The organism is Ferrovibrio terrae (assembly GCF_943371255.1).
GTDB classification, from domain to species: Bacteria; Pseudomonadota; Alphaproteobacteria; order Ferrovibrionales; family Ferrovibrionaceae; genus Ferrovibrio; species Ferrovibrio terrae_B.
On the sequence record NZ_CALRUC010000006.1, the window covers coordinates 1 to 56117 of the forward strand.

55 protein-coding genes and 1 pseudogene (1 of these 56 running past the window's edge) are annotated in these 56117 nt (G+C 64.7%); 38 read left to right on the forward strand and 18 right to left on the reverse strand.

Features of this window, described 5'->3' with window-relative positions; genetic code table 11:
* From AAG799_RS02460 to AAG799_RS02470, 3 genes are all read right to left on the reverse strand, one after another.
* Positions 1–1730, reverse strand: a 1730-nt coding sequence (locus AAG799_RS02460; protein ID WP_341894206.1) for a HAMP domain-containing sensor histidine kinase, incomplete at its 3' end; no start/stop codon positions are given.
* A gap of 78 nt (positions 1731–1808) precedes the next feature.
* Positions 1809–2954, reverse strand: coding sequence for an alanine racemase (locus tag AAG799_RS02465; protein ID WP_341894207.1), 1146 nt, complete (start codon positions 2952–2954; stop codon positions 1809–1811).
* A 13-nt stretch (positions 2955–2967) separates the two neighbouring features.
* Complete coding sequence (locus AAG799_RS02470) at positions 2968–3360, reverse strand: PaaI family thioesterase (protein ID WP_341894208.1); 393 nt, start codon at positions 3358–3360, stop codon at positions 2968–2970.
* A 255-nt stretch (positions 3361–3615) separates the two neighbouring features.
* On the opposite strand from AAG799_RS02470, the gene groES reads away from it, so the two are divergent.
* Positions 3616–3933, forward strand: a complete 318-nt coding sequence (gene groES / locus AAG799_RS02475; RefSeq protein WP_341894209.1) for a co-chaperone GroES — start codon at positions 3616–3618, stop codon at positions 3931–3933.
* A 41-nt stretch (positions 3934–3974) separates the two neighbouring features.
* On the forward strand, positions 3975–5633 hold the full coding sequence (gene groL / locus AAG799_RS02480) for a chaperonin GroEL (protein WP_341894210.1): 1659 nt from the start codon (positions 3975–3977) through the stop codon (positions 5631–5633).
* A 64-nt stretch (positions 5634–5697) separates the two neighbouring features.
* On the opposite strand, the gene AAG799_RS02485 is transcribed toward groL, so the two are convergent.
* Complete coding sequence (locus AAG799_RS02485; RefSeq protein ID WP_341894211.1) at positions 5698–6657, reverse strand: Fe-Mn family superoxide dismutase; 960 nt, start codon at positions 6655–6657, stop codon at positions 5698–5700.
* 265 nt (positions 6658–6922) lie between these two features.
* Between AAG799_RS02485 and AAG799_RS02490 the strand changes: the two genes are divergently transcribed.
* From AAG799_RS02490 to AAG799_RS02510, 5 genes are all read left to right on the forward strand, one after another.
* Positions 6923–7891, forward strand: coding sequence for a LysR family transcriptional regulator (locus AAG799_RS02490; protein ID WP_341894212.1), 969 nt, complete (start codon positions 6923–6925; stop codon positions 7889–7891).
* Between the two features lie 136 nt (positions 7892–8027).
* Complete coding sequence (gene ycaC, locus AAG799_RS02495) at positions 8028–8672, forward strand: isochorismate family cysteine hydrolase YcaC (protein ID WP_341894213.1); 645 nt, start codon at positions 8028–8030, stop codon at positions 8670–8672.
* A 205-nt stretch (positions 8673–8877) separates the two neighbouring features.
* Positions 8878–9432 carry a PAS domain-containing protein gene (locus AAG799_RS02500; RefSeq protein ID WP_341894214.1) on the forward strand — a complete coding sequence of 185 codons (555 nt, stop codon included), beginning with the start codon at positions 8878–8880 and terminating at the stop codon, positions 9430–9432.
* An 18-nt stretch (positions 9433–9450) separates the two neighbouring features.
* Complete coding sequence (locus AAG799_RS02505; RefSeq protein ID WP_341894215.1) at positions 9451–10869, forward strand: methyl-accepting chemotaxis protein; 1419 nt, start codon at positions 9451–9453, stop codon at positions 10867–10869.
* Positions 10870–10981: 112 nt separating this feature from the next.
* Positions 10982–11392 (forward strand): DUF2177 family protein, encoded by a 411-nt coding sequence (locus AAG799_RS02510; protein ID WP_341894216.1) that lies wholly within the window; start codon positions 10982–10984, stop codon positions 11390–11392.
* Here the strand turns inward: AAG799_RS02510 and AAG799_RS02515 are convergent.
* Together AAG799_RS02515 and AAG799_RS02520 are read right to left on the reverse strand one after the other, a co-directional pair.
* Positions 11389–12810 (reverse strand): ATP-binding protein, encoded by a 1422-nt coding sequence (locus AAG799_RS02515; protein WP_341894217.1) that lies wholly within the window; start codon positions 12808–12810, stop codon positions 11389–11391. The genes AAG799_RS02510 and AAG799_RS02515 overlap by 4 nt on opposite strands.
* Positions 12807–13547, reverse strand: coding sequence for a response regulator (locus tag AAG799_RS02520; RefSeq protein WP_341894218.1), 741 nt, complete (start codon positions 13545–13547; stop codon positions 12807–12809). The genes AAG799_RS02515 and AAG799_RS02520 overlap by 4 nt, the downstream gene beginning before the upstream one ends.
* Before the next feature lie 165 nt (positions 13548–13712).
* Between AAG799_RS02520 and AAG799_RS02525 the strand changes: the two genes are divergently transcribed.
* The 3 genes from AAG799_RS02525 to AAG799_RS02535 all read left to right on the forward strand — a co-directional run bounded on the left by AAG799_RS02525 (position 13713) and on the right by AAG799_RS02535 (position 16624).
* Positions 13713–14537: a MipA/OmpV family protein gene (locus AAG799_RS02525; protein ID WP_341894219.1), complete on the forward strand. Its 825-nt coding sequence runs from the start codon at positions 13713–13715 to the stop codon at positions 14535–14537.
* Between the two features lie 3 nt (positions 14538–14540).
* Positions 14541–15053 carry a hypothetical protein gene (locus tag AAG799_RS02530; protein WP_341894220.1) on the forward strand — a complete coding sequence of 171 codons (513 nt, stop codon included), beginning with the start codon at positions 14541–14543 and terminating at the stop codon, positions 15051–15053.
* 221 nt (positions 15054–15274) lie between these two features.
* Positions 15275–16624, forward strand: a complete 1350-nt coding sequence (locus tag AAG799_RS02535; protein WP_341894221.1) for an Hsp70 family protein — start codon at positions 15275–15277, stop codon at positions 16622–16624.
* 8 nt (positions 16625–16632) lie between these two features.
* Here the strand turns inward: AAG799_RS02535 and AAG799_RS02540 are convergent, their stop codons facing one another.
* A complete protein-coding gene (locus tag AAG799_RS02540) occupies positions 16633–17667 on the reverse strand; it encodes a methionine synthase (protein ID WP_341894222.1) in 1035 nt (344 codons plus the stop codon).
* 71 nt (positions 17668–17738) lie between these two features.
* Positions 17739–18758: a helix-turn-helix domain-containing protein gene (locus AAG799_RS02545; protein WP_341894223.1), complete on the reverse strand. Its 1020-nt coding sequence runs from the start codon at positions 18756–18758 to the stop codon at positions 17739–17741.
* A 122-nt stretch (positions 18759–18880) separates the two neighbouring features.
* Between AAG799_RS02545 and AAG799_RS02550 the strand changes: the two genes are divergently transcribed.
* From AAG799_RS02550 to AAG799_RS02565, 4 genes are all read left to right on the forward strand, one after another.
* Positions 18881–19948: a class I SAM-dependent methyltransferase gene (locus AAG799_RS02550; protein WP_341894224.1), complete on the forward strand. Its 1068-nt coding sequence runs from the start codon at positions 18881–18883 to the stop codon at positions 19946–19948.
* Positions 19949–19965: 17 nt separating this feature from the next.
* The gene (locus AAG799_RS02555; RefSeq protein WP_341894225.1) at positions 19966–20199 is read left to right on the forward strand and encodes a hypothetical protein; all 234 of its coding nucleotides are present in this window, start codon (positions 19966–19968) and stop codon (positions 20197–20199) included.
* A gap of 41 nt (positions 20200–20240) precedes the next feature.
* A complete protein-coding gene (locus AAG799_RS02560) occupies positions 20241–21617 on the forward strand; it encodes an MATE family efflux transporter (RefSeq protein ID WP_341894226.1) in 1377 nt (458 codons plus the stop codon).
* A gap of 99 nt (positions 21618–21716) precedes the next feature.
* Positions 21717–22547, forward strand: coding sequence for a DUF4886 domain-containing protein (locus AAG799_RS02565; protein WP_341894227.1), 831 nt, complete (start codon positions 21717–21719; stop codon positions 22545–22547).
* A gap of 61 nt (positions 22548–22608) precedes the next feature.
* Here the strand turns inward: AAG799_RS02565 and AAG799_RS02570 are convergent, their stop codons facing one another.
* The gene (locus AAG799_RS02570) at positions 22609–23892 is read right to left on the reverse strand and encodes an MFS transporter (protein ID WP_341894228.1); all 1284 of its coding nucleotides are present in this window, start codon (positions 23890–23892) and stop codon (positions 22609–22611) included.
* Positions 23893–24041: 149 nt separating this feature from the next.
* Between AAG799_RS02570 and AAG799_RS02575 the strand changes: the two genes are divergently transcribed.
* Positions 24042–25238 (forward strand): M20 aminoacylase family protein, encoded by a 1197-nt coding sequence (locus tag AAG799_RS02575; RefSeq protein ID WP_341894229.1) that lies wholly within the window; start codon positions 24042–24044, stop codon positions 25236–25238.
* Between the two features lie 13 nt (positions 25239–25251).
* Here AAG799_RS02575 and AAG799_RS02580 read toward each other — a convergent pair whose 3' ends face one another.
* From AAG799_RS02580 to AAG799_RS02590, 3 genes are all read right to left on the reverse strand, one after another.
* The gene (locus AAG799_RS02580) at positions 25252–26061 is read right to left on the reverse strand and encodes a MipA/OmpV family protein (protein WP_341894230.1); all 810 of its coding nucleotides are present in this window, start codon (positions 26059–26061) and stop codon (positions 25252–25254) included.
* A 180-nt stretch (positions 26062–26241) separates the two neighbouring features.
* Positions 26242–26487 carry an AbrB/MazE/SpoVT family DNA-binding domain-containing protein gene (locus tag AAG799_RS02585; protein WP_341894231.1) on the reverse strand — a complete coding sequence of 82 codons (246 nt, stop codon included), beginning with the start codon at positions 26485–26487 and terminating at the stop codon, positions 26242–26244.
* Positions 26488–26614: 127 nt separating this feature from the next.
* Positions 26615–28543, reverse strand: a complete 1929-nt coding sequence (locus AAG799_RS02590; RefSeq protein WP_341894232.1) for a sigma 54-interacting transcriptional regulator — start codon at positions 28541–28543, stop codon at positions 26615–26617.
* A 188-nt stretch (positions 28544–28731) separates the two neighbouring features.
* Between AAG799_RS02590 and AAG799_RS02595 the strand changes: the two genes are divergently transcribed.
* The 5 genes from AAG799_RS02595 (at position 28732) to AAG799_RS02615 (ending at position 34698) form a co-directional block, all read left to right on the forward strand.
* Positions 28732–30123, forward strand: coding sequence for a CmpA/NrtA family ABC transporter substrate-binding protein (locus AAG799_RS02595; RefSeq protein ID WP_341894233.1), 1392 nt, complete (start codon positions 28732–28734; stop codon positions 30121–30123).
* Between the two features lie 24 nt (positions 30124–30147).
* Positions 30148–30987 carry a nitrate ABC transporter permease gene (gene ntrB / locus AAG799_RS02600; RefSeq protein WP_341894234.1) on the forward strand — a complete coding sequence of 280 codons (840 nt, stop codon included), beginning with the start codon at positions 30148–30150 and terminating at the stop codon, positions 30985–30987.
* Between the two features lie 4 nt (positions 30988–30991).
* Positions 30992–31843: an ABC transporter ATP-binding protein gene (locus tag AAG799_RS02605; RefSeq protein ID WP_341894235.1), complete on the forward strand. Its 852-nt coding sequence runs from the start codon at positions 30992–30994 to the stop codon at positions 31841–31843.
* A gap of 40 nt (positions 31844–31883) precedes the next feature.
* The gene (gene cynS, locus AAG799_RS02610) at positions 31884–32333 is read left to right on the forward strand and encodes a cyanase (RefSeq protein ID WP_341894236.1); all 450 of its coding nucleotides are present in this window, start codon (positions 31884–31886) and stop codon (positions 32331–32333) included.
* Positions 32334–32526: 193 nt separating this feature from the next.
* Entirely contained in the window at positions 32527–34698 is a 2172-nt protein-coding gene (locus AAG799_RS02615; RefSeq protein WP_341894237.1) for a methyl-accepting chemotaxis protein, read from the forward strand.
* A 4-nt stretch (positions 34699–34702) separates the two neighbouring features.
* On the opposite strand, the gene AAG799_RS02620 is transcribed toward AAG799_RS02615, so the two are convergent.
* The 3 genes from AAG799_RS02620 to AAG799_RS02630 are packed head-to-tail and all read right to left on the reverse strand — an operon-like array spanning position 34703 to position 37008.
* Positions 34703–35197: a hypothetical protein gene (locus tag AAG799_RS02620; protein WP_341894238.1), complete on the reverse strand. Its 495-nt coding sequence runs from the start codon at positions 35195–35197 to the stop codon at positions 34703–34705.
* 3 nt (positions 35198–35200) lie between these two features.
* Positions 35201–36394 (reverse strand): 23S rRNA (adenine(2503)-C(2))-methyltransferase RlmN, encoded by a 1194-nt coding sequence (gene rlmN, locus AAG799_RS02625; RefSeq protein ID WP_341894239.1) that lies wholly within the window; start codon positions 36392–36394, stop codon positions 35201–35203.
* A gap of 2 nt (positions 36395–36396) precedes the next feature.
* Entirely contained in the window at positions 36397–37008 is a 612-nt protein-coding gene (locus AAG799_RS02630; RefSeq protein ID WP_341894240.1) for an invasion associated locus B family protein, read from the reverse strand.
* A gap of 180 nt (positions 37009–37188) precedes the next feature.
* Here AAG799_RS02630 and AAG799_RS02635 point away from each other — a divergent pair, with 180 nt between their 5' ends.
* Positions 37189–37719 carry a sigma-70 family RNA polymerase sigma factor gene (locus AAG799_RS02635; protein WP_341894241.1) on the forward strand — a complete coding sequence of 177 codons (531 nt, stop codon included), beginning with the start codon at positions 37189–37191 and terminating at the stop codon, positions 37717–37719.
* A 137-nt stretch (positions 37720–37856) separates the two neighbouring features.
* Positions 37857–38432 (forward strand): PAS domain-containing protein, encoded by a 576-nt coding sequence (locus AAG799_RS02640; protein WP_341894242.1) that lies wholly within the window; start codon positions 37857–37859, stop codon positions 38430–38432.
* Positions 38433–38435: 3 nt separating this feature from the next.
* Here AAG799_RS02640 and AAG799_RS02645 read toward each other — a convergent pair whose 3' ends face one another.
* Entirely contained in the window at positions 38436–39362 is a 927-nt protein-coding gene (locus AAG799_RS02645; RefSeq protein WP_341894243.1) for a hypothetical protein, read from the reverse strand.
* Positions 39363–39439: 77 nt separating this feature from the next.
* On the opposite strand from AAG799_RS02645, the gene sppA reads away from it, so the two are divergent.
* The 5 genes from sppA to AAG799_RS02670 are packed head-to-tail and all read left to right on the forward strand — an operon-like array spanning position 39440 to position 43217.
* The gene (gene sppA / locus AAG799_RS02650; RefSeq protein ID WP_341894244.1) at positions 39440–40369 is read left to right on the forward strand and encodes a signal peptide peptidase SppA; all 930 of its coding nucleotides are present in this window, start codon (positions 39440–39442) and stop codon (positions 40367–40369) included.
* A 39-nt stretch (positions 40370–40408) separates the two neighbouring features.
* The gene (gene ihfB, locus AAG799_RS02655) at positions 40409–40714 is read left to right on the forward strand and encodes an integration host factor subunit beta (RefSeq protein WP_341894245.1); all 306 of its coding nucleotides are present in this window, start codon (positions 40409–40411) and stop codon (positions 40712–40714) included.
* A 20-nt stretch (positions 40715–40734) separates the two neighbouring features.
* Positions 40735–41028 (forward strand): LapA family protein, encoded by a 294-nt coding sequence (locus tag AAG799_RS02660; RefSeq protein ID WP_341894246.1) that lies wholly within the window; start codon positions 40735–40737, stop codon positions 41026–41028.
* A 30-nt stretch (positions 41029–41058) separates the two neighbouring features.
* On the forward strand, positions 41059–42018 hold the full coding sequence (locus AAG799_RS02665; protein ID WP_341894247.1) for an ornithine cyclodeaminase family protein: 960 nt from the start codon (positions 41059–41061) through the stop codon (positions 42016–42018).
* Positions 42015–43217, forward strand: coding sequence for an FAD-dependent oxidoreductase (locus tag AAG799_RS02670; protein WP_341894248.1), 1203 nt, complete (start codon positions 42015–42017; stop codon positions 43215–43217). The genes AAG799_RS02665 and AAG799_RS02670 overlap by 4 nt, the downstream gene beginning before the upstream one ends.
* Here AAG799_RS02670 and ddpX read toward each other — a convergent pair.
* On the reverse strand, positions 43154–43723 hold the full coding sequence (gene ddpX / locus AAG799_RS02675; protein WP_341894249.1) for a D-alanyl-D-alanine dipeptidase: 570 nt from the start codon (positions 43721–43723) through the stop codon (positions 43154–43156). The genes AAG799_RS02670 and ddpX overlap by 64 nt on opposite strands.
* Positions 43724–43776: 53 nt before the next feature.
* On the opposite strand from ddpX, the gene tsaB reads away from it, so the two are divergent.
* From tsaB to AAG799_RS02695, 4 genes are all read left to right on the forward strand, one after another.
* Complete coding sequence (tsaB, locus tag AAG799_RS02680; RefSeq protein ID WP_341894250.1) at positions 43777–44916, forward strand: tRNA (adenosine(37)-N6)-threonylcarbamoyltransferase complex dimerization subunit type 1 TsaB; 1140 nt, start codon at positions 43777–43779, stop codon at positions 44914–44916.
* A 141-nt stretch (positions 44917–45057) separates the two neighbouring features.
* Positions 45058–45489, forward strand: a complete 432-nt coding sequence (locus AAG799_RS02685; RefSeq protein ID WP_341894251.1) for a MucR family transcriptional regulator — start codon at positions 45058–45060, stop codon at positions 45487–45489.
* Between the two features lie 134 nt (positions 45490–45623).
* The gene (locus AAG799_RS02690; RefSeq protein WP_341894252.1) at positions 45624–46058 is read left to right on the forward strand and encodes a Fur family transcriptional regulator; all 435 of its coding nucleotides are present in this window, start codon (positions 45624–45626) and stop codon (positions 46056–46058) included.
* A 33-nt stretch (positions 46059–46091) separates the two neighbouring features.
* Positions 46092–46931: a lysophospholipid acyltransferase family protein gene (locus tag AAG799_RS02695; RefSeq protein ID WP_341894253.1), complete on the forward strand. Its 840-nt coding sequence runs from the start codon at positions 46092–46094 to the stop codon at positions 46929–46931.
* Here the strand turns inward: AAG799_RS02695 and AAG799_RS02700 are convergent.
* Complete coding sequence (locus AAG799_RS02700; protein WP_341894254.1) at positions 46928–48739, reverse strand: tetratricopeptide repeat protein; 1812 nt, start codon at positions 48737–48739, stop codon at positions 46928–46930. The two genes, AAG799_RS02695 and AAG799_RS02700, sit on opposite strands and share 4 nt — an antisense overlap.
* A gap of 391 nt (positions 48740–49130) precedes the next feature.
* Between AAG799_RS02700 and miaB the strand changes: the two genes are divergently transcribed.
* From miaB to metK, 7 genes and pseudogenes are all read left to right on the forward strand, one after another.
* Complete coding sequence (gene miaB / locus AAG799_RS02705) at positions 49131–50510, forward strand: tRNA (N6-isopentenyl adenosine(37)-C2)-methylthiotransferase MiaB (protein ID WP_341894255.1); 1380 nt, start codon at positions 49131–49133, stop codon at positions 50508–50510.
* A 47-nt stretch (positions 50511–50557) separates the two neighbouring features.
* Positions 50558–51622 carry a PhoH family protein gene (locus AAG799_RS02710; protein ID WP_341894256.1) on the forward strand — a complete coding sequence of 355 codons (1065 nt, stop codon included), beginning with the start codon at positions 50558–50560 and terminating at the stop codon, positions 51620–51622.
* A gap of 35 nt (positions 51623–51657) precedes the next feature.
* Positions 51658–52152, forward strand: a pseudogene (gene ybeY, locus AAG799_RS02715) (rRNA maturation RNase YbeY); the annotation flags it as partial.
* Positions 52153–52292: 140 nt separating this feature from the next.
* Positions 52293–53174 carry a hemolysin family protein gene (locus tag AAG799_RS02720; RefSeq protein WP_341894257.1) on the forward strand — a complete coding sequence of 294 codons (882 nt, stop codon included), beginning with the start codon at positions 52293–52295 and terminating at the stop codon, positions 53172–53174.
* 6 nt (positions 53175–53180) lie between these two features.
* Positions 53181–54767, forward strand: coding sequence for an apolipoprotein N-acyltransferase (lnt, locus tag AAG799_RS02725; protein WP_341894258.1), 1587 nt, complete (start codon positions 53181–53183; stop codon positions 54765–54767).
* Positions 54768–54836: 69 nt separating this feature from the next.
* Positions 54837–55277, forward strand: coding sequence for a helix-turn-helix domain-containing protein (locus AAG799_RS02730; protein ID WP_341894259.1), 441 nt, complete (start codon positions 54837–54839; stop codon positions 55275–55277).
* Between the two features lie 164 nt (positions 55278–55441).
* A protein-coding gene (gene metK, locus AAG799_RS02735; RefSeq protein WP_341894260.1) for a methionine adenosyltransferase crosses the window boundary here: on the forward strand, positions 55442–56117 show its 5' portion. 539 nt of this gene lie beyond the right edge of the window; the window shows 676 of its 1215 coding nt (coding positions 1–676); its start codon is at positions 55442–55444; the stop codon falls past the right edge of the window.

Here is a 56117-nt window from a genome sequence, read left to right on the forward strand (position 1 = left end):
GGGAAGGCCACGGTGATGCGCGTGCCGCTGCCCACCGCGCTGTCGATGCTGAGGCTGCCCTGGTGGGCGCGCACGAAGGCCTGCACCAGCGATAGACCGAGGCCGACGCCGCCATATTTGCGGCTGAGCTGGCTGTCGGCCTGCTCGAAGGGATCGAAGATGCGTGCCTGGTCCTCGGGTGCGATGCCGATGCCGGAATCACGCACACTGATCAGTATCTCGTTGCTCTCCGCATCGTGTCGCGCCAGGGCTTCCACCGGGATGCCTGATGGCGAGAATTTCAGCGCATTGCCGATCAGGTTGATCAGGATCTGCCGCACCAGTCGCGCATCTGCGTGCAAGGGCGGCAGATCCTCTGGGACAGTGACGCTGACGGCTTCGGCATTGCGGCCGTAATGCGAGGCCGCCAGGCGGGCGCAGATCGGCAGTTCTTCGTCCAGCATCACCGGCTGCTCATGCAGCACGATCTGGTTCGCCTCGATGCGGGCCAGATCGAGAATGTCGTCGATCACCGACAGCAGATGGCGGGCGCTGCCGTTGATGTCGCGTAGGTATTCATCGTATTTCACCCAGTCGGGGCCGAACATCTTCTGCTGCACGATATCGGAAAAGCCGATGATGGCATTCAGCGGCGTGCGCAATTCGTGGCTCATATTGGCCAGGAAGATCGATTTGGCCTGGCTGGCGCGCAGCGCCGCGTCGCGCGCCTGGCTCACCTCGCGGAACAGTTCCTCCAGCCGGTCATTGGTCTGCTGCAGCTTGGCGCTGGCGGCCTGCTGCTCGGTGATGTCGATGACGATCAGGGCGCGGTCGCCCTGTGGCGTGGTGCGGCGCCCGACCTGCACCCAGCGGCCGCCCGGCAGCTGCAGCACGCCGCCGGCAATCTCGCTGGTCAGTAGGGCATCGGGCAGGCCGGCGCGGCGCAGCAGCACATTGAGATCGGTACCGCGCACGAACAGCCCTTCATCGAGACCCAGCAGGGCCGGCAGGCGGCGGTTCCACAATTGCAGCCGGTTCTCCGCATCGAGGAAGGCAAAGGCCTCGGTGCTTTCGGCGATATCCAGCAACTCGCCCTGGGCCGCACGGATGCGGGCATACAGCGCGGTGTTTTCCTCATGCAGGCGGCGGTTGCGGCGGATCACGCCGTTGACGATGCGGTTGGTCAGGATCATCGCGCCGGTATACAGCGCCGACATCACGGCCATGGCCAGGCCGACCACGCCGCCCTGCCACAGGAAGAAGGTGACGAAGGGCACCGCGATCAGCAGCATGTAGGTGAGTGCTGCAGTCGGCACCACGGCCAGCGTGGCGGCCGAGCCGGCGATCATGCCGGCCGCCACCATGATCACCAGCATCTGATGCGCCGGGTCGAGATGGGGCAGGAACAGCGCCGCCGCGCCCCAGGCCGCGCCCGAGAAGGCGGCGCCCCACACATCGGCCAGGCGCATGCGGGCCGAACGGTGTTCGTTGCGCGCCTGCGCGCGGCTGTGGCTGACCCAGCGATACAGCATGTAGCTCAGGCCTGCGGCATGCAGCAGCCACCAGCTCATCAGCCAGTTGAGCGGTATCTGCCCGACCAGCAGCAGGGCAATGGCGGTGACGTTGGTCAGCGTCACGCCGGCATTGATCGGCACCACCTGGCGGAAGCTGTTCAGCGCATAATTGCGGCGCTGCGGCGCGGTGGGCGCGGCTTCGGTGGGTCGTGGAGCGGTTTCGATCGTCTCGGACATGGTCGGACCGGCTTCACTCAAGCGGAAACCGGCCGGCGCCGCAACCACCCTGATGCATTATGTGCCGGCTGTTCGCCCTTACCAGCCGTTGACGCGGTCCCATTCGGCTACGATCGCGCCGCCCGCTTGCGCCGGGTCGATCACGAAATAGCGATCATACATCGCCCCGGTCATGCAGGAGTGATTGGGCAGCACCCGCAGCCGGCTGCCCGGCGGATAGCTGGCGAAATCCACCGGCGCCGCCTTCGGCCCGCCCACCAGCCCGTGCTCCTGGTGCACGTCATGGATGTTCAGGCCCGGCAGCGGCAGGGCCTCGTCCGGGCGGCAGACCCGGCCATAGCCGGTCCCCGGCACATTCTTGTTGGCGCCGGTATCCTTCGACAGCGCCAGGCCGCCGGCATCGATCAGCAGGTGGTTGCGGCCCGGATGATGGGCCACCACGGTGGCCAGCACCGACACCGCGATATCCTCCATGGCACAGGTGCCCAGCCCGGCCTGGAACAGGTCGAAGAACACGAAATTGCCCGGCCGCATCTCGGTAACGCCGTCCAGGTGTTTGGCAAACAGTGCCGTGGGTGTCGAGCCCACCGAAACGATCGGGCAGGCAAAGCCGGCTTCGCGCAGCCGGGTTGCCGCGGTCACCACCGCGAGGCGTTCCTCCTCGGCGGTGGCCTCGATCTGCGCGATGTTTTTCGCATCATAGGAATGCCCCGCATGGGTCAGCACGCCGGCCAGGCTGCTGCCCGGCTGCGACAGGGCTGTCGCCAGCGGCAGCAGCAGCGCGGAGTCCGGCGGGATGCCGGCGCGGCCCAGGCCGGAGTCGATCTTGATCATGGTGCTGAAGGTGATGCCCAGCGCCCGGCCTTTTTCCGCAATCGCCTGCGCCACCGCCGGATGATCGGTGATGATCTTCAGGTCGACGCCGCCTTTCATGATGGCGGCGACCTGTTCCAGCTTCTGCGGCGCAATCGGTACGGCATAGGTGATGTCGCGGAAGCCGGCTTTGGCGAAATATTCGGCCTCGGCCAGGGTCGAGACGGTCATGGCGCCGGCCTTGCCGACCGCCAGTTCGGCCACCATCGCCGATTTCGCCGTCTTCAGATGCGGGCGCAGCTTCACATTCAGGCTCTGCGCGCGCGCCTGCATGCGGGCGATGTTTTTTAACAGCCGGCTGCGGTCGAGGATCAGCGACGGGGTGGGCAGGTCGTTCAGGGTCTTGTTCATGACTCTTCCGATATTACGTGCGGGGCGCCAGCACAAGCTGCGTCTGCGTCACGATGGCGGCGAGTTTGCCATCGGCGCGGCTGATCCGGGTTTGCCACACCATGGTGGTCTTGCCGCGATGCAGCGGCGTGCATTCGGCCAGGGCGGTTTCGCCGGCCGGAATCGCGGCAAAGAAATTGGTCTTGCTCTCGATCGTGGTGGTGGAGAACCCTTCGGCCAGATTGGCCACGGTGGCCACCGCGCCGATGGTGTCGGCAAAGGCCATCACCGCGCCGCCATGCAGGATCGCCGGCACGGTGCACAGCGCCGCCGTCACCGGCAGTTCCGCTGTCACCTTCTCAGGGCTCACCGACAGGATCTTCAGGCCCATCAGCTCGGCAAAGGGCAGGGCGGGCAGATCAGGCATGGCGGTCTCCTCCAGTTTGTCCGGTTTTCCCGACCCTAGCCGGTCCGGCCCTGTCCATGGGAGGCGCCATGCGGCGCGGTCATGAAAAATTATGGCGGAATCCGGGCACCCCCTCCTTGACGGAGGGGTGGCGGCTGCTTAAGTGTTTGGCGCTCTCCCGTGGGGAGTGCTAACAATTCGGGGGTTGCGCGACTAAGTCGCTGATTTTCCTGAATATTCCGAATTTAGATGCGACAGATACCTTAGGAGGATCGCATGAAGTTTCGTCCGCTGCATGATCGCGTGGTGGTGAAGCGTGTTGCTGAAGAAGAGCGCACGGCTGGCGGCATCATCATTCCCGACAGCGCCAAGGAAAAGCCGATGCAGGGTGAAGTCGTCGCCGTTGGCGCCGGCGCCCGCGACGAGGCCGGCAAGGTTCAGCCGCTCGACGTCAAGGCTGGCGACCGCGTGCTGTTCGGCAAGTGGTCGGGCACCGAGGTGAAGCTCGATGGTGAGGAGCTCCTGATCATGAAGGAGTCCGACATCATGGGCATCATCGAAGGCACCCCCGCCAAGAAGTCCAAGGCTGCTTAATCAGCGCCTGATCCGTAAGACTCATCCAAGGAGATACAGCTATGGCTGCTAAAGATGTCCGTTTTGGCGCCGATGCGCGCGGCAAGATGCTGCGCGGTGTCGACATTCTCGCCGATGCCGTCAAGGTCACCCTGGGCCCGAAGGGCCGTAACGTCGTGCTCGACAAGTCGTTCGGCGCCCCGCGCATCACCAAGGACGGTGTGACGGTCGCGAAGGAAATCGAGCTGGCCGACAAGTTCGAGAACATGGGCGCCCAGATGGTGCGCGAAGTGGCCTCGAAGGCGAATGACCAGGCCGGCGACGGCACCACCACCGCCACCGTGCTGGCCCAGGCCATTGTCCGCGAAGGCGGCAAGGCCGTTGCCGCCGGCATGAACCCGATGGATCTGAAGCGCGGCATCGACCTCGCGGTCGAGAAGATCGTCGAAGATCTGAAGAGCCGTTCGAAGAAGATCTCGGGCACCAAGGAAATCGCCCAGGTCGGCACCATCTCGGCCAACGGCGACACCGAAATCGGCAACATGATCGCCAAGGCGATGGAAAAGGTCGGCAACGAGGGCGTCATCACGGTGGAAGAGGCCAAGAGCCTTGAGACCGAGCTGGACGTCGTCGAAGGCATGCAGTTCGACCGCGGCTATCTCTCGCCGTATTTCATCACCAATGCCGAGAAGATGATCTGCGACATGGAAAACCCCTACATTCTTCTCCATGAGAAGAAGCTGTCGGGTCTCCAGGCCATGCTGCCGGTTCTCGAAGCCGTCGTGCAGACCGGCCGTCCGCTGCTGATCGTCGCCGAAGATGTCGAGGGCGAAGCCCTTGCCACGCTGGTGGTGAACAAGCTGCGTGGTGGCCTGAAGGTTGCCGCCGTCAAGGCGCCGGGCTTCGGCGATCGCCGCAAGGCCATGCTGGAAGACATCGCGATCCTGACCGGTGGTCAGCTGATCTCGGAAGATCTCGGCATCAAGCTGGAGAGCGTCACGCTCGCCATGCTCGGCACCGCCAAGAAGGTCACGATCGACAAGGAAAACACCACGATCGTTGCCGGCGCCGGCAAGAACAAGGACATCCAGGGCCGCGTGGCGCAGATCAAGGCGCAGATCGAGGAAACCACCTCGGACTACGACCGTGAGAAGCTGCAGGAGCGTCTGGCCAAGCTGGCTGGTGGCGTTGCCGTGATCAAGGTTGGCGGCGCCAGCGAGATCGAGGTGAAGGAGCGCAAGGATCGCGTTGATGACGCACTGCATGCGACCCGCGCCGCGGTCGAAGAAGGCATCGTCCCGGGCGGCGGCACTGCGCTGCTGTACTCGGTGCGCGCCATCGACAAGGTGAAGGTCGACAATGCCGACCAGAAGCATGGCGTGGAAATCATCCGCCGCGCCCTGCAGGCTCCGGTCCGTCAGATCGCCGAGAATGCCGGCGTTGACGGCGCCGTGGTGGCCGGCAAGCTGCTGGAGTCCAAGGACACCAGCTGGGGCTTCAATGCCCAGACCGAAGAATATACCGACCTGGTGAAGGCCGGCGTCATCGACCCGACCAAGGTCGTGCGCGTCGCGCTGCAGGGCGCCGCTTCGGTGGCCGGCCTGCTGATCACCACCGAAGCCATGGTTGCTGACCGTCCGGAGCCGAAGTCGGCCGGCGGCGGCATGCCGGGCGGCGGCGGCATGGGCGGTATGGGCGGCATGGGCGGCATGGACTTCTAAGTCCAGCCCATCAGTCCAGAGCTTACGGAAAGGCCCGGTGGAAACACCGGGCCTTTTTCGTTTCCTAGCGCTGCAGCGGCACGGTCTTGCCGCCGATGGCATGCCACGCAGCGATGCCGCCGGCCAGCGAGCGGGCATCGAGGCCGCGCTTGCGCATTTCGGCCACCGCATTGCCGCTGACCTGGAAGCCATACATGCAATAGGCGACCAGCGGTTTGTCACGCGGCAGCGCGTCGATCCACTCAGGCAGGGTTTCCGGTGCACGGATCAGCGCGCCCGGCATCATGTCGTGCCGCTTGGCCATGTCGTCGGCCAGGCAGATGTCGAGCACCACCACATCCTTGCCGGTCTGCAGCATCGCCTGCAGATCTTCGGGACTCACACTGTGGCCAGCTGCGGTTGCCGCTGCCGCTTGGCCAATGGCCTGGCGATAGCGCTGTGCCGGGCGTGCCCAGTGGATATTGGCCGTGAAGGCCTCGACATAGCCGGCCGCATTGGCACCGAAATCGAGGTGATAGGCATGCTCGTACATGTCGAGCGCCAGCACGGGCACGCCATCGGCAAGGCTGTGTGCATGATCGCTGGCCCACTGGTTCACCAGCCGCTGCAGGCGCGGCGACCAGCTGAGGATCACCCAACCCGATCCGCCGCCGAGCGCCTTGCCCATGGCGACGAATTCGGCTTTCCACTGCGTCAGGCTGCCGAAGTCGCGGCTGATCGCGGCCGCAAGATCGGCATCGGGCTCGCCGGCCGCTCCGCCCAGCCCGTCGGCACCGCCGAGTGAGTCGAAATACACCTCATGCAGCAGCACGGAATTGGCCGCGATCAGTTCTTCGCGTTTCAGGCCGTTGATCTCGAAACCGGGTGCCGCGTTCCAGTCCAGGCCGGCCAGGCGCTTGGCGATGGCGTTGAGCCGGCGCAGCGCGCCGCCGTAGTTGTTTTCGTAATGGCTGGCCATCAGTTTTTCCGACAGGCCAAGCAGGCGCGGCGGCTTGAAGGGCAGGGCACGGATGCAAAAGGTCATGAGACGCTCCACAGGGAAGGCGGCATGACACGGTATCGCTGGCTTGCAGAGTTGCATCCCATCACAAGCATCCGATCCCGACGCGTCATGCGCCAGTTTAGGACGGAGCTTGGACCACGGCAGCACGGCTGCCATTGTCTTGGGAATGTCGGGAGTCCGTAGTGTCCCGGCGGCGATGGTTATAACCGAGCGTTTGCCGGAAGGGCAAGGGCATTGTGGTGCATCACCACTTTCGGCCTGCGCGGACCTCCTCTAGATTCGGCGCATGACCCAGCGCTACGAAGACATCCTCGCCTTTATCGCCGTGGTGAAGGCCGGCAGTTTCACGGCTGCCGGCGCGCGGCTGGCACTGGCCAAGTCGGTGATCAGCGACCGCGTGCGTAACCTGGAAAACGCGCTCGGCGTCGAGCTGCTGCGACGGACGACGCGCAGCGTGACCCCGACCGAGCGGGGCCAGGAGTTCTTCGACAGCCTGGCGCCGCTGGTGCAGGCGCTGGACGATGCGGTGGATGCCGCCGCCTCGGCCGACGGGCCGCTGACCGGGCGCCTGCGCATGACCGCGCCGATCAGTTTCGGCATGCGCTATCTCACGCCGGTGATCACCGCCTTTGCCCAGGCGCATCCCGAGCTGGAAATCGCGCTCGATTTCGACGACCGCGCCGTCGACATTATAGGCGCCGGCTACGATCTCGCCCTGCGCATCGGCCGCCTCGGCGATTCCAGCCTGATGGCGCGCAAGCTCTGCGACAGTGACCGTGTGGTCTGCTGCAGCCCGGCTTATGCCAGACAGCACGGCCTGCCCAGAACCGTGGACGATCTCAGCCAGCATGCCTGCATCGACTACGCCAATGCCCATGCCAGCCGACTCTGGCGCTTCGAGCCGGTCACGCCCGGCGGCGAGCCGCGCGTGGTCGAGACCCGCAGCCGCATCGTGGTCAACAACGGCGAGGCGATGCGCGACATGGCGATGGCCGGGCTGGGCATCATCGTGCTGCCGCGCTTCATCATTGCCGAGGCGCTCGCCAGCGGCGCGCTGATCGAGGCGCTGCCCGACATCTGCCCGGTGCCCGATGCGATCTATGCCGTCTATCCGCCGGTGCGCCACATGCCGCGTAAATTGCGCGCCATGGTCGATCATCTGGCGGCCGCCTTTGCCGGTACGCCGCCCTGGCTGGCGGCAAAGCCTGCGCAGCCGGCCAAAGCCGCGAAACCGGCGAAACCCCGTCGCGCCTGATTGTCCGGTTCAGCCGGACAGTGGGTCCGGAACATGGTAGCTAATCGCTGTCATCGCTTTTGCGTAGGGTCCTCTCACCGGCGAACGACACGCCGCCACAGATCGAAACCCTGACCCACGCATAAGGATGACGACCATGACCAAGACCTTCACCTACAACCGCCTCGACAAGACCAACGCCGCCGTTCTGCTGGTCGACCACCAGGCCGGCCTGCTCTCGCTGGTGCGCGATATCGATCCCGACAAGTTCCGCAACAACGTGCTGGCGGTCGCCGACCTGGCGAAATATTTCGGCCTGCCCACCATCCTGACCACCAGCTTCGAAGACGGCCCGAACGGCCCGCTGATGCCGGAGCTGAAGGCGCTGTTCCCCGATGCGCCCTATATCGCCCGCCCGGGCAACATCAACGCCTGGGACAACGAGGATTTCGTCAAGGCAGTGAAGGCCACCGGCAAGAAGCAGCTGATCATCGCCGGCGTCGTCACCGAGGTCTGCGTCGCCTTCCCGGCGCTGTCGGCGCTGGAAGAGGAATTCGAGGTCTTCGTGGTGACGGATGCGTCCGGCACCTTCAACGAGATCGCCCAGCAGGCCGCCTGGAACCGCATGAGCCAGGCCGGAGCCCAGCTGATGAACTGGTTCGGCGTCGCCTGCGAGCTGCATCGCGACTGGCGCAATGATGTCGAGGGTCTGGCCAAGCTGTTTGCCGACCATATCCCCGACTACAAGAACCTGATGACGAGTTACTTCGCGCAGACCGCCCGCAAGGCATCGGCGCAGTAAGCGGGGCGTGGCCCGCGGAAAGGCCCGGTCGCCAGTGAGATACTGGCGGCCGGGCCTTTTCTTTTGCATCCGCGTGGATATTAGCGAGGCGCTGTCAATGTTGCGCCGTCCGGTGTAACCAAAAATCAATCGATCCGATTGGCGAGACCGGTCCAGATTATAGAAATGAAATTTGCTGTCGGGGGCGGTCTGACAAGAATGCGGCATGTCACTTCCGATCACTCCCGAGGTCATCATGTCCCGCCCGTCACCCACCACCCATGAACGCACTTTCTCCGAAAACGAACTGATCGTCAGCAAGACCGATCTCAAAGGCCGCCTGACCTACGTCAACGATGTTTTCTGCCGCGTCGGCCTCTACACGGAGGGCGAACTGCTCGGCCAGCCGCACAGCATCGTGCGGCATCCGCACATGCCGCGTGCCGTCTTCCATATGCTGTGGCAGCGCATCCAGAACGGCGAGGAAATCTTCGCCTTTGTGAAGAACATGGCCAAGAACGGCGACTACTACTGGGTGCTCGCCCATGTCACGCCGAGCCGGGACCAGCAGGGCCGCATCGACGGCTATCATTCCAACCGGCGCGTGCCGCAACGCGAGTCGCTGAACCGCATCGAGCCGATCTACCGGCGCCTGCTCGAGGAAGAGAACCGCCATCCGGACCGCAAGCAGGGCATGCATGCGGCCGCCGCGCTGCTGCAGGCCACTCTGGACGAGGCCGAGCAGAGCTACGACGAATTCGTCTTCAGCCTCGCCGCCTGAAAGACAAGGACGCCGATCATGTTTACCTCCCGTCACAAGAAAGCCCTGCAGCAAATCGAAGCCATCTGCGCCCGGGCGGCGCAGGGCGACCTGTCCGGCCGTATCCTGCATATGCAGCAGTATGGCGATCTGGCGCCGGCACTGGTCAGCTTCAACCGTATGCTCGACCTGATGGACGCCTATATCCGCGAATCGAGTGCCAGCCTGGCCTATGCCTCGCAGGGGAAATATTTCCGCCGCTTCCTGCCGGCCGGCATGGTGGGTCAGTTCCGCCAGGGCGCCGACATCATCAACAATGCCCGCGAAATCATGGGCAAGCGGGCGAGCGATACGGCCCGGTTGCAGATTGAAGTCTCGGATCTGGTGACGGCGGCGGCAGAAGGCGATCTTAACCGGCGCGTCGCCCTGGACGGCAAGGAAGGCTTCATGCGCCAGCTGGCCGAGGGCATCAACACGCTGGTCGAGCGCAGCGGCAGCGTCATCGCCAATGTCGCCACCGTGATCGCGGGCCTCGCGCGCGGCGATCTGAACCACCGGGTCGATGGTGATTATGAAGGCGTGTTCGCCGATCTGAAGCAGGATACCAACCGCACCATTGAAACCCTGCGCGACGTGGCCGGCACATTGACCAGCAATGCCTCGGCGGTGCATGACGCATCGCGCGAGATTTCCGAGGCAAGCCGCGATCTCGCGGTTCGTACCGAGAGCCAGGCGGCGACACTGGAGCAGACCGCCGCGGCCATGCATGAAATCACCACGACGGTGAAGCAGAATGCCCAGAATGCCCAGGCTGCCACGCAGCTGGCCGCGACGGCCCGCAGCACGGCGGAAAATGGCCGCACCGTGGTCGCCGACGCGGTCTCCGCGGTCCGGCAGATCGAAACCAGCGCCAGCCGTATTGCCGACATCATGTCGCTGATCGACGAGATCGCCTTCCAGACCAACCTGCTGGCGCTGAATGCCTCGGTCGAGGCGGCCCGTGCCGGTGAAGCCGGTAAGGGCTTTGCCGTGGTGGCGCAGGAAGTGCGTGCCCTGGCGCAGCGTTCGGCCGCCTCCTCCAAGGACATCAAGGCCCTGATCGGCGAATCCAACCAGCAGGTCAAGGCCGGCGCCGAACTGGTCAATCAGGCCGGTGATTCGCTGGCCGAGATTGTCGGTGCGGTGAAAAAAGTCAGCGACATCATCGGCGAGATTGCGACGGCGAGCCAGGAGCAGTCGCGCGGCCTCGACGAGGTCAATATCGCGGTCGGCAATCTGGATGAAATGACCCAGCGGAACGGCGCTCTGGTCGAAGAGACCACGGCCTCGGCCCAGAGCCTGGCCGAACAGGCCGCCCAGCTGAACGAGGTGGTGCAGTTCTTCCAGCTGCAGCAGGACCGGCCAATGCAGCAGAACCGGCCGATGCAGCAGGACCGTCCCCTGAAGCTGGCGGCCTAGATCAACAGGCCCGGGAGCGATCCCGGGCCTTTCCCGTTGGTCGCCCGGCCCTTTCCCCCGGCGATTCCGGCCTACATCATGGTGACCCGTTCCGTCGCCATCGAGGCCCTGCATGACCAAGTCCCTTGTCGTCGCCACCGCCGCCATGCTGGCCGTGCTGGCCGTGCTCGATGCGGTCTGGCTCAGCACGGCCACCAAGCTGCTCTACCGGCCCAAGCTCGGCGCGCTGCTCAACGACCTGCCGGTCTGGCCGGCCGCCGTCGCTTTCTACCTGCTCTATGCCGCCGGGGTGACGCTGTTCGTGCTGCGCCCGGCGCTGAACGAGGGCTGGTCGCCGCTGACGGCCGCGCTGTTCGGCGCCGCCTTCGGCCTCGTCGCCTATGGCACCTATGATCTCACCAACCAGGCCACCATCAGGGACTGGCCGCTGCTCGTCACCGTGATCGACATGGCCTGGGGCGCGCTGCTCACGGCAATGGGCGCCGGCATCGGCACCTGGGCCGGGCAGAAATGGGGCGGCTAGGCGCCGGTGCGCGGCAGCGTGACCGTCACCAGCAGGCCCGAGGGCGTCGCCGCCGAGAGTTCGATCGTGCCGCGATGGGCCAGGATCACATCGCGCGCGATGGTCAGCCCCAGGCCGGTGCCGCCGGTATCGCGGTTGCGCGAGGTTTCCAGCCGGGTGAAGGGCCGGAACGCGGTTTCCACCTGGTCGGCGGGAATACCGGGGCCGTTATCGGCGACGGTGACGATGATGGCGTCTGCGCTGTCGCGCAGACTGACCCGCACGGCATCGCCGAACTTGCAGCCATTGTCGATCAGGTTGGTGAAGGCGCGGCGGATCGCGATGGGCTGACAGGTCAGGCCGGCATGATCGGGACCGTCATAGCTGACGGCGCGGCCGGCATCGGCGGCGGTATCGCACAGGCTGATCAGCATGGCGGCGAGATCGGCGATGCCACGCGGCTCGTCCTTCAGCTGGTTGCTGGCAAAGGTCAGCGTCGCGCTCATCATCGCTTCCATGTCGCTGATGTCGGACAGCACCTGGCGCTTCTGGTCCTGGTCGGGCACATATTCGGCAAACAGCCGCAGGCGGGTCAGCGGCGTGCGCAGATCGTGGCTGATCGCGGCGATCATCTGCAGCCGGTCGTCGACGAAGCGTTTCAGCCGCAGCTGCATGGCGTTGAAGGAGCTGCCGATCGCCTGCAGTTCGGGCGCGTTGAAATTGCCGACCAGGCTGAGTTCACGGTCGCGGCCCAGCTTTTCCGCCGCCGCCGCCAGATCGTCCAGCGGCCTGACGATGCCGCGCGCCACCCACACCGACAGCAGCGCGATCATTGCCACGGCCAGCACCGGCAGCACCACATTGCGGATCATGCGCACGGTTTCCTGGCCGTCGCTTTTCGGCATCACCAGCAGCCAGTCGTCGGGCCCGATGCGGATGCCGATGCGCAGGTCGCTGCTCAGCAGGTTGTCGCGCCGCTCGTCCAGCACATCCATCATCACGATGGGCAGCGGCGGCAGGATGATGACCAGCGTGCGCGGCGAGTATTCCGGGTCGTCCAGATCGTCGGCCATCAGCAGCACATCCTGCGGGCTTAAGCCGAGCGTGGCAGCGATCTGCAGGCGCAGGTCGGCAAAGGCCCCGGTCCGCGAGGTATGGCGGAAGGCCGGCGGCGTGGTCAGCGCTGTGAAATCCAGCCAGCGGCCAGCCGCCAGGGACTGCAGCAGGGCCGGCCGTTCGGCCGCCGGCACTGCCATGCTGCGGTCGCGGGCCTCGCGCAGGGTGGCGAGCAGCCAGTCGCGGTCGAAGAACATGATTTCGGGCGGGCGGATCGCCAGCGGCATCAGCTTGTCGACCGCCTTCATCGCCAGCAGGCCGCCGATGATGACGATGATGATGCGCGGCGCCAGCCGCAGGCGTGACCAGAGCGGAATCCTCACGCGGCATCCTGCAGAAGAGCGACGGAAGCCGTGAAGAAATAGCCCTCGTTGCGGATCGTCTTGATGAAGACCGGGTCCTGCGGGTCGGCCTCGATCTTGCGGCGCAGGCGGCTGATCTGCACGTCGATGCTGCGGTCATAGGCCTGGCTCATGCGGCCATGCGCCAGGTCCAGCAGCTGGTCGCGGGTCAGCACGCGCTGCGGATGTTCCAGGAAGGCCAGCAGCAGGTCGAATTCGCCGCTGGTCAGGTCGGTCAGTGCGCCGGCCGGCGAGGTCAGCGTGCGGCGGCTCGCATTCAGCTGCCAGCCGCCGAATTCATAGACCGTCGCCTTCGCGGGCCGTTCGGCATTGATGCTGGCGGCGCCCAGACGGCGGGTCACCGCACGGATGCGGGCCAGCAGCTCGCGCGGATTGAAGGGCTTCACCACGTAATCGTCGGCGCCGATCTCCAGGCCGATGATGCGGTCGGTATCGCCGGTCATGGCGGTCAGCAGGATGATCGGCACCGCGCTCTGCGCCCGCATGCGGCGGCACAGCGACAGGCCATCCTCGCCCGGCATCATGATATCCAGCACGATCACGTCGATGCGCGCGGCCTCGCAGAGCGCAAACATCTCGCGGCCGTCGCCGGCCTGGCTCACCTTCAGGCCATGGTCGGTCAGGAACCGCGCCAGCATGGCGCGAATGCGATGGTCGTCGTCGACAATCAGAACGTGGGTGGCGACAAGGGCGGTCACGGGGCTCTCCGGCAGGCGGCCAGTATAGCAGCCCGGCCGGGCCCGGCACCGGCCCTGCAACATTCTGAAACACAACGATACGGGGCTGACACCGGTCTGCCCGCCGGGCCGGCTAGGGTGCCGGCCATACCGACCCCCGGATTCAATACAAAGAGCATTCTCCCGATGAAAAACACCGCCGTCCTGGTCGCCGCCGGCCTTCTCGCCCTGCCGCTCGTTGCCACCGCCCAGCAGCAGCCGGCCCAGCAGCCCCCCGCCCAGGCGGAAAAGCCGGAGAAAAAGGACTGGGACATCCGCATCGGTGCCGGTGCGTCCTATCAGCCCGATTACGAAGGCAGCGACGATTATGAGGTCGCGCCGATTCCACTGCTGATGATCAACTACAAGGATATCGTTTTCCTGCGCGGCCCCATGCTGGGCGCGAATCTCTTCACGCTGCAGGGCCCGCGCGAGGGCGACAAGCTGCAGATCGGCCCGCTGCTGCGCTACCAGATGGGCCGCGACGAAGGCGACAACGATGCCCTGCGCGGCCTGGGCGATATCGATGCCGGCGCCGAAGTCGGCGCCTTCATCACCTATCGCGCCGGCCCGTGGTCAACCGGCCTCACGGTCTTCCGCGATGTCACCGATGCGCATGACGGCCTGACCGCGAAGGCCAGCGGCGGCTACATGCACAAGTTTGGCCCGAAGCTGCGTGCCCGCACCGAACTCTACACCACCTGGGCGGACGACAATTACACGCAGACCTTCTTCGGCATCACCGCAGCGCAGGCGCGGCGCAGCGGCCTACGGCAGTATACCGCCGAAGGCGGCATCAAGGATGTCGGCCTGTCGCTCGATCTGGATTACAGCCTGACTGAGAACTGGGGCATCACCGGCCGGCTTGGCTACAAGCGCCTGCTCGGCGATGCGGCCGACAGTCCGCTGGTCGACGGCAAGGGTTCGGCCGATCAGTTCAGCACCGGCCTCATCCTCAGTTACAGGTTCTGAGCCATGAGCGAGCCATGGTCCATGATCGAACCGTGGTATTGGGCGAACTGGGCCGTGGTGCTGAGCAGCCTGATGGCCGGCGTGCTGGTCTCGGTGCTCGGCCGCCGGCTTTCGCCCTTCTGGTCGATTGTCAACGTGATGGCGATTGCGCTGTATCTGTGCTCCTGCCTGGCGACCGTACTGAGTTCGATCCATCTCGAGCAGGATATCATGCTGGCCGGCCTGCAACTCGGCATCGCGGTGGCGATCCTGGTGGTCAGCAGCTATCGCCTGCATCTGCTCGGCGTGGTGATCTTCGTCGCCGGCAGCGGCGGCATGGCGATTGTCCGCATCATCGCCACCATGGCGCATCCGCTCTCGGCCTATGATCTCGGCATCCTGATGCTGGATGCGGTCAGTGTCGGGTTCCTCATCACGCTCTGGCCCTATGTGCATGCCGAGCTGCGCCACATGGGCGCCATGGCGCATCGCTACAGTCTGCTGCAGGGCTGCCGGGCAGATAAGATCGGGGTTTAAGGGCGGCCGGGCGCCGGCGAAGGCGCCTCTTTCTTTTTCGTCATGCCCGGGCTTGGCCCGGGCATCCACGTGTTTTTTCGATCGCCCGCATTTTCAGGCAAGACGCGGATGGCTAAGTCAAACTTGGCCATGGCGATGGAGGGGTTGGTGCTTGAGCCCCGGGTCCTGACCGCCTATAAGGGGCGCCCTTCAAAGCCGCCCCGGATAAAGCCTTCCCCGCCATGGCAAAGCCTGCGCAAGCCATTCCTCATGCCGTGGGTGTCGATTTCGGCACCACCAACACGGTCGTCGCCCTCGCCGGCGCCGATGGCACGGTCACGCCGGTGCGCTTTTCCCATGCCGATGTCGTGCATGAAATCTTCCGCTCGGCGCTGTGCTACGAGGATATCCCGGGCATGCCGCGCCGCATCGAGACCTCGGCCGGGCCCTGGGCGATCGAGCAGTTCCTCGCCACGCCGCATGAGCATCGCTTCATCCAGTCGTTCAAGTCCTTCGCCGCCAGTCCGCTGTTCACCTCGACGCAGATTTTCGGCAAGCGCTTCACCTATGAAGACATCCTGAGCGGCTTCCTCACGCTGTTGCGCCGCCATGCCGGCGCTGCGCTGCAGGATATGGACACCCTGCCGGTGATCGCCGGCCGCCCGGTGCGTTTTGTCGGCGCTGCGCCCGATCCGGTGCTGGCGCTGCAGCGCATGGATGCGTCTTATGCGCGCGCCGGCTTCCCGGCCATGCGCTATGCCTACGAGCCGGTCGGCGCGGCGTTTTTCTTCGCCCGCCGGCTGCAGCGCGATGCCACCATCCTGGTGGCCGATTTCGGCGGCGGCACCAGCGATTTCTCGCTGATGCGGTTTCGCAAGACAGCCCAAGGTGGATTTTCTGGGGGCATCAGCGCCGAGCCGCTCGGCCATTCCGGCGTCGGCGTTGCCGGCGATGCCTTCGATTTCCGCATCATCGACAATGTGGTGGCGCCGCGCCTGGGCAAAGGCGGCAGCTATCGCAACGACGGCAAGACGCTGCCGATCCCCGGCCAGCATTACGCGCAGTTCGCGCAATGGCACCAGCTTGCAATGCTGAAATCGCCCAAAGTGCTGGCCGAGCTGCGCGCGCTGGCCAAAGCCGCCGTCGATCCCGCGGCGCTGGAGGATTTCATCACCGTGGTCGAGATGGATCTCGGCTTCGGCCTCTATCGCGCGGTGTCGGATGCCAAGACCGCGCTGTCATCGGCCGAGCAGACCGTGCTGCGCTTTGCCATGGAAGGCATCGAGATCCGCGAGACAGTGCGGCGGCGGGATTTCGAACGCTGGATCGCCCCCGAGCTGGCGCAGATCGATGCAGCACTCGATCAGGTCTTCGCGGTCTCGGGTCTGACGCCGGCCGCCGTCGACCAGGTGTTCATGACCGGCGGCTCGTCGTTTGTGCCAGCATTACGGTCGCTGTTCGAGGCCCGCTTCGGCGCGGAGCGTCTCGCCACCGGCGACCAGCTGCAGTCGATTGCCTCAGGCTTGGCCCTGATCGGCCTGGAGGCCGACCCCGCGCAGTGGCTCGCCGGGGTGGAGACCCCGGCGGCTTAAGGCCCGGCCTAGCTGAACTGTTCGCGCGCCAATTTTGCGCCCTTGCCCAGTGCCTCCAGTTTGGCGGCGGCGACGGCCGTATCCAGCGGTGCCAGGCCGCAGTTGCTGCAGGGGATCAGCTTGTTCTTCGGCACGTACTGCAGGGCGGCCTTGATCGTGGCGACGATCTGCTCCGGCGTCTCGATCGCATCGGTGGCGACATCGATCACGCCGACCATCACCTCCTTGCCGTCCAGCAGGGCCATCAGATGCGGCGGCACCCGGCTGTTGATGCATTCGAGCGACACCTGGTCGATTTTGCTTTTCGCCAGCGCCGGGAAGAAATCCTCATACTGGCGCCACTCATCGCCGAGCGAGGCCTTCCAGTCGATATTGGCCTTGATGCCGTAGCCGTAGCAGATATGCACCGCGGTCTTGCAGGTCAGGCCGTCGATGGCGCGATGCAGCGCCTCGATACCCCATTCGCCGGCCTGTTTGGTATAGGCATTGAAGGCCGGCTCGTCGAACTGGATGATATCGACACCTTCGGCCTGCAGCGCTTTCGCTTCGGCATTCAGCAGGTCGGCAAAGGCCATCGCCATCTTGATGCGGTCGCCGTAATACTCATCCGCAATGGTGTCGATGATGGTCATCGGGCCGGGCAGGGTGAATTTCAGCTTGCGCTTGGTATGGGCGCGGCAGAAGGCGCCTTCCCAGGGATGCGCGCGGCTCTTCTGTTCCAGCTTGCCGATCACGCGCGGCACCATCGCCTTGTAGCGGTTGTCGCGGATGCCCATCTCCACCTTGTTCTGGCGGTCGATGCCGGCGATGTTTTCCACGAAGCCATGCACGAAATGCTGGCGCGACATCTCGCCGTCGCCGACGATGTCGAGGCCGGCATCTTCCTGCAGCTTGAGCCACAGCAGCGTCGCATCGCGCTTGGCGTCTTCGAGGTCTTTGCCCTCCGCCTTCCATTGCGGCCACAGCTTGTGCGTCTCGGCCAGCCATGCGGGTTTGGGCAGGCTGCCGGCCACGGCGGTGGGAAACAGATGGGCTGCGGACATTGTCTTGCTCCTCCCGATTCGGGGCAGCACCATAGCATGGCCCGGCACAGGTTCAGAAATGGTCCGGCCGGTCAGTCGGCGGGCGCTGCAGCGTAAGCGGGAATCTGGAACTGGCGGCGGTAGCTGCCCGGCGACAGGCCGGTCACGCGCTTGAACAGGCGGCGGAAAAAGGCCGGATCTTCATAGCCGACCTGCCAGCCGATCTCGTCGGCGGCATCGCGCGTCACCTCCAGCCGGCGCTTGGCCTCCTCGATGCGCAGCTGCTGCACATAGGCCAGCGGCGCCAGGCCGGTCGCCTTGGTGAAGCGGCGCTTGAAGGTGCGTTCGGCCAGGCTGGACTGGCGCACCACCTGCTCGACCGGATCGGCCACCGAGTAATGCGTCGCCAGCCAGTTCTGTGCTTCCAGGATCGCGGCATCGCCATGGTCGCGCCGGCCCTCGAAGGTGATGAAGGGCTGCAGGCCGTCGCGGTGCCATTGCAGCGCGTAGAATTTAGCCACCGCGCGCGCCGCCGCTTCGCCATTGTGCCGCGTCACCAGATAGAGCGCGAGATCGTGCCATGACATCGACGCGCCGCAGGACACGAACTGCTGCCGTTCGCCGGCGATGGTCAGCGTCTGCTCGGGAAACACCGGCACTTTGGGGAAGACGGTGCGGAAATGCGGACCATAGGACCAGTGTACGGTGCTGCGCTGGCCATCCAGCAGGCCGGTTTCGGCGATCAGGAAAATCCCCGAACAGGCCGAGCAGAGCGTGGCGCCCGCATCATGCTGCCGCGTCAGCCAGTCGACCAGGTCGCCATAGCGCCCGGTTTTCCAGGCCTGCATCACCAGGGCCGGAACGATGATGATGTCGGTATGCTCGACATCGCGGAAGCTGCGATGCACCTGGATCGGCGTGCCGCCGGCCACCACCAGCGCGCCGGATGCCTCGCCCACCACCTCCACCTGGAACGGCGTGACCGCGGGCAGGCCGGGGATGATGTCCTGCATCTGCGGAAAGGCATTCATCAGGTCGTACATGCCAAACAGCACCGAGGCCGAGGCTTCGGGGATGGCGATCAGGCTGACATGGGCAGATTTGGGCTTCATTCTGGCGCCTCAATGGCACGAGAGAACCGGTATTGACAAGTTACGCTCTCACGTTCGCCCCTGACAATCGCCATTGTGCCGGCCCGCCCACTCCCCCGGGCCATGAGCAATCAGGTGATTCGATGAACGCAGTGAATATCAACCAGGACAAGCTGAACGCCCTGGTCGGCCAGGCCGTCGCCGACATGTCGGGCAGCCATGGCGGCATCATGATCAGCATCGGCAACAAGCTCGGCCTCTACAAGGCGATGGTGGGCCAGGGTGCGCTGACATCGGACGACCTGGCCAAGCGCGCTGGCTGTGCCGAGCGCTATGTGCGGGAATGGCTGAACGCCAACGCCGCCGGTGGCTATGTGACCTATCACCCGGCCGAGCGGAAATACGAACTCAGCCCGGAACAGGTGCTGCTGCTGGCCGACGACACCAGCCCGGTTTTCATTCCAAATGCCTGGGAAGTCGGTGCCTCGATGTGGCAGGACGAACCCAAGACCATCGAAGCCTTCCGTACCGGCAAGGGCGTCGCCTGGGGCGATCACCATGAGCGCCTGTATTGCGGCATCGCGGCCTTCTTCCGCAACGGCTATGCCGCGCATCTGGTGCCGGACTGGCTGCCGGCGCTGGACGGTGTGGTGCCCAAACTGGAGCAGGGCGCCCGGGTCGCCGATATCGGCTGCGGTCATGGCCATTCTTCCATCATCATGGCCAAGGCCTTTCCGAAGGCCCGCTTCTGGGGCTTCGACAGCCATGCCGGCTCGATTATCACGGCGCGCGAGAATGCAAAGAAGGCCGGCGTGGCCGACCGCGTGCAGTTCGCGGTGGCGAAGGCCGGTGCCTATCCGGAAACCGGCTTCGACCTGATCTGTTTCTTCGATGCGCTGCATGACATGGGCCATCCCGACCGCGCGCTGCAGCAGGCGGCCCAGGCGCTGGCCAAGGACGGCACGCTGATGCTGGTCGAGCCCTTTGCCAACGACAAGGTCGAGGACAACCTCAACCCGATCGGCCGCATGTATTACGCTGGCTCGACCGCGCTGTGCTGCGCCCATGCGATCTCGGAAAACGGCAGCCATGTGCTGGGTGCCCAGGCCGGCGAGGGCCGGCTGGCCGAGCTGGCGAAGGCGAACGGCTTCTCGCAGTTCCGCCGTGCCACCGCCACGCCATTCAACCTGATCCTCGAAGCGCGGCACTGACTATGCGTGCAGCCACCTTGACGAGTCTTGGCCTGGCGGTGCTCGGCCGGCGCGCCGAGGACCGCGATACCACCTGGCTGACGCGACTGCTGGAAGCCCTGCGCGTGCAACACCGGAGAATCCGGGCCCGCCAGGCTCTGGCGCGGATCGATCATCGCACCCTGCGGGATGCGGGGATCGATCCGGTCGCCGCAACCTATGAGGCCGCGCTGCCCTTCTGGGTCGCGGAGCGACGCCTGCGCGACCTGTGACGGACAGTGCCGCCGGATGGCGGCCAGAGAGGATTATTGCGATGTCGATGGCACACACCGATCTTGCGCCCGGATTCGGGCAAGCAGGCAATGCCGTCTGGCGCCTGCGCGTCAGCGAGGGCGGCGCGCTGCTGCGGCTGGCGACGCCGATCATGCTGATCGCGCTGGTCAACATGGGTATGAGCGTGACCGACACGCTGATGGTGTCGATGCTGTTCGGCACCGATGCGCTGGCGGCGGTGGCGGTCGGCAGCGATCTCTACTCGATCCTCTTCTATCTCTGTGCCGGCACGCTCGGCGGCATCGCGCCCTTTTATGCCGCGGCGGCCGCGCGTGCGGACGCCGCCGAGCGCCAGCGGCTCGAACGGATCGGCTGGATCATGGTGGCCCTGCTGGCCGCGCTGGCGGTTCCGGCGGTGTGGTTCGCGCCCGCCTGGCTGCAGCTTTTTGGTCTCGATCCCGCATTGCTCGCGCTGGGTCAGGGTTACACGCGCGCCATGGCGCTCACCCTGCTGCCGATGCTGGGCGTCATGCTCTACCGCACGATCCTCACGGCAGCGGAGAAGCCGAAGGTCTTTCTCAAAGTCACGCTGGCGATGCTGCCGCTGAATGCGGCTGGGAACTATGTGCTGATGATGGGTGCCGGCCCGATTCCCGCCTTCGGCCCCACCGGTGCCGGCATCGCCACGCTGCTGGTCACGCTGGCCAGCCTTGCGGCGCTGGTTGTCACCGCGCGCCGCGCTGCTCCGGCCGCATCGACGGCGACAGCCATCGACTGGCGCGGCCTATTGGCCGTACTCCGGGTCGGCATTCCCATCGGGATCACCACGGCCACCGAAACCGGCATCTTCCTCGCGGTGACGCTCTATGCCGCGACGCTGGGGGCGGCCGATGTGGCTGCGCATACCTTAACCCTGCGGATGGCGGGGATTGTCTATGCCGGTTCGGCCGCCATGCTGCAGGCGGCCATGGTGCGCATGGCGCGTGCCGACAGCCTGGGCGATGCGCACGCGGCCCGGGCCGTCGTCACCAGCAGCCTGATCCTGTCTTTCGCTGGCGGTACGGCCACTTGCCTGCTGCTGGGTTTTGGCGCGCAGCCGCTGGCAACATGGTTCTTCGATACCAGCGCGGCGGGTATCGCGGCGATCCAGGTCGCGGTCGGCCTGCTGCTGCTGCTCGGCCTGCTGGAGTTTGCCGCCTATCCCGGTCTGGCCGCTTCAGGTCTGCTGCGCGGGCGCAAGGATACCCGGACCCCGATGATCTACATGCTCTTTGCATACTGGGGCATCGGCGCGCCTGTGGGCGTTTATCTGTGCGAAATCCAGGCGCTGGGCGTCACCGGCCTGTGGATCGGCCTGGTCACCGGTGCCTGCGTCACCACCGTGCTGACGCTGGGACGGCTGCGCACCCGGCGCTAGCGGCGCGATAATACCCGCAGGACGTGGATTTGCCTCCGCTTGCCGGGCGCATTAGTCTGATGCCGCCCGAGATACAAAAAACAACTGGAGGAAATATCCATGTCCCTGCGGCACATCATACCCGGACTCGCGAAGCTGGGTATCGCGACGGCCTTGCTGCTGTCGGTCACCACGACAGCCGGCTGGGCACAGAGTCGCCCGACGGTGAAAGACCTGGGCGGCACGCCGCCTGCATCGGTGATCTATATCGGCAACAGCTTCTTCTACTACAACAACAGCATGCACGGGCATATCGCGCTCATGCTGCGCGAGGGTATGCGCGATTTCAAACACCGCGCGTCGTCGGTGACGATCAGCGGCTCGGGCCTCGACTGGCATGATGTCGGTTCGTATTTCCGGCCGGCCGGCATCGGCAAGTATTCCTTCGTCGGCGACAATGAAGTGGTGTTCAATCCGCCGACCGACAAGTTGTTCGAAGTCGCCGTGATGATGGATTGCAGCCAGTGCCCGGTGCATCCGACCCTAAGCAAGAGCTTCACCGAATATACCAAGAAGCACAGCGACACCGTGCGCAAGAACGGCGGCAAGCCGGTGTTCTTCATGTCCTGGGCCTATCAGGACAAGCCGGAGATGACGCAGCAGCTGGCCGAGGCCTATACGGTGGCGGCCAATGCCAACAACGCGCTGGTGATTCCGGCCGGTCTGGCCTTTGCGAATTCGATCAAGCTGAAGCCCGATCTGAATCTCTATGTCGCCGACAAGCGGCATCCGAGCCTGGCGGGTACCTATCTTGCCGCAGCGACCACCTATGCCACGCTGTTCGGCAAGTCGCCGGTCGGGCTGAAATACGATGCCGGGCTGGGCGCCGATACAGCGGCGCATCTGCAGAAGGTGGCGCAGGACACCGTGCAGCAGTATCTGGCGCGCTGACAGCGTCTGAGGTATTGGCGGCGGCGGAGGTGACTCCGCCGCCGTTTGTTTTTAGGGCTGCTTACTCTGCCGCGACCGCTGCGCGCTGCGCGGCCAGCACGCGCTCGGTCGGCCGCGTGTTCATGAACAGCTGCATCACGCCGGCGGCGGCACCGATGCCGGCGGCCAGCTGCCAGGCCAGCGTGTAGGAGCCGAGCGAATCATAGATCACGCCGCCGGCCCAGGCGCCGAGGAAGCTGCCGACCTGGTGGCTGAAGAAAGCGATGCCGGTCAGCGTGGCGAGATAACGGATGCCGAAGATCTGCGCCACCAGGCCGTTGACCAGCGGGATCACACCAAGCCACAGCGTGCCCATGACGGCGGCAAAGACCAGCGTGCTGAACTGGCTCACCGGTGTCATGAAATAGACCGCGATGGCAGCCGAGCGGATCAGGTAGATCAGGCCGAGCAGCATTGGCTTGTGATAGCGGTCGCCGAGCCAGCCGAACAGCCAGCTGCCGAACACGTTGAAGGCACCGATCACCGCCAGTGCCTGCGCGCCCAGCATCGGGTCGGCGCCGCAATCGGCCAGGAAGGTGGGCAGATGCGTGGTGAGGAACACCAGCTGCAGGCCGCAGACGAAGAAGGCCGCGGCCATCACGATATAGCCGCCATGGCGGCGCGCTTCGGCCAGGGTGCTGCGCATGGTTTCGGCGGCGCCGGGCATGGCATCCAGGGGAACCTTGTCCGCCTTGCCGCCCATCAGCGCGGCGGGCAGCATCGCGGCAGCCAGCGCCACGAAGGCAAACATCGCCATCTGCCAGCCGCTCGTCTGGATCACGCTCTGCGCCAGCGGTGCGCAGAAGAAGGTGCCGATCGAGCCGGCGGCAGAGACCAGACCGAAGGCCAGGCTGCGCCGTTCGGGCCGCACCACTTTCGCGGCGATCTTGGCGGCGATGCCCGATGTGGTGCAGGCCAGCGCCACGCCGATCATCAGGCCGGAGCCCAGCGTTACCATCCAGGCGGCCGAGGCATAGGCGGTGAGGATCAGCGCGCCGGCATAGAGCAGGCCACCGAAGAAGGCGATGAAGCGGGTGCCGAATTTATCGACCAGCGCGCCGGCAAAGGGCTGCGACACGCCCCAGACGATATTCTGGATGGCCAGGGCAAATGCAAAGTCGGCCGCCGAAATGCCGATGTCCTTGGTCACCGGCTGCATGAACAGCCCCAGGCTCTGCCGCATGCCCATGGCGAGCGACAGCATGATGGCGGCGCCGGCGAGGATCGAGATGCTCTGCCACTGGCTGAGCGAGGGATGATGGAAAGAATGGCGGGAAGCAGCAGGCGAGGCGGTGTCGGTGGCCATGACGGGGCTCTGTTCGTTCTTGTCTCGGGTGCCGGCGATGATAGGGGCGGATTTGCACAAGTCCAGAGGGGGAAATGTACCCCTACATCTTGCCAGCCTGGCGCCGGAATGCTGAGGTAGCACAAACCCCTGACACAAAAGAGGCTCGCATGAGCAAGGATATCCTGAAGGATATGGAAAAGTATCGCGGCGAACTGACCGCGATCCGCCACGACATCCACCAGCATCCCGAAACCGCCTTCGAGGAAAACCGCACCGCCGATGTGGTGGCGGCCAAGCTGACCGAATGGGGCATCCCGATCCATCGCGGCCTGGGCAAGACCGGCGTGGTGGGTACGCTGAAGGGCAAGCGCCCGGGTCAGCGCACCATCGCGCTGCGCGCCGACATGGACGCGCTGAACATGCAGGAAAAGAACACCTTCGATTACACCTCGGTGCATCAGGGCAAGATGCATGCCTGCGGCCATGACGGCCACACCACCATGCTGCTGGGTGCGGCCAAGCATCTGGCGCATGATCCCGATTTTGCCGGCACGCTGCATTTCATCTTCCAGCCCGCCGAAGAGGGCGAGGGCGGCGCGCGGGTGATGATCGAGGATGGCCTGTTCGAGAAATTTCCCTGCGATGCGGTCTATGGCATGCACAACATGCCCGGCCTCAAGACCGGCGATTTCGCCATCCGGCCCGGCCCGATGATGGCAGCCTCGGATACCTGGACCGCCGTGTTCCGCGGCACCGGCGGCCATGGCGCGATGCCCTATTTCGGCACCGACCCGACGCAGCCGGCGGCGGCCTTTGTCACCGCGACGCAGAGCATCATCGGCCGCAATGTGAATCCGCAGCATGCCGCTGTGGTCAGCATCGGCCATCTGGCCGCCGGCCAGTATGGCGCGGCCAATGTGATTCCATCCGAAGTCATCGTGCGCGGTACGGCGCGCAGCTATACGCCTGATGACCGCGATCTGCTGGATCGCCGACTGGGCGAGATCGCGCGCGGCCTGGCAGCGGCGCATAACTGCACGGTGGAGTATGATTACCTGCGCCGCTATCCGCCGCTGCGCAACGCGGCCGAGCAGACCCAGCTGGCGCTGAAGGCGGCCGCCCTCACCGTGGGGGCAGCACGCACCGATGGCGATGTCGAACCGCTGACCGGTGCGGAGGATTTCGCCTTCATGCTGGAGAAGAAGCCCGGCGCCTATATCCTGATCGGTAATGGCGGCAGCATCGCGGATGGCTCCTGCCATTCGGTGCACACGCCGCATTACGACTTCAACGATCAGATCATTCTGACCGGCGCCGCCTACTGGGTGAATCTGGTGGGGGTGGAACTGGGCGACGCCGCGTAAGGCGCCGCGTCACTTACCAGCCGAAGCCGAGTGTCACGCCAAGCCGGCCTTGCGTCGGCGAGCCGGCCTGATCCACCAGCGGGCTGTCGGCGGCATCGCCGGCAATGCGGTCGATGCCGGCAAAACCGCCCAGCGACAGCTGTTCGGTCAGCCTGTAGCGCAAGGACGCACCGAGGCCGTAGCTCATGAAGGCGCCGTCGGGATTGTAGGCACGATAACCGCTGCGCGTGGCCTGGCCGGGCGTGATGCCGAAATAGGTCTGCGTGAAGTCCTTGCTCGCCACGGTCACCTTCGGGCCGACCGTCAGCATCAGGCTGTCGCTCAGCTTGGTGCTCCAGTTGACGAAGGCATCGCCGATCACGGCATCGTGGCCGCCAAAGCCCTGACGGATCTCGGTGCCGATGGTGAAGGGCCGCAGGTCGTAATGCACGTAGCCACCGGCTTCACCGGCCGCATCGATATCGCCCATGCCACGCAGCGCGCGGTCATCATCCTGGTCGCGGCCCATGCGGTATTTCACCACCGGGCCGGCTTTCCAGTTCGAGCCCGTGTCCATCAGGTTGGCGCCGAGGCCGTCGCGGGTGGAGAGGAAAACGCGGTCGGCATAGCGCAGATCGAACAGCGGAAGCGGATCGATGTCATAATCGTCGGAGCCGAGATAGCTCGGCGCATAGATGGCGCCGCCGCCGATGGTGAGCCGCAGGGGCTGCTCGGCCGGCTTTGTCTCGGCCGGTTTCGTCGCAGCCGTCTGCGCATGCGCCGCCGACACCGCCAGAACGGCAGTGCAGGCGAACAGGGCGGCAGAGAGCAGAAAACGGCGCATGGCGGCGGGCAGACCTTTGAACACAAACGGCCAACGGAGACAAACGACCGGGACCGGCACTGATATCCAGGGGATAGTCATGGCGATCAATTGCGGCTGTATCTTGGCAGCAATGCGCCATCGCCGCCGTGACTGCGGTCACGGCGGGGCCAAACACAATATTCCACGTAGTAGAAGGACTTAGTGGCCCAGTTTGGCGTAGCGGTCGCGCATGGCCGAGGCCAGCATGCGGTCGCAGCCGCTGCCGGCATGGGCGGCAGACTGGCGTTTCAGGGTTTTCGCCGGGTCGCTGAGGGGCCGCAGCAGCAGGCCCTCGGGCCGGTCCTCGACAGTGAATTCGGTGCCGGCGCGCCAGTGATGGGCATCGCGCATGTCCTGCGGCAGGTCGAGCCTGCCTTTTTTGTCCAGTTTCAGATGGGTCGCCATGATCGCCTCGCAAAATGAACGGGGAGTGCGTCCGGGAAGGCGGCCAGTGAAGCGCCGAAACCCGCTGGCAGACAAGAGGCCGGGAGTGCCAGCTCGGCCGTGCGCGGATCGATGCCCGGAAAGCAGGCTAATTGCCTGCCGTTTCGGCAATGGCGGAGTCTGCGGCGGATTTGCTGATGCCCAGCACCTTGATGCGCGAGGCCAGCGTGGTCGGCTTCACCCCCAGCAGGGCGGCGGCGCCGTTCGGGCCGAAAACCCGGCCGCCACAGCTGTGCAGGGCAGCCAGGATATTGGCGCGGTCGCGGCTGCGCCGGTCGGCATCGGTCAGCAATGCCGGGGCTGTGATGTCCTGGGCTGGCGGCGCAGGTTTCGCCGGCGGCCCGGCGGCGTCCGGCAGTTCGATCCGCAGACGGCCGTCGCGCGCCAGGATCGCGGCGCGCTCGATCATGTTTTCCAGTTCGCGCACATTGCCCGGCCAGTCATAGGTCGACAGTCGCCGCATGTCGCCTTCACTCAGGCGCAGGCCATCGGTTTTCAGCTTGCGGCTGGCACCGCGCAGGAAATGCGCCGCCAGCAGCGGCAGGTCGGCGCGGCGCTCGCGCAGCGGCACGGACTCGATCGGCACGACGTTGAGGCGGAAATACAGATCCTCGCGGAAGCGGCCGCGACGCACTTCGGTTTTCAGATCGCGGTTGGTGGCGGCAATCACGCGCACATCGACATTGCGGGTGCGTTCCTCGCCGACGCGCTCGAACTGGCCTTCCTGCAGCACGCGTAGCAGCTTGCCCTGCAGCTCGAGCGGAATCTCGCCCACTTCATCGAGGAACAGCGTGCCGCCATCGGCCAGCTCGAAGCGACCGATGCGATCACGCAGCGCACCGGTGAAGGCACCCTTCACATGGCCGAAGAATTCGCTCTCGAACAGCTCGCGCGGGATGGCGGCGCAGTTGACGCGGATCAGCGGGCGGTCGAGGCGCTTGCTGGCCTCATGGATGGCGCGCGCGATCAGCTCCTTGCCGGTACCGCTTTCGCCCGTCACCAGCACGGTGGCATCGGTGGGGGCGACGAGCTCGACCTGGCGCAATACGCTCTGGATCGCAGCGGAGGTGCCGATGATGCCGCGGTGATTGCTCTCGGCGCGGATTTCCTCCTGCAAGTACGCGTTTTCCAGTTCCAGTTTCTGGCGCAGCGATTCCACTTCCTCCAATGCCGCATGCAGTTTTTCATCGGCCTCGCGTTTCAGGCTGACATCGCGGAAGACCACGACGGCGCCGACCACGGCGCCCCGGTCGCGGATCGGTGTCGAAGTGTATTCGACCCAGAAGGCCGTGCCGTCCTTGCGCCAGAACACCTCGTTGGCCACGGTATGGATTTGGCCGTCGCGGAAGGCGCCATAGATCGGGCAGTCATGGCCGGGATAATGCGAGCCATCGGCATGGCTGTGATGCACCATGGAATGGATATCCTGGCCGACCAGTTCATCGGCGCTCCAGCCCAGCATGCGTTCGGCAGCCGGATTGACGAAGGTGGTCTTGCCCTCGGCATTCACGCCATAGATGCCTTCGCCGGCGGCCGAGAGGATCAGCTGGTTCTCGCGTTCGATGTCGCGGAAGAAACGCTCGACGCGCTGCCATTCGGCGATGCCGCCGCGCACATAGAAGTCCGCTTCGGAATCGACATTGCGACGGCGCAGTTCATCCAGGTCGGTGGCGGTGAGCAGCAGGCGGCCGTCGTTGCCAAACGGCGCGCCGACATATTCCACTTTCAGTTCGCGGCCGGTGGCGTGGCGCGGACTTAAGGCGCGCGTCCAGTAGCGGCCTTTCAGCATCACGGCCTGGCTGAACACGATCAGGGCCGGGCGCTGGTCCGGGTGCAGGTCGGTGACGCGGGCGGCGCAGAGCGCGGCGCGGTCATAGCCGAACAACCGGCAGGCGGCCGGATTGGCATCCAGCACGCGGTCCTGGGCCGGGTCGATCACCAGCATGGCCTGCGGTGCGCCCTCGAAAACGGGGTCGATGGCCTCGGGGGCGACGGGTGCAGTGTCAGGAATGCTCATTACGAAGAATTGTAATTCATACTACGAAGTCTCGTATACTACGAAATATCGTAATATGGATTTCGAGGCATCTTTTCGGATTTATGCCGGATTTACTGAGCGCCGCGCTGCCACCGTCGCCCCTGACAGCGCTGGCATACTCCTTGCTCCCTCTCAAGGCAGGCAGCCATTCAGGGGAGATACCGACGATGTCGTTGTTCAAGAATCCGTTCGATTCCGCAGCCGATCTGTCCGCCTGCCCCTGCGGCGCCCATAAATCCCTCGCCGATCACAATGCCGAGCTGGCGCTGCTGCAGCGCGACCAGCAGCTGCAGACCGCCGCCGATTCCGAAAAGCGCCTGACCAACGCGGTCGACCAGGCCGTGGTGCGCGCCCTGATCCCCGATGACATGACCCGTCGCCGCGTGCTGCACACCATCGGTGCCGGCACCCTGCTGGCCGCCATCGAGCAGTTCTTCCCGCTGGCCACCGCGCGCGAGGTTTTCGCGCAGGACAAGGGCCCGCTGGAGAAGAAGGATCTCAAGGTCGGCTTCATCGCCATCACCTGCGCCACGCCGATCATCATGGCGCATCCGATGGGCTTCTATTCCAAGCATGGCCTCAATGTCGATGTGATCAAGACCGCCGGCTGGGCAGTGATCCGCGACAAGACCATCAACAAGGAGTACGACGCCGCCCATATGCTGTCGCCGATGCCGCTGGCGATCACCACCGGCACTGGTTCGAACCCGATCCCCTACACCATGCCGGCGGTGGAAAACATCAACGGCCAGGCGATCACGCTGGCGATGAAGCACAAGGACAAGCGCGATCCGAAGCAGTGGAAGGGCTTCAAGCTCGCGGTGCCCTTCGACTATTCGATGCACAACTACCTGCTGCGCTATTACCTGGCCGAACACGGTATCGACCCGGATGCCGATGTGCAGATCCGTTCGGTGCCGCCGCCGGAGATGGTGGCCAACCTGCGCGCCGACAATATCGACGGCTTCCTGGCGCCCGATCCGGTCAACCAGCGCGCGGTCTATGACGGCGTCGGCTTTATCCATCTGCTGACCAAGGAAATCTGGGACGGCCATCCCTGCTGCGCCTTCGCCGCCAGCCAGGAATTCGTCACCACCAATCCCAACACCTATCGCGCCCTGCTGCGCGCGATCATCGAAGCCACCGCCTATGCCACCAAGGCGGAAAACCGTAAGCAGATCGCCGAAGCCATCGCGCCGGCCGCCTATCTGAACCAGCCGGTGACGGTGGTCGAGCAGGTGCTGACCGGGACTTACGCCGATGGTCTGGGCAACATCAAGCGCGTGCCGGATCGTATCGATTTCGCGCCCTTCCCCTGGCAGAGCTTCGGCATCTGGATCCTCACACAGATGAAGCGCTGGGGCCAGATCAAGGGCGATGTCGATTACCAGAAGATCGCCGAGCAGGTCTTCCTCGCCACCGACACCCAGAAGCTGATGCAGGATGTCGGCCTCACCCCCCCGAGCAGCCCGTACAAGACCTTCTCGGTGATGGGCAAGCCGTTCGATCCGTCCAAGCCGACCGAATACATCAACTCGTTCAAGATCAAGCGCGTCTAAAGCCGGCGCTTCGGAGTCCAGTCGATGAAGATGTCGTTCCGCCTGCGTGCTGCCGTGGTCTCGGTGGCCCTGCTGGTCACCCTGCTTGCGGCCTGGCATATCGCCACCTCGGGCGTTGGCCAGACGCAGGCGATGGACCCGGAATATGCCAAGCTGATGGGCCTGACGGCGACGCAGGGCAAATCGGCCATGCCGGGGCCGCTGGATGTGGCAAAAATCCTCGGCGGCCATCTCGCCGATCCCTTCTATGTGAAGGGGCCGAACGACCAGGGCATCGGCATCCAGCTCGCCTATTCCATCGGCCGAGTCGCGCTCGGCTTTGGCCTGGCGGTGATCGTCGCCGTGCCGCTCGGTTTCCTGATCGGTCTGTCGCCGCTGTTCCGTCAGGCGCTCGATCCGTTTATTCAAGTCATGCGGCCTGTCTCTCCATTGGCCTGGATGCCGCTGGCGCTCTACACCATCAAGGACAGCGCGATCTCGTCGATTTTCGTCATCTTCATCTGTTCGGTCTGGCCGATGCTGACCAACACCGCCTTCGCGGTGGCCAATGTGCGACGCGAATGGCTCAATGTGGCCCGCACCCTGGAAGTCGGCACCTTCAGAAAAATCTTCCGCGTCATCCTGCCCGCTGCTGCTCCTACCATCCTCACCGGCATGCGCATCTCGATCTCGATCGCCTGGCTGGTGATCGTGGCGGCCGAGATGCTGGTTGGCGGCACCGGCATCGGCTACTTCGTGTGGAACGAGTGGAACAACCTCTCCATCGCCAATGTGATCAACGCGATCCTGTTCATCGGCGTGATCGGCATGCTGCTCGACCAGCTGCTCGGCTTCCTCACGCGTCTCGTCACCTTCACCGAGTAGTCGCATGAGCCAGCATTTCATTTCCGTCGAGGCGCTCAAGCGCCAGTTCCCCGGCACCGACAAGGCGGTGTTCGAGGATCTGTGGTTCGGCATGGACAAGGGCGAGTTCGTCTGCGTGATTGGCCATTCCGGCTGCGGCAAGACCACCGTGCTCAACATCATGGCCGGGCTGGATCATGCCACCGAAGGCGGCATCATCTTCGACGGCACCGCCATCGAAGGCCCCAGCCTGGACCGTGCGGTCGTCTTCCAGGGTCATGCCCTGATGCCGTGGATGACCGTGCTGGATAACGTGATGTTTGCCGTGCAGTCGCGCTGGCCGAAATGGAGCAGGTTCCAGGCCGCCGAACATGCGCGCAAATACATTGCCATGGTCAACCTGACCGGCGCCGAGGACAAGAAGCCCGCGCAACTGTCGGGCGGCATGAAGCAGCGCGTCGGCATCGCGCGTGCGCTCAGCATCGAGCCCAAGACCCTGCTGATGGACGAGCCGTTCTCGGCACTCGATGCCCTGACGCGTGGAACATTACAGGACGAGGTGCTGCGCATCCGCGCCACCACCAATCTCACCGTGTTCATGATCACCCACGATGTGGACGAAGCCATCCTGCTGGCCGACCGCATCGTGCTGATGACCAACGGCCCGGGCGCACGGATCGCTGAAATCCTGGTCAACACCCTGCCCAGGACGCGCACGCGCGAAACCCTGCACCAGCTCGCCGATTATTACCCGATGCGCAATCACCTGCTCGATTTCCTGGTGCGGCGGTCGAAGAACTTCGTCCCGCCGGCCGGCTGGGATGCCAAACGCCCGCCACAGGTGCGTGCCACCGGCATCGGCGCGGCGGCGGAATAACCAACCAGAAAGCACAGGCCAGAAAAGAGGAGATGACCCCGTGAAGCGCGAAGCCGTTACCGAAAAGATCTGCGATGCGAAACGCCTGAAAGGCCTGACCTGGAAGGCGATCGCCAAGAAGATCGACCCGAAAGAGTCGCATATCCTGATCACCGCCGCCCTGCTCGGCCAGATGAAGCTGGAGCCGGCGCAGGCCGCCAAGGCTGCCAAGCTGCTGGGCCTGGGCAAGATGGAAGAGAAGCTGCTCTGCGAGATTCCCTATCGCGGTTCGCTGCCGCCGGGTCCGCCGACCGATCCGACCGTCTATCGCTTCTACGAGCTGGTGCAGGTCTATGGCACCACCTGGAAGGAACTGATCCACGAAGAGTTCGGCGACGGCATCATGTCGGCGATCGATTTCAACATGACGATGGAACGTCTGCCCGATCCCAAGGGCGACCGCGTCAAGATCGTGATGACCGGCAAGTATCTCGAATACAAACGCTACTGATCGTCGCCGTACTGGCGCGAGGCAAAGCGGGGTGCCGTATCGGCATCCCGCTTTTTCATGGCCGGCGCTGCACGCGGACCGCGTAGAAGCTGTCGCGCCATCCCCGCAAACGTGTTCTTGGCACGGATCATGCTTTGATTTCAGTCAGCAATCACAGGATTGCAGCATCGCAAAACGCGATAGGGGTGAGTCGATGACCGATGGTTCAAGAGACGGCCGCAACAGGTCGCGCAGCCTTTCCGTGCTCGGTTTCATCGGTTATGCCGCCACCCAGATGTATGAGGCGCGCCAGCTGGCCGCCGAGGCGCCGGCCGCGGCCAAGGCCATCGCCTATGCGATTGCCGCCGGCGCGCTGTGCCACGACCTGCAGCGCGAACGCGGCTCCAGCGCGCTGTTTCTCGGCAGCCGCGGCAAGGAATTCCGCGAGCAGATGAATGCTGCACGCACCAGCCTCGACCAGAAAGTCATCGCGCTGCGCACCGCATTGGAGGATTGTCAGAACTTTGCAATCCTGCAGCCGCTGATGACGGCCGGCGCCGAGCTGAGCAAAACACTCGATACCGCGCGCGAGGCCCGCGCCGCCATCGACCGCCTGGATTTCGCCGTGCCGCAATCCTTTGCCAACTGGACCGGGCCGATCCGCCTGGCACTGCAGACCGTGCAGAGCCTGGGTTACATGCTGCAGAATATGAAAATCGCACGCGGGCTGGATGCTTATCTGGCGCTGTTGGAAGGCCTGGAGAAATCGGCACAGGAACGCGCCACCGGCTCGGGCGCACTGGCAGCCGGCAAATTCGAACTCGCAATTTTCCAGCGACTGATGAGTCTCGGCTTCCTGCAGGAGGCGGACTTCACCGTTTTCAAGTCTCATGCTGGCAAGGAGCAGATTGCCGCCTTCGATGACGTCTGCGCCGGTCCGGCTTTTACCGAAGTCGCCGCCCTGCGTACGCAGATCTATAACAGCTTCGCGCATGGGTCATCGTCGGGGATTGCCGCGCCGCACTGGTTCCAGGTCACCACCCAGCGCATCGACCAGATCGTGCGCGTGCGCGATCGCGTGGCGGAAGATCTTCGCGCTACCGTCGATGCCCTGCTGGCACAAAAACCGGATCGCCTGGCTGGTGTGTTCGGCTTCTGCCTGGCGCTCGGCCTGCCGGTGATTGCCACCTTCGGCGTGCTGGCGGGCGGTGGTGCCCGGCTGCGGCAGTTGCAGCAGGCCTGGCGTGACTGGCAGCGCGGCATGTCGGCGCGGCGTAAAGCTTCGCGTGATCGCCAGGTGGTGCGCGATGGCGAACAGCTCAGGCGCGCCGAAGCCGAATCACGCGAACGCGTTTCGGCCGCCGAAGTCACCGATCTGGTCAATCGCCTGCTGGCGGGCGATCTCGGCAGCCGGCTGTCGCAGGAGGGCAAGAGTGGTTTCTTCCTCGATCTCAGCCGACAGCTCAACCGCTTTGCCGAAATCCTGCAGCGCATGATGGACGAGATGGCGCTGGTGACGGCGGCGCTGGGCACCGGCGATCTGACGCGGCAGGTGCAGGGCGACTATGCCGGCCTGTTCGGCCAGTTGAAAGACAGCACCAATGCCATGGCCCGGCTGCTGGGCGATTTCTCGGGCCGCCTGGCCGAGAGTGCGGTGGCGGTGAAAAGCGCATCGGCGGAAATCTCGTCAGGCAGCCTCGACCTTGCCCAGCGCAGCGAAAGCCAGGCCGCGGCGCTGGAAGAGACGGCAGCGACCATGCAGCAGATCACCAGCACGGTGAAGCAGAATGCCGATCATGCCACCCGGGCCGATGGCTTAAGCCACACCGCGCGCGACAAGGCGGCGGCGAGCGGCGAGGTGGTGCAGGGCGTGATCACAGCCATGCAGAAAATCGAGGCGAGCGCGGGCAAGATCGGCGACATCATCGCGGTGATGAACGAGATCGCCTTCCAGACCAACCTGCTGGCGTTGAATGCCTCGGTCGAGGCGGCGCGCGCCGGCGAGGCGGGCAAGGGGTTTGCCGTGGTGGCCCATGAGGTGCGGGCGCTGGCGCAACGTTCGGCCAATGCGGCAAAGGAGATCAAAAGCCTGATCGAAACCTCGAACGGCCATGTGCGCAGCGGCGCGGCCCTGGTGGAACAGGCGGGCGGCGCACTGGGCGAGGTGAATGCCGCGATCCGCAGCGTGTCGGATATCATTGCCGAGATCGCCGCCGCCAGCCGCGAGCAGGCCACCGGACTGGAGCAGGTCAGCACGGCGATGGCGCAGATGGATGAAACGACACAGCGGAATGCGGCGCTGGTGGAAGAAACCACCGCCTCGGCCCAGGCGCTGGCGCATCAGTCCACCGAACTGGCAGATCTGGTCGGGTTCTTCCGGCGTTAAGCGCCTAGTGCAGGATATTGGGCAGGATATCGAGCACTTCGCCGGTCGAACGGCGCACCATCAGCACATTCTTGCCAACCACGATGCGCTCGGTATCGGGCCGGTTGGGCGGCAGTTCGCGTTGCAGCGGTCCTGGCAGACGATCGAGTCGCGCCAGCAGTGTCAGTGGCAGCAGATCGCCCTTCGCCGGATTGGCGCGGATGCCTTCGGGCAGGTTGCGTTCATATTTCTTGCTGCGGGCGGCACGCTTCTGCTTTTCGCGCACCTGCTCGAAATAATGCGGGATCAGCCAGTTTTCCGTCGCGTTGAAAGCGAAGCGATCATCAGCGACCACGCGGTGTGGCGTATTCAGCGGCGCAACCGGGGCTGCGAAGGCGGCCGAAGGCGGCAGTGCCAGGTTGGGGCCGAGCAACTGCTGAGCCATGGCCGGCAGCGCGACAACCAGTGAAACCGCGAGGCCGGCGGCAGGCAGGATGGCGCGGCGCGGCATCGCGGGCATGGATCAGACCGGCAGGACGGCGTTGGCGGCAGCCGCATCCTTGGCGGCCTGCTCGCGCAGGATATCGGCCTTGCTGCGTTTGACGCTGGCGGATTTCAGCTGGCCGCAGGCGGCCATGATGTCGCGGCCGCGCGGCGTGCGCACCGGCGAGGAATAGCCGGCATTGAACACGATATCGCTGAATTTGCGGATCGCTTCGTTGCTGGAGCATTCATACGGCGCGCCCGGCCAGGGATTGAACGGGATCAGGTTGACCTTGGCCGGCACACCCTTCAGCAGGCGCACCAGTTCCTTGGCATCGGCCGGGCTGTCGTTGATGCCTTTCAGCATCACATATTCAAAGGTGATGCGGCGCGCATTGCTCAGGCCCGGATAGGCGGCGCAGGCAGCCATCAGCTCCTTGATCGGGTATTTCTTGTTGATCGGCACGATCACGTCGCGGATGTCGTCGCGCACGGCATGCAGGCTGATCGCGAGATTCACACCCAGCTCGGCGCCGCAACGCGGGATCATCGGCACCACGCCCGCAGTGGAGAGCGTGATACGACGCTTGGAGATGGCGATGCCCTCGTTGTCCATCACGATCTTCAGGGCCTTGGCGACGCTGTCGAAATTATACAGCGGCTCGCCCATGCCCATCATCACGATGTTGGACAGCATGCGGCCGTCCGGCGGCGAGGGCCATTCATCCAGATGGTCGCGGGCCAGCATCACCTGGCCGACGATCTCGGCGGCATCCAGGTTGCGCACCAGCTTCATCGTGCCGGTATGGCAGAAGCGGCAGGTCAGCGTGCAGCCGACCTGGCTGGAGACGCAGAGCGCCCCGCGGTCATCCTCGGGGATATGCACGCATTCGGCTTCTTCGCCATCGGCAAATTTCAGCAGCCACTTCCGTGTGCCATCGGTGCTTTTCAGGTCTTTGCTGGCCACGGGACGGCCGACGCTGAACCGGGTCGACAGCCGTTCGCGCAGTTCTTTCGACAGCGTGGTCATCTCGGCAAAGTCGCGGCTGCCGCGATAGTAGATCCAGTGCCACAGCTGGCCGGCGCGCATCTTGGCCGATTTTTCGGCCTCGCCGGCGGCCACCAGGGCAGCGGCAATTTCAGCCCGCGTCAGGCCGAGCAGTTCGGTGCGGCCGGAGCCCGGCTGCGGCGCGCGGTCGCGCACCCCGATATCGGGGTGGAGGGCGGCAGACATGGTCACGAGGTCGCCGGCATGCCGCAGGCCTTGTCGATCGCCTGCAGGGCCGGGCCGAAGCCGCCCAGATCATAGGTGTCGGTGGTCTTGGTGCCGCGCTGTGACTCGCCCTTCACCACCAGCGTCTTGCCCTTGCGCAGGGCATCCACCAGCTTCTGGTCGACACTGGCATCGGCAGCCCAGGCGGCTTCCTGATGGGTGAACATTTCCACCGTGGTCGGCCCGATCACGGCCTGGGCCGGAATGCTGTCCTTCAGGCCATAGCCGAAATAGATGCTGACCTCGTTGCGGATCTTTTCCTTCGGCTTGTGCGTCACCAGGATATAGATCTCGCCGCGCTTGGCGCTGGCCGGCTCTTTCTTCTGCGGCAGGGCATGCAGGTAGCAGAGCTTGGCGCCCTTGTCGGTATGCTCATAGGCATCCCAGCCACTGAAGCTGCCGATGCGCTTGGTTTCCGGCTTGGCTGCCGCGGCGGCTTTCGGTTCGGCTTTCTTCGCCTGCGCCATGGCATCGGACGCGCCGATGCCGACAGCAAGGGCAAGCCCGAGCGCAGGCAACAGAAGGAGCGAGGCGGGCAGCGAAACTGCCGGTCGGTGGGCCTTTTTGTCGATCATGGCGGCGAACATAGCTGTGGCGATGCGTGATTTCCACCCGATTTCATGGCGACATCATGGCGGCCGGGCGGAGTCCTGTGGCCGCGATCACGGATTGTTGCATAAACCTTTGTTACCCTTGCCTTATCGGCGGGCATTCAGCACCATGGACTTATGGATAGGGGGCGCCAGGCCGGCTTGATGCAAGCCGTGGCGGAGGCTGGCGATCGTGCTGCCTTCGCCGCGCTCTACGACCATTTCGCGCCGCGGCTGAAGGCCTATCTGATGCGGCTGGGCACGCCGGAGGATGTGGCGGAGGAACTGGCCCAGGAAAGCCTGATCACGGCCTGGCGTCGCGCGAACAGCTTTGATCCCGTGCAGGCTTCGGTGGCGACCTGGCTGTTCACCATTGCGCGCAACAAACGGATCGACCGGCTGCGGCGCGAAAAACGGCCGGAATTCGACCCGCACGACCCAGCCCTGGTGCCGGATGCGCCGCCACAGCCGGACGCAGGCCTGGATGTGGTCCGCGATGAAACCCGCCTGCGCGCGGCCCTGGGCCGTCTGCCGGCCGAGCAGCTTCATCTGCTGCAGCTCGCCTTCTTTTCCGAACTCTCGCATCGCGACATCGCAGAAAAAGAACAGCTGCCGCTGGGCACGGTGAAATCGCGTATCCGCCTCGCCCTGGCCAGGCTGAAACTTCTGCTCGAGGATGGCGATAATCCGCAATAGCACCCCTGCGCGATATTTTAGACTGAAACCATTCATCGCACAGTTGTAAGTCATTGAATCGGAATGAAAATTATCTGACATTCGGATCATGTTACCGTGGTCCGATTCGTTCCGTCGGCTTTGAGATTTCGTGTTCCGTGTCAGGTTTTCCACTTCCTTTCGCCGACGACCGTATCCTGCTCAACCTGGCTGCCTACTGGTCGGCCAAGCGGGGTGGTTATCCTCTGCCCCCGCGTGCGGCCATCGATCCGCTCGACATGCCACGGCGCCTGTTGCCGCATCTGGCGCTGCTGGAGCCGACCGGCCGCGACGGTGAAATCCGCTTCCGCCTGGTCGGCACCGAACTGGTACAGCGCTTCGGGCGGGATGCCACTGGCAAGACCAGCCGCGAGCTGTATGCCGACACCGAATACCGCCAGTATGTCGAACAGATCTACGGCAGCGTGATTGCGCAGGCGCAGCCACTGTATGTCGACAACACGCGCCGCTTCATGGAAGAGGGCAGTGGGCGGGTGCGTCGCCTGCTGCTGCCGGTGGCAGCGGAAGCCGGCAGCGAGCGGGTCGGCTTCGTGCTCAGCACGATCAGCTGGAGCACGGCTGAAAACTGGGACGGCCATCAGCCGCCGCCGTCCAAGCAGCGCCAGATCGCGGTCGAAGCGTTGGAAAAAGGCGTGCTGCAGGCCACGCTGCGCGGCCTGCTCGATTCGCCGTAAGGATTATTTCAGGGCCGCAGGATCGAACGAAAACAGCAGTGGGAAAAATGTTTTCCAGCTGTTCCAGCGCTGCGATCCGGCTTCCCCCACCGCCCACAGCAATCCGTCGCTGCCGCGCGCCAGATCCTCCAGCCCCGCCATGGCGTCATGCTGTGCCAGCACCGCGCCGGTCTGGCTGTCGATGCGATAGATCCTGCCCATGCTGCCATTGCTGGCGCTGATCCACAGCGTACCGGCGGCATCGAATGTGGCGCCCTGGGCATGGAACGGCAGTGGCAGGCTGCGCGCGGCTTCGGCCGCCCGGAAGGGCCGGTCGCTGCCATTGAAAATAACGGCGGGATCGGCGGCGATCAGGCGGGCCGCGCCATCGTCGCGGCTGTAGCGGCCGAACCACAGCAGGCGGCCGTCGAAGCTGAGAAAATTGCTGCCCAGCGCGGGATCCTTCTCCAGCGCGCGCGGCGTGCCGACGGCAACGGCCGTGCCGGCTTGCAGCGAGCGCGGCAGGTCGAAGGCATACAGGGCGCGGCCATTGTCGGCGAGAAACAGCAGGCCGCCATCGGGCGTGGTGGCGAGGCCATCGGCATGGCCGATGCTGGCCGGCAGATCGAAGCCGCCGATCACTGCGCCGTTCCTGGGATCGACCGCAAAGATTTTCGCCGGGCCGCGATTGGTCTGGGCTTCGGTGCTGCGATAGGCGCCGACGAACAGCGTGCCGCGCACGAAGCTGAGGCCCTGCGGCACATAGCCCTGGTTCAGCCCCGGCGCCCAATACCGCTGGCGGATCGCAGCATCCATGGGCGTCGGCGACAGGGCGCGGGCGGTATAGCCTGGCGCCTCGCCGCCTATGGGTGTTTGCGCCGCCAAACCCCATGAGGCGCCCAGCAGCAGGGCAAAGACAAACAGCGGGAGGCTGGGCCGGGGATGGAGCATGACGGAACCATAGCCCCGCCGGACCGGTTTTGTCCGCACCCCTTGGCAAAAACCTCATCAATACTTAAGTTTAGCCCATGTCCACAGATACCGATGCTTGGCTCGAACGCCGCGCGCTTGCCCGCCGTGTCACCCGCTGGCGGGTGGTCGCCGTTCTGGCGCTGCTGATTCTCACCCTGGCCGTGCTGTACCGGCTCGACCCCGGCAACCTGCTGGCTCGCCACCAGGCCCATGTGGCGCGGCTGGAGATCAGCGGGGTAATCGCCGAAAACGACTGGTGGCTGGAAAAGCTGGAAGAGGCCGCCGAGGATGACCGCGTGCGGGCCGTGATCCTGCATATCAACAGCCCGGGCGGCAGCACCTATGGCGGTGAGGCGCTGTTCCAGGCGATCCGCAAGGTGGCCGTGCAAAAGCCGGTGGTGTCGGTGATCGGCACGCTGGGTGCCTCGGCCGGCTATATGGTCGCCATCGCCGGCGATCATGTGCTGGCGCGGGAAACCTCGCTCACCGGCTCGATCGGCGTACTGTTCCAGACGGCGGAATTCTCCAAACTGATGGAAAAGGTCGGCGTCAGTGCCGAAACCATCACCTCAGGCGCCCTCAAGGCCGAACCCAACCCGACCCGGCCGATGAGTGCGGCCGGCCGGGCCCAGATCCAGGGCATGGTCAATGAGACCCATGACTGGTTCGTCGATCTGGTGGCCAGCCGTCGCGACCTCCCCCGTGACGAGGTGGCAAGGCTGGCCGATGGCCGGGTCTATTCCGGCCGGGCGGCGCTGCAAAGCAAGCTGATCGACGGTCTGGGCGGCCTGGCCGAGGCCCGTAACTGGCTTGCCGAAAGCCGGGATATCCCGGCTGCCCTGCCGCTCCGGGACATCCCGCCCGACCCGCCAGCCGGGATGCTGGACGGACTGGGGAGTCGCACTTTTGCCACCTTGTTTGGAAAAAGCCTTTTCTCCGAACGGCTTAGGCTTGACGGGCTGGTCTCCCTTTGGCACCCTGAGTAGAGAACGAGGGGGCCCGCGGCCGCTGCGCAGGGAAAACCGATGATCAAGTCCGAACTCATCAATCGTCTTGCCGAACGCAATCAGCATCTGACTCAGCGCGATATCGAGCGCATTGTCGGCACCATCTTCGATGAGATCGCCAACGCGCTCTCTCGTGGTGATCGTGTTGAATTGCGCGGTTTCGGTGCCTTTTCGGTCAAGCGTCGTCCGGCACGCACGGGTCGCAACCCGCGCACCGGCACGGCAGTCGAAGTGCAGGAGAAATTCGTGCCCTTCTTCAAGACCGGTAAGGAACTGCGCCAGAAGCTGAATCTGTCGGGCAAGCAGACCGCCGACGCCGAATAAATCTTTGATGGAGGCGTCGCATGCGCTTTCTGCGCGTTTTCATCGGCGCCATCTTTCTTCTCATTCTGGTCGTTTTTGCTGTCGCCAATAAAAATGCGGTGACGGTGAGCGTCGATCCGTTGCCGTTTGAGATCGACCTGCCGCTCTATCTCTTGGTCTTCACAGTCTTTTTTGGCGGTCTTGTGGTTGGCGTGATCATCGGCCGGCTGAATGCATGGTCGGCGGCGCGCCATCGGGCAGAGGCGGAAAAGCGCAAGGCGGAACAAAAGCCTGCGAGCCAGACGCCGCCGTTGCCGCCGGCGCCCATTGTTTGAACTCAGGCCTCTTTTAGGACACTACCGGACATGCGTTCGATCGATGCCGCCACCGTTCATGCGGCGCTGCCCTACGGCAAACTGATTCCACATCTGCGCGCGGCCTTTCGCGCCGGTGGCGAGGTGCCGGTGCGCAGCCACTACCACATCGCCGCTCCCCAAGACGGCATTGGGGCCGGTGGCGCCGGCGGCACGCTGCTGCTGATGCCGGCCTGGCAGCCGGGCCGCCATATCGGCATCAAGGCGGTCAGCGTCTATCCCGACAATGCCAAGGTCGGGCTGCCTTCGGTGACCGGTGCCTATCTGCTGCTGGATGCGCGCACCGGTCTGCCCAAGGCTGTGATTGATGGCGTGGCGCTGACGCTGCGCCGCACCGGCTGCGCCTCGGCGCTGGCCGCCGACTATCTCGCGCGCAAGGATGCCCGGCATCTGCTGATGATCGGCGCCGGTTCACTGGCGCCGCATCTGATCCGCGCGCATTGCAGTGTGCGCAGCTACACCCGCATCGAAATCTGGAATCGCAATCGCGCCCGCGCTGAAGAGGTGGCGGCGAAGCTTACCGATCTCAATGCCGCGATTGCGGTGATCGACGATCTGGAAGCCGCGATCCGCGTCGCCGATACGATTTCCTGCGCCACATTGTCGCGTCAGCCGCTGGTGCTGGGTGAATGGCTGAGGCCCGGCACCCATGTCGACCTGGTCGGCGGCTTCACGCCGGAGATGCGCGAGGCCGACGATGCCACGCTGACGCGCGGCAGTGTCTGGGTCGATAGCCGCGAAGGCGCGCTCAAGGAAGCCGGCGATCTGGTGGTGCCGCTCAAGCATGGTTTGCTGCGGCCCGAGGATGTGCGCGGCGATCTGTTTGCGCTGTGTCGCGCCGATAACTATGCGCGGCGCGATGACAGGGAGATCACCGTGTTCAAGTCGGTGGGCCTGGCGCTGGAAGATCTGGCGGCGGCCGAACTGGTGGTGCAGGGGCTCACACCATGAAGACCATTATTGTCGGCGGCGGCATCATGGGGCTCAGCGCGGCGCGCGCGCTGAAAAAGGCCGGACATGAGGTGGTATTGATCGAGCAGGGCGCATTGCCCAATCCGCTCGGCTCTTCGGTCGATCAGCATCGCCTGATCCGTTATCCCTATGGGGCACAGCGCGGCTATACGCGCATGGTGCGGCATGCCTACCATGCTTGGGACCGCGTCTGGCGCGACCTCAAGATGACGCTGTATGCCGAGACCGGCACCCTGGTGATCAGCGGCGAAGGCGATGACTGGGCCAGGGCCTGCACGACGATCCTGGCGGAAGAGGATCTCGAGCATCTGCCATTCGATACAGCCACGGTGCTTGGCCGTTGGCCGATGTTGAGCGGCGAGGGATTGCAGGATGCCTTCTACTGCCCTTCCGGCGGCGTACTGTTTGCCGAGGCGATTGTCGCGGCCTTGAGCTCGCATCTGCGCGATCGAGGCGTCTCGCTGCTGACCAGAAAAACGGTTGTCGGTATCGATGCCGAGCATGGCCGCGTCACGCTGGCAGACAAAACCGTGCTGCAGGCCGACCGCGTGCTGGTCACGGCCGGTCCTTGGACTGCGCGGCTGCTGCCGGATCTGGCGCCGGTCTCGCGCGCATCGCGACAGGTGGTGGTGTATCTGCAGCCGCCTGGCGATCTGGGTGCCGCGTGGTACAGCGCGCCGATGCTGCTGGAAATCGGCCAGAGTGGAGGATTTTATCTGGTGCCGCCGCGCATCACCCGCGATGGCATGCGCACGGGGCTGAAGATCGGTGACCACACGTTCGGTTCCACTGCCGATCCCGGTACCGATCGCGAGGCACGGCAGGACGAGATCGACGCGATCCTCGCCAAGGCAAAACACCGCATTGCCGATCTGGACCAGTATCGCGTGGCACAGGCGAAGACCTGCTTCTACGATGTGGAAGCGGAGGAGAAATTCCAGTTCCGCCAGCTCGGGCCGCGCGGCTTCGCTTTCTGTGGCACGTCTGGCCATGGCTTCAAGTTCGGGCCGCTGATCGGCGAACTGATCGGCGACGTGCTGATGGAAAAAGCCGAGATGGACAAGACGGCACAATGGCTGGCCGGTGATGTTGATCGCGTGGCGATCACCGCCGATCACATCTCACCAGACGGCGCCATCAGCAGCGTGCCCGCCGCTGCATCCGACAGCAGCGGATAGCGGCGCGGCTGGAACAGCTGGTAGTGCCACCATTCATTGCGATAGAAGTCCCACCCGGCAGCGGTCATGATGCCGAGCAGCAGCGCGCGATTGGCTTGCTGCTCCGGCGTGATCTCCAGCGTGCCGTGGAAGGCGAGCGGCGTGAAGGCATCGAAGCCGGTGCCCATGTCGAGGTCCTCGCCATCGCCATCCACCAGCGTGACATCCACCGCGGCACCGCGCGAATGCGGCGAACCCTTGCGCGGATCGGCCAGGAAGGTCGGGTCCGGCGTGTGATTCCACAGCGCCCAGGCCGCCTCGGTCGGCCGGAAGGCATCGAACACTTTCAGGCGCAGTTGCATCTGGGCCGCCAGTGCGATGGCCTTGTGCAGCAGATCGGCGGCCTCCGGGTTGAGATAGCAGGCCGCGCGATGATAGACCGGCGCGCCGGTCAGGTTGTCTGGCGTGGCATAGCGCAGGTCGAGCAGCACCGGAAACGCGGGCGGCTTGATTTCGACGAGCGACATGCGGTGGACTCCGGGATGACGGTTCGGTTTTCCTACCATTGGAGCACGCCTACGTGAAGCTGCTCGGCATCGATACCGCGCTGAATGCCTGCTCGGTCGCCATCGTCGATGGTGATGCTATACTGGCGTGCGTGGTTTCGGCCGGCGGCAAGGGCAATGCCGAACGGCTGCTGCCGCTGCTGGAACAGGCGCGGCGCGCGGCCGGCATCGAGCTGGCCGATCTGGACGGGATCGCCGCCACCATCGGCCCCGGATCCTTCACCGGCATCCGCACCGCGCTGGCCACGGCGCGTGCCCTGGGGCTGGCGCTGCACAAGCCGGTCTGGGGCATCACCACCACGGATGTGCTGGCCGCTGCCGCCGCGCAGCCCGGTCATGCCACCGTCGCGGTAATCGATGCCCGGCGCGATGAACTGTATATCCAGTGTTTCGCGGCCCATCCATCAGCCCTGGGTGCCGCACTCGCCGCGCCGCAACTGCTGCACATTGCCGATGCCGCGGCGATCCTCCCGGCCGGCCCGGCTATGCTGGTCGGCAGTGGCAGTGCATTGCTGCAGGCTGCCGCCTGCATGCGCGACGATCTCATCCTGTCGCCGCAGTCCCCCGACCCCGATCCGGTACTGGTGGCGCGTCTGGCCGCCTCGCGCCCGCCGCCGGCCCGGCCACCGGCACCGCTTTATATCCGGCCGCCGGATGCCGCCCTGCCGTCCGTCGTGCAGCCGGCCGCCAGGCTGGTGCTGAACATCCGCATGGTCGGCGCCGACCATGCCGCCGTGCTGGCGGCCCTGCATGCCGATGCTTTTGCCAGCGGACACAGCAGCGAAGCCTGGACGGAACCGAACCTGCGCGAACTGCTGGCCATGCCCGGCGCGCTTGCCCTGCTGGGTGTCACCGATGGGGATCAGCCGGCCGGCTTCATCCTGCTGCGCCAGGCGGCCGACGAGGCTGAGGTCATCACGCTGGCGGTGCATCCGCGACAGCAGCGGCGTGGCGTGGCGCGCCGGCTGCTCAATGTCGGCCTGGACAAGATGGCGGGCCTGGGGGCGACGCAGTGCTTTCTCGAGGTGGCCGAGGATAATGCACCGGCACGGGCGCTGTATCAGGCGGCAGGCTTCATCGATGTTGGTCGCCGGTCGGGCTATTACCGCGATGCGGCGGGGGGCGCCCGTGACGCCATCGTGATGCGGAAATGACGTCGGTGTTAAAGTATAGGTTGAAGCAAAGCCGGCCAGACACGCTCTAATACAGTACCGCTTCGCTGGATTTATTGATCTGGCCGCTTATATACTTGGGCATTCCACAGAATTTCATTTGTGAATAGTCGGGAGCCCGCCATGGCCAATACCGCAGACCGGTCCGAACTGCTGGCATTGACGGCCGAGATCGTGGCCGCCCATGTCTCCAACAACAGGGTCGAGGCGGCCGACCTGCCGGCCCTGATCCGCCAGATCTACGGCACGCTGGCCGGCATCGACGGCGGGTCGGCAACTATGGCCGGAGCCCCGTATGGGACTGTCGAGCGGCCGGCGCCGGCGGTGCCGATCAAGAAGTCGGTCATGCCCGACTACATCGTCTGCCTCGAAGACGGCAAGAAGCTGAAGATGCTCAAGCGGCATCTGATGAGCCATTACAAGCTGACGCCGGAACAGTACCGCGAACGCTGGGGCCTGCCGCCGGACTACCCGATGGTGGCGCCGAACTATGCCATCCACCGTCAGGTTCTGGCCCGGAAGATCGGCCTGGGCAAGGGCCGCCGCCGCCGGTGACCTTGGGGCTAAGCCTTTGTAGTAGCGGCTCGCCAGCGCGTTCCATCGGCGCAACAGGCATGCTAGACTGCGCTGGCGATTCTTGCGGGTCGTTCTGACAGGGATTCTCATTCACAAAAGAAGGCGTTCGGCGCATGAGCAGCCGCCTCGAACAACTCTGCGAACAGCTTGGTATGCGGATGACCGATCAGCGGCGCGTGATCGCCCGGGTCTTGAGCGCATCGCATGATCATCCCGATGTGGAAGAGCTGCATCGCCGCTCCGTCGCGGTCGACCCGCGCATCTCGATTGCCACCGTATATCGCACCGTACGCATGTTCGAGGAGAACGGCATTCTCAGCCGCCTCGATCTCGGCGATGGCCGCGCCCGGTATGAAGAGATGCCGGAATCGCATCACGACCATCTGATCGATACCCGTTCCGGCAAGATCATCGAATTCAACGACCCGGAGCTGGAAGCCCTGCAGGAGAAGATCGCCGCGCGGCTGGGCTATCGTCTGGTCGATCACCGGCTCGAACTGTTCGGAGTCCCGCTGGATGACAAAGACAGCAAGAAGGGCAAGGCCTGAGCCTGATGTCCGCCGTCTTGCGATGACCGTTCCATGTTCATGACTGCCCGGGCCGTCTTTATTCTCACCGTTTTCCTGTTCTGGACGGTGCTGCTGATCCCCGTGCAGGTGCTGCTGATCCGCCTCGGCTCGCCGATGATGCGGACCCTGCCGCATTTCTATCACCGCACTGTCGCCTGGATGATGCAGGTGACGATCCGCAAGGTCGGCGTGCCCTCGGCGGCGGCGCCCACGCTGTTTGTCAGCAATCACATCTCCTGGCTCGACATCATCGTGCTGTCGGCGGCGATGCCCAATGTCAGCTTCATCGCCAAGCGCGAGGTCGGCACCTGGCCTTTCTTCGGCACATTGGCCCGCCTGCAGCGGACAGTATTTGTCGAGCGTGAAAAGCGTCACCGCACCGCGGAACATCGCGACGAGATGGTGGAGCGGCTCAGCAAGGGCGACAGCCTGATCCTGTTCCCTGAGGGCACGTCATCGGATGGCCTGCGTATCCACAGCTTCAAGTCGGCGTTTTTTGCCGCGGCCGAGCGTCCGATCGGCAAGCCGCAGCTGACCGTGCAGCCGGTATCGATCGGCTATGCGCGGCTGAACCACATGCCGGTCGGCCGGCGCTGGATGCGGCTGTTTGCCTGGATCGGCGACGAGGATCTGTTGCCGCATCTGTGGCGCTTCCTGAAGATCGGGCCCTGCGAAGTGGTGGTCGAATTCCATCAGCCGGTAACGATCGAGCAGTTCAACTCGCGCAAAGGCCTGGCCGCCTGGTGCCATCAGCGGGTGCTGGAAGGCCTGAGCGATATCAACGCCGGCCGTGAACCGGGCCAGCGCAGCCTGCCCAAGCCGTTGCCGGGCGCGGCCCACCACCACGCCTAAGGCAGCGTAACGGCGCGCGGTGTCTCGCCGCGACAGTGCATATCCCAGATGATCTGATAGGCCGCCTCGACATCCCGCGTCATGCGCGGCGTATCGAACAGCGGCGCGGCCGGCAAATTGTCCTGCAGGCGTTTGCGCAGTGCCGCGAGGCCTGCGCGATCCGTGCCGAGCCGGATCGCCATGGCCACATAATCCTCCAGCCGCGTCATGGCCAGATCGGCCAGTCCGACCGCCTGCAGGATGCTGCCGGCCACGCGGGAGGCAAAGGTCTCGCCGGTCAGCGCCAGCAGCGGACAGCCGGCCCAGAGGCAGTCGCTGGCGGTGGAATGCGAACCATAGGGGAAGGTGTCGAGCACCAGATCGACGGCGCGATAACGCGCCAGATACTGCTCCTGCGGCAGGGTGCCGGCAAAGACCAGCCGGTCCGTATCTATGCCGCGCTGCTGCGCTTCACGGCGCAGATTGTCGCGGGCCTCGTCTGCCGGCACGTAGAGCATCAACACGCTGTCCGGCACGGCCCGCAGAATATCCATCCAGGCGCTGAACATGGGCCGGCGGATTTTTACCGGGCGATTGAAGCAGGCAAAGACAACGGCATTCTCGGGCAGGCCATAGTCTGCGCGTGACTTTGATTCGCCCACCACGCGCTGGCGGTTGTTGGGCTGGTAGCAGTGCGGCAGGCGGATCACCTGTTCGCTGTAATGCCTGTCTGCACCCTGTGGAATCACCTGCGCATCGGCCATGATGTAATCGACATTCAGGCGGCTGCCCATGGTACCGGGAAAACCGATCCAGTCGATCTGGAGCGGTGCCAGCCGTTGCGCCAGCAGATGCGCGAAGCTGCCGGTGGTGTAGCCCTGCAGGTCGACCAGGATATCGATCTGCATGTCGCGGATGCGGTGGCCGAGTGCCGCGAGATCAAGGCCGGCCAGATCGCAGAAGCCGGGAATGGCACGGTAGCGCCGGTGAATCGCACTGCCGTCGTCGTCGCCGGTGGAGAGCAGGGCAATATCGAAACGGTCGCGGTCATGCAGCTCGAAAAGCTCGGGCATGATATGTCCGACCGCATGGTTGCGGAAATCCTGGCTCAGATAGCCCACGCGGATGCGTCTGGTCCTGTCGGGCTGCGGCCAGTTGGGCGGCGGCAGGCTGATTGCCTGGCTCTGCGCGATCTGGGCTGCGCGTTGCTCGGCCCAGCGCCGCTGCAGCGCCGGATCTTCGGTGCAGAACACCAGCGGAAACGGATTCACCGTGTTGCCCGCGTCTACGCTGCCGGCATTCTGCGTTCCCATCAGCAAGGCCTGCACGGCGACCGCTTCATCATCGTCCCAGCGGCACAGCATGCCGGCGGAGAAATGCCGGGCCACGGCAAGGTCGACGCGGGCGGGATGCTGCGCGGTGGCGATGTCCAGACCGGGCAGGGCATCGGTGTGGCGGCCCAGATCGAACAGCAGCCCGGCGCGTTCGGCCAGGACGGCTTGATTCGCCGGCGCGAGTTTCAGGGCTGCGTCGAAGGCGGCAAGAGCGGCCTCCAGCCGGCCGAGGGCGCGCAGGCAGAGCGCACGCGACAGATGCAACTTGGGTTCCGCAGCATCGATGGCCAGCGCGCGGTCATAACAGCCCAAGGCTTCGGCATGGCGCTGCTGCTGGCTCAGCAGCAGGCCGAGCAACCGCAGCGCAGCGCCATGGGCAGGCTGGCGCTGCAGAAAATCCCGGTAGGCGGCAATCGCCTCGGCCGGGCGGTTGCCGGTATGCAGCGCGATTGCAGTCTGCAGGTGGTCGGCATCGTCAGGCGGGGGCGCGGTCATGGCTGCAGGCAACCTAGGCGGCGGGGGTTAAGGGATGGAAAAATTTTCAGGCCGGAGCGAAGAATCGCCGGTCCCGTTCGTCATAATAGGCAGGGACCGGATGGAACCCCGGTTTTCAGGACCAGTCAGCCAGCCCCCCCCCGGGAAGCGCCGCCGCTTCCAGGCCAGCCAGCCAGCAGCGTCCGGTCCCCCCCAACCCTTTCACCGAACTGAATATTTAAGTTATTGATATTCCTGTGAAGAATCTGTGACGCTTGGCTTCGCCCGACGTGCTTTCGCTTTTCTTGCAGCGATTCGGGTGATACCCTTGGATTCGGTCGTCATTCATCAACAGGAGCGTCTGGGGCGCCGCCGAACTCCACTTGGCAGGTCGTCCCGCTGAAACCCGGATTTGGCCAAAAAGCTGTTCATCAAGACCCACGGCTGCCAGATGAACGTGTATGACTCCGCCCGCATGGCGGATGTGCTGGCCCCGCTGGGATACGCCAAGACCGAGACGCCCGATGACGCCGACATGGTGATCATCAATACCTGCCATATCCGCGAAAAAGCCGCCGAAAAGGTCTTCTCCGAGCTGGGCCACTGGCGCATCCGCAAGCATGCCGCCCAGGCGCGCGGCGGCGACGTCACCATTGCGGTGGCCGGCTGCGTGGCCCAGGCCGAAGGCGCCGAGTTGATCAACCGCGCGCCCTTTGTCGATCTCGTGGTCGGCAGCCAGGCCTATCACCAGCTGCCCGAGCTGCTGGCGCGGGCCGAGCGCGCCCGTGTCAAGGGCACCGGCGGGCGCGGCATTCTCGCCACCGATTTTCCGGTCGATTCCAAATTCGATCACTTGCCTGACGAAATCAGCACGGCACCGGGGCCGGTGGGCTATCTCGCGATCCAGGAAGGCTGCGACAAGTTCTGCACCTTCTGCGTTGTGCCCTATACGCGCGGTGCGGAATATTCGCGGCCCGCGCAGGCCGTGATCGCCGAAGCCGATCGCCTGGTCGCCGCCGGCGTCACCGAAATCGCTCTGCTGGGCCAGAATGTGAATGCCTGGCATGGCGAAGGCCCCGATGGCGCCGTCTGGTCGCTCGGCCGCCTGCTGCGCGTGCTCAACGATCGCTTCGCCAAAACGCATCCGCATCTGCGCTGGCGCTACACCACCTCGCATCCGCGCGAAATGGATGACGACCTGATTGCCGCCCATGGCGAGGTGGCCGGCCTGATGCCCTTCCTGCATCTGCCGGTCCAGGCCGGATCCGATGCGGTGCTGAAGGCGATGAATCGCGGCCATCGCGCCGAGGACTATCTGCGCATTGTCGAGAAACTGCGTGCGGCGCGCCCTGATATTGCGCTGAGCGGCGATTTCATCACCGGCTTCCCCGGTGAGAGTGATGCAGATTTTGAGCAAACACTCGAACTCGTGCGCGCAGCGCGGTATGCCGCCGGCTACTCGTTCAAGTATTCCGCCCGTCCGGGCACGCCGGGCAGCCTGCTGGCCCGGCAGGTGCCGGATGCCGTGAGTGCCGAACGGCTCTATGCCCTGCAGGCCCTGCTGCAGGAACAGTCGGGTGCCTTCAACCGGGCCTGCGAGGGCCGCGTGCTGGATGTGCTGTTCAACCGCCCGGGCAAGCTGCCGGGCCAGCTGATCGGCCGCTCGCAGTATCTGCAGGCCATCTATGTGTCCGATCCCTCGCTTCGGATCGGCGATTTTCTGCCGGTGACGATCACCGGCGGCTATGCCAATTCCCTCGCCGGCGAGATCGCCCGGCGCGAGGCCGCGTGACGCGGGCGCGGCAGGCAGATCTTTTGGAAGCAACGAGGCTGAAGCCTGTGAGCGATACGCGCGGTTCGGATACTGCCGGGCAACCGGTCATTCTCGATTTCGACAACAACCGCCTGCTGGCGCTGCTGTTCGGCGAACATGATCGCCATCTGGCGCGCATCGAGGAACGCATCGGTGTGGCGGTGGCCTCGCGCGGCAACCGGCTGATGATCAGCGGGCCGGTGGATGCGCAGGCGCAGGCCAAGAAAGTGTTGACCGATCTCTATCGCCGGCTCGAAGCCGGCACAGAGGTCGAAATGGGCGATGTCGATGGTGCAATCCGTATGACCCAGGGAGGTCCAATGAACGCTCCTGTGAGTGCGAAGCTGCGTGACAAGGCCGAGTTGATCCGCGATGACCGACCGATTCCCGAAGGGGCGGTGCGCACCAAAAAGCGCATCATCCTGCCGCGCTCGCATACGCAGAAGGTGTATTTTGACGCCCTGCAGAAAAACGAGCTGGTCTTCGGCCTTGGCCCTGCCGGCACCGGCAAAACCTATCTTGCGGTGGCCATGGCGGTGAACTTCCTGCTGGAAGGCCGCGTCGATCGCATCATCCTCTCGCGTCCCGCCGTCGAAGCCGGCGAACGCCTCGGCTTCCTGCCGGGCGACATGCGCGACAAGATCGACCCTTATCTGCGCCCGCTCTATGACGCGCTCTACGACATGCTGCCGGCCGAACGGGTGGCAAAGGGCCTGGAAAGCGGCGAGGTGGAAGTCGCGCCGCTGGCCTTCATGCGTGGCCGCACGCTGGCGAATGCGTTTGTCATCCTGGACGAAGCGCAGAATACCTCGCCGGTGCAGATGAAGATGCTGCTCACTCGCCTGGGCGAGAATTCGCGCCTGGTGGTCACTGGCGATATGTCGCAGATCGATCTGCCCATCGGGGTGCCGTCGGGCCTGCGCCATGCGCTGGATATCCTGGAGGGTGTCGAAGGCATCGCCTTCGTGCGCTTTGGCGAGGCCGATGTGGTGCGCCATCCGCTGGTCACCAAGATCGTGCGGGCCTATTCGGCGCATGAACAGGAGCTGGGTTTGACCCGTCCGGATGCCGCAGGGCGTCCTCGCCGTTGAATTGAGCCGCCGAATTTGCCACAAAGCCCTGCATCATGCCCGACGGTTCCAGTATTGAGATTGATATCCGCATCGCCAGCAGCGCCTGGCGTGCGGCCCTGCCCAACCCCGGGGCAGCGATCCGCCGTGCGGTGCTGGCAGCCCTGAAGGCCGAGTTGCCGGCCCCAGCGAAAGGGAAGCCGGCCAAGACCGGCCTCAGCATCCTGCTGACCGATGACGCCGAGATGCGCAAGCTCAATGCCGGCTGGCGCGCCAAGGACAAGCCGACCAATGTGCTGTCCTTCCCGGCTGAATCCGCCGTCGATCCGGCCAAGCCGCCGGCCTATCTGGGCGACATCGCCCTCGGGCTTGCCACCTGCAAGCGCGAGGCGCGCGCGCAGAAGAAAACCTTTGCCGATCATGTGACGCATCTGACGGTGCATGGCGTGCTGCATCTGCTGGGTTACGATCATATGGACGATGATCAGGCCGAGGCGATGGAACCGCTGGAGACGGCGATCCTGGCGAAAATGGGGATCGCCGATCCCTATAAGGTCGCCGCGCCGAAGCCGCCCCGTGCAAAGGCCAAAAAGCCCAAGGCCAAAAAGAAAGCTGCCGTGAAGAAGGCTGTGAAAAAGCCTGTCGCGCCGAAGCGCGCGCAGAAAAAGGTGAAGAAGAAGGTGTCGGCGCGATGAGCGAGACCCGCGAAAATGGCGCCGGCACATTCTGGCGCCGGCTGCTGTCGCTGCTGCGCGGCCGCAACGACGAGTCCTTGCGCGACAGCATCGAGGAATTGCTGGAAGAGCATGCCGATGACAGCGCCACGCCGGAGGAAACGGCGGAGCGCGCCTTGCTGCGCAACGTGCTGGAAGTGGGCGAGTTGCGTGTCGGCGAAATCCGCGTGCCGCGCACCGATATCATCGCCGTGCCGGCCGAGATCGAATTCGACAGGCTGGTGAAGACCCTGGTGGATGCCGAGCATTCCCGCCTGCCGATCTATCGCGGCACGCTGGACGATGTGATCGGCATGATCCATGTGAAGGATGTGCTGCCCTACCTGTCTGGGGCTCGCAGTAACTTTTCGCTGGAAAAAGTATTGCGGAAGTTGCTGGTGGTGCCGCCGTCGAAGCCGGTGCTCGAGCTGCTGCGTGAGATGCGCGACACGCGCGTGCACATGGCCATCGTGGTGGATGAGTATGGCGGCCTTGATGGCCTAGTCACCATCGAAGACCTAGTCGAGCAGATTGTCGGCGAGATCGACGACGAACATGATGTGGCAGCGGGCGGCATGCTGATCCAGCGCGCCGATGGCGTGTTCGAGGCGCTTGGCCGCTGCCCGATCGAGGATCTGGAAGAAAAGATCGGCCATGCGCTGCTCGATCCTGAGAAGGACGAGGATGTCGATACCGTCGGCGGCCTGATCGTGTCGCATCTCGGCCGCGTACCGCTGCGCGGCGAGCAGATCGAACATCCTGCCGGGCTGTCTTTCGAGGTGCTGGAGGCCGATCCGCGCCGCGTCAAGCGCGTGCGTATCCGCACGCTGGTGTCGCAGCCCAGTGCTGATGCGGTGTAAGTCCTGATGCAGGCTGTGCGCGCCGCCCTGGCCGCGTGGCAGGCTCTGCGCGGCTGGCGCCGCTATGGTGTTGCCATCCTGCTTGGCGTGCTGCTGGCGGGGGCACAGGCACCGGTGTCGCTATGGCCGCTGGCCTTCGTCGCCTTCGTTGCGCTGCTGCATCTCGATGCCGATATGGCAACGGACGCCGCCGCAGGCCGGCGCAGCTTCTTCACCCAGTTCGCTTTCGCCTACGGCTATTTCGTCGCTGGCCATTACTGGATCGGCATCGCTTTTTTCGTCGATGCCGAGAAATATGCGCTGCTGCTGCCGCTGCCGATACTTGGTTTGCCGCTGGTGCTGGCGGCCTTTCCGGCCACCGGTGTCTGGCTGGCGCGACTGGTCGCCGGTCAGCGCCGCGTGCTGTATTTCCTGCTGCTGCCGTTTGGCTGGCTGGTTGGTGAATGGCTGCGCGGCCATGTTGCTACCGGCTTTCCGTGGAATCTGGTCGGCTATATCTGGGGCGACTGGCCGGCAGCCATGCAGCTCGCCGCCCTGATCGGCGCGCAGGGGCTCGGCCTGCTCACCATGCTGGCGGCCAGCGGGTTTGCCATCGCCCTGCTGCCAATCCCGCGCGCGCGCTTCGCCGTGCTGCTGCCATTGCTGTTTGCCGCCGCCATGGGTCTTGCGGCCTTGCGCATGCCGGCCGAAATCGCCATGACGCCGGGCGTGCAGTTGCGTCTGGTGCAGCCCAGCATCGTGCAGACCCTGAAATGGCGTGACGATCTGCGCCAGCAGCATCTGCAGCAGCATGTCGCCCTCAGCCTGCAACCGGCCGAGACGCCGCTCACCCATGTGATCTGGCCGGAAACCGCAATACCTTATCTGCTGGATGAAGAGGTTGGCCTGCGCATGGCGCTGGGGCGTCTGCTGGCACCGGGTACGGTGCTGGTGACGGGTGCGCCCAGACGCGAAGCTGTGCCCGACAACCCGCGCAGCATCCTGATCTACAACAGCATCTTCGCTATGGGCAGCGACACCGAGATTGTCGCGCGGTATGACAAAGTGCATCTGGTGCCGTTCGGCGAGTATCTGCCATTTCGCAGCATCCTCAAACCACTGGGGCTCGATGCCCTGGCAGCCGGCGCAGTTGATTTCTCGCCCGGCAGCGATGCGGCGCCGATCGCCATTCCCGGCCTGCCCTTTGCCCGGGTGCTGATCTGCTACGAAGCGATCTTCGCCGATGAATCGATGCAGGTTCTGGATGGCCGCGTGCCGGCTGCCGGCCTGCTGCTGAACCTCACCAATGATGCCTGGTTCGGCCGCTCGTCCGGCCCCTATCAGCATCTTGTCGCAGCGCGATTCCGCGCGGTGGAGCAAGGCCTGCCGTTGGTGCGCGCCGCCAACAATGGCATCAGTGCCATCGTCGATCCCTATGGCCGGATCACAGCCAGCCTTGGCCTTGATGCTGTCGGTGTTGTCGATGGTCCGCTGCCTGCAGCAACGGTACAGCGGCCATTCTATGCGCGTATCGGCGACACACTTCTGCTCGTCGTCGCTATGGTGATTCTGGTCACAGCGTTTGTATTCACTCGCAAGACCAGAAGCCATTGACCCGGTACGCTGCGACAGGTTTATTCCATACTGTGATTGTGATTTTTGTACAGAGTAGAGGACAGTTCAGTGCCGAAGAATTCGGTTGATGTGCATGTTGGGAACCGTTTGAAGCTGCGCCGCACCATGGTCGGCATGAGCCAGGATCGCCTGGGCCAGATGGTTGGCCTGACCTTTCAGCAAATCCAGAAATACGAAAAAGGTGCCAACCGTATCGGTGCCAGCCGGCTGTACCAGTTCGCCACGCTGCTGAGCGTGCCGCCGGCCTATTTCTTCGAGGGTCTGGAAGGCCAGCCGGTGACCAGCCGCGATGGCCGCCAGCTGGCTGCCGCCGTGCCGGCCGACAGCCCCACCACGTCATTCACGCGGGAGGATGTGGAATTGCTGCGGGCTTTCCATGGTCTGGGCCAGCAGGCCCTGCGACGCCGGATCATCGACCTAGTCTGGGCCATGAATGACGCTCCGAATGCTGATTTGGCCGCTCTGCCGGCCGAAGATGACGCCGCATAACCGGCCCGGGCTCGATTCGGTCACGCCATTCCGCTTGACCCCTGCCCCCAGCTCTGCGAAATAACCGGACTTTCGCGTTTTCCCAATCCCGGCGTGCGCCAAGCGACCGGTGCGGGGATACGCAGGCTTCGGGCCGGTTGGCGCGGTCGTGAGGAGATAAAAACGTGGCGCGTTCTTCTTATCTGTTTACCAGTGAATCGGTGTCCGAAGGTCACCCGGACAAGGTCTGTGACCAGATTTCTGACGGCGTGCTGGATCTCTTCCTCAAGGAAGACCCCTATGCCCGCGTCGCCTGTGAAACCCTGGCGACCACCAATCGCGTCGTCATCGCCGGCGAAGTGCGTGGCCCCAAGAGCCTGGTGTCGAAGTCGGGTGCGGTGAACAAGAAGAAGATCGAAGAGGTGGCGCGCGCCACCATCAAGAAGATCGGTTACGAGCAGAAGGGCTTCCACTGGAAGACCGCCAAGGTTGAAGTGCTGCTGCATGGCCAGTCGGCCGACATTGCCGTTGGCGTCGATGCCGCCGGCAACAAGGACGAGGGCGCGGGCGACCAGGGCATCATGTTCGGTTACGCCACCAACGAGACGCCGGAACTGATGCCGGCGCCGCTGCAGTTGTCGCAGAACATCCTGAAGGCGCTCGCCGATGTGCGCCACAGCGGCAAGGAGCCGCTGCTTGGCCCCGACGCCAAGAGCCAGGTCACGCTGCTGTACAAGAACGGCAAGCCGACCGGCGCCACCGCCATCGTCGTCTCGACCCAGCATGCCCTGAAGGACAAGAAGGGCCGCGAGCTGGAAAGCGGCGACATCAAGCGCATCGTGAAGCCCTATGTCACCAAGG

What these genes read in the sequence shown, in the direction of transcription:
- ycaC (WP_341894213.1), top strand. Translation starts at nt 8,028, where the DNA reads ATGACCAAGACCTTCACCTACAACCGCCTCGACAAGACCAACGCCGCC.
- AAG799_RS02615 (WP_341894237.1), top strand. Translation starts at nt 32,527, where the DNA reads ATGACCGATGGTTCAAGAGACGGCCGCAACAGGTCGCGCAGCCTTTCC.
- AAG799_RS02525 (WP_341894219.1), top strand. Translation starts at nt 13,713, where the DNA reads ATGAAAAACACCGCCGTCCTGGTCGCCGCCGGCCTTCTCGCCCTGCCG.
- AAG799_RS02590 (WP_341894232.1), bottom strand. Translation starts at nt 28,543, where the DNA reads ATGAGCATTCCTGACACTGCACCCGTCGCCCCCGAGGCCATCGACCCC.
- AAG799_RS02595 (WP_341894233.1), top strand. Translation starts at nt 28,732, where the DNA reads ATGTCGTTGTTCAAGAATCCGTTCGATTCCGCAGCCGATCTGTCCGCC.
- AAG799_RS02660 (WP_341894246.1), top strand. Translation starts at nt 40,735, where the DNA reads ATGCGCTTTCTGCGCGTTTTCATCGGCGCCATCTTTCTTCTCATTCTG.
- sppA (WP_341894244.1), top strand. Translation starts at nt 39,440, where the DNA reads ATGTCCACAGATACCGATGCTTGGCTCGAACGCCGCGCGCTTGCCCGC.
- AAG799_RS02560 (WP_341894226.1), top strand. Translation starts at nt 20,241, where the DNA reads ATGTCGATGGCACACACCGATCTTGCGCCCGGATTCGGGCAAGCAGGC.
- AAG799_RS02535 (WP_341894221.1), top strand. Translation starts at nt 15,275, where the DNA reads ATGGCAAAGCCTGCGCAAGCCATTCCTCATGCCGTGGGTGTCGATTTC.
- groL (WP_341894210.1), top strand. Translation starts at nt 3,975, where the DNA reads ATGGCTGCTAAAGATGTCCGTTTTGGCGCCGATGCGCGCGGCAAGATG.
- AAG799_RS02485 (WP_341894211.1), bottom strand. Translation starts at nt 6,657, where the DNA reads ATGACCTTTTGCATCCGTGCCCTGCCCTTCAAGCCGCCGCGCCTGCTT.
- AAG799_RS02575 (WP_341894229.1), top strand. Translation starts at nt 24,042, where the DNA reads ATGAGCAAGGATATCCTGAAGGATATGGAAAAGTATCGCGGCGAACTG.
- AAG799_RS02510 (WP_341894216.1), top strand. Translation starts at nt 10,982, where the DNA reads ATGACCAAGTCCCTTGTCGTCGCCACCGCCGCCATGCTGGCCGTGCTG.
- AAG799_RS02690 (WP_341894252.1), top strand. Translation starts at nt 45,624, where the DNA reads ATGAGCAGCCGCCTCGAACAACTCTGCGAACAGCTTGGTATGCGGATG.
- AAG799_RS02670 (WP_341894248.1), top strand. Translation starts at nt 42,015, where the DNA reads ATGAAGACCATTATTGTCGGCGGCGGCATCATGGGGCTCAGCGCGGCG.
- AAG799_RS02545 (WP_341894223.1), bottom strand. Translation starts at nt 18,758, where the DNA reads ATGAAGCCCAAATCTGCCCATGTCAGCCTGATCGCCATCCCCGAAGCC.
- ntrB (WP_341894234.1), top strand. Translation starts at nt 30,148, where the DNA reads ATGAAGATGTCGTTCCGCCTGCGTGCTGCCGTGGTCTCGGTGGCCCTG.
- AAG799_RS02470 (WP_341894208.1), bottom strand. Translation starts at nt 3,360, where the DNA reads ATGCCTGATCTGCCCGCCCTGCCCTTTGCCGAGCTGATGGGCCTGAAG.
- ihfB (WP_341894245.1), top strand. Translation starts at nt 40,409, where the DNA reads ATGATCAAGTCCGAACTCATCAATCGTCTTGCCGAACGCAATCAGCAT.
- AAG799_RS02580 (WP_341894230.1), bottom strand. Translation starts at nt 26,061, where the DNA reads ATGCGCCGTTTTCTGCTCTCTGCCGCCCTGTTCGCCTGCACTGCCGTT.
- ddpX (WP_341894249.1), bottom strand. Translation starts at nt 43,723, where the DNA reads ATGTCGCTCGTCGAAATCAAGCCGCCCGCGTTTCCGGTGCTGCTCGAC.
- AAG799_RS02685 (WP_341894251.1), top strand. Translation starts at nt 45,058, where the DNA reads ATGGCCAATACCGCAGACCGGTCCGAACTGCTGGCATTGACGGCCGAG.
- AAG799_RS02585 (WP_341894231.1), bottom strand. Translation starts at nt 26,487, where the DNA reads ATGGCGACCCATCTGAAACTGGACAAAAAAGGCAGGCTCGACCTGCCG.
- AAG799_RS02635 (WP_341894241.1), top strand. Translation starts at nt 37,189, where the DNA reads ATGCAAGCCGTGGCGGAGGCTGGCGATCGTGCTGCCTTCGCCGCGCTC.
- AAG799_RS02550 (WP_341894224.1), top strand. Translation starts at nt 18,881, where the DNA reads ATGAACGCAGTGAATATCAACCAGGACAAGCTGAACGCCCTGGTCGGC.
- rlmN (WP_341894239.1), bottom strand. Translation starts at nt 36,394, where the DNA reads ATGTCTGCCGCCCTCCACCCCGATATCGGGGTGCGCGACCGCGCGCCG.
- AAG799_RS02505 (WP_341894215.1), top strand. Translation starts at nt 9,451, where the DNA reads ATGTTTACCTCCCGTCACAAGAAAGCCCTGCAGCAAATCGAAGCCATC.
- AAG799_RS02465 (WP_341894207.1), bottom strand. Translation starts at nt 2,954, where the DNA reads ATGAACAAGACCCTGAACGACCTGCCCACCCCGTCGCTGATCCTCGAC.
- AAG799_RS02500 (WP_341894214.1), top strand. Translation starts at nt 8,878, where the DNA reads ATGTCACTTCCGATCACTCCCGAGGTCATCATGTCCCGCCCGTCACCC.
- AAG799_RS02565 (WP_341894227.1), top strand. Translation starts at nt 21,717, where the DNA reads ATGTCCCTGCGGCACATCATACCCGGACTCGCGAAGCTGGGTATCGCG.
- AAG799_RS02605 (WP_341894235.1), top strand. Translation starts at nt 30,992, where the DNA reads ATGAGCCAGCATTTCATTTCCGTCGAGGCGCTCAAGCGCCAGTTCCCC.
- lnt (WP_341894258.1), top strand. Translation starts at nt 53,181, where the DNA reads ATGCAGGCTGTGCGCGCCGCCCTGGCCGCGTGGCAGGCTCTGCGCGGC.
- AAG799_RS02620 (WP_341894238.1), bottom strand. Translation starts at nt 35,197, where the DNA reads ATGCCCGCGATGCCGCGCCGCGCCATCCTGCCTGCCGCCGGCCTCGCG.
- AAG799_RS02490 (WP_341894212.1), top strand. Translation starts at nt 6,923, where the DNA reads ATGACCCAGCGCTACGAAGACATCCTCGCCTTTATCGCCGTGGTGAAG.
- AAG799_RS02530 (WP_341894220.1), top strand. Translation starts at nt 14,541, where the DNA reads ATGAGCGAGCCATGGTCCATGATCGAACCGTGGTATTGGGCGAACTGG.
- AAG799_RS02645 (WP_341894243.1), bottom strand. Translation starts at nt 39,362, where the DNA reads ATGCTCCATCCCCGGCCCAGCCTCCCGCTGTTTGTCTTTGCCCTGCTG.
- AAG799_RS02540 (WP_341894222.1), bottom strand. Translation starts at nt 17,667, where the DNA reads ATGTCCGCAGCCCATCTGTTTCCCACCGCCGTGGCCGGCAGCCTGCCC.
- AAG799_RS02700 (WP_341894254.1), bottom strand. Translation starts at nt 48,739, where the DNA reads ATGACCGCGCCCCCGCCTGACGATGCCGACCACCTGCAGACTGCAATC.
- AAG799_RS02695 (WP_341894253.1), top strand. Translation starts at nt 46,092, where the DNA reads ATGTTCATGACTGCCCGGGCCGTCTTTATTCTCACCGTTTTCCTGTTC.
- AAG799_RS02570 (WP_341894228.1), bottom strand. Translation starts at nt 23,892, where the DNA reads ATGGCCACCGACACCGCCTCGCCTGCTGCTTCCCGCCATTCTTTCCAT.
- groES (WP_341894209.1), top strand. Translation starts at nt 3,616, where the DNA reads ATGAAGTTTCGTCCGCTGCATGATCGCGTGGTGGTGAAGCGTGTTGCT.
- AAG799_RS02720 (WP_341894257.1), top strand. Translation starts at nt 52,293, where the DNA reads ATGAGCGAGACCCGCGAAAATGGCGCCGGCACATTCTGGCGCCGGCTG.
- AAG799_RS02630 (WP_341894240.1), bottom strand. Translation starts at nt 37,008, where the DNA reads ATGATCGACAAAAAGGCCCACCGACCGGCAGTTTCGCTGCCCGCCTCG.
- AAG799_RS02665 (WP_341894247.1), top strand. Translation starts at nt 41,059, where the DNA reads ATGCGTTCGATCGATGCCGCCACCGTTCATGCGGCGCTGCCCTACGGC.